Origin of the sequence: Streptomyces scabichelini, assembly GCF_011045015.1 — a bacterium.
GTDB classification, from domain to species: Bacteria; Actinomycetota; Actinomycetes; order Streptomycetales; family Streptomycetaceae; genus Streptomyces; species Streptomyces scabichelini.
Genome location: NZ_JAAKZY010000004.1, coordinates 56463 through 112438, shown reverse-complemented (window position 1 = coordinate 112438; position 55976 = coordinate 56463). Strand labels below are relative to the sequence as shown.

The window sequence follows — 55976 nt, the reverse complement described above, 5'->3', positions numbered from 1 at the left end:
CCACCTTCGGACTCTTCGAGGTGAAGCGCGGCCTGTTCCCGATCGGCGGCTCGACGGTCCGACTCCAGCGGCAGATCCCGCGTACGCACGCGCTGGAGATGCTGCTGACCGGCCGTCCGTACTCGGCTCAGGAGGCCGCCGACATCGGCCTGATCGGGCATGTCGTCCCCGACGGGACGGCCCTGGAGAAGGCTCTCGCCGTCGCCGAGCAGATCAACGCGTGTGGGCCGCTGGCCGTAGAGGCCGTCAAGGCGTCTGTGTACGAGACCGCCGAGATGACCGAGGCCGATGGGCTGGCTGCCGAGCTCAAGCGGGGGTGGCCGATCTTTGACACCGCTGATGCCAAGGAGGGTTCGCGCGCCTTCGCCGAGAAACGGCCGCCGGTGTACCGGCGCGAGTAGCTCCGCTGGGAGGCCGGTTTGAAGCTGCGGGTTCGTCGTGGCTGGTCGCGCAGTTCCCCGCGCCCCTAAAGGGGCGCTGCCCCCTGTTCTCCGGAGGAGACCCCGTGCCCCAAGTCCTCAAAGCCCCCCTGGTCGTCGAGTTTCCCTTCACCCGTTCCCTCGGCCCCGTCCAGAGCGCCTTTCTCACCGGACTGCGTGAACGCGTCGTCCTCGGTGTGAAGACCGGTGACGGCAGGACCCTCGTCCCGCCCGTCGAGTACGACCCCGTCACCTCCGAGGAGATCCGGGATCTCGTCGAGGTGGCGCCCACCGGCACCGTCACCACCTGGGCCTGGAACCACGCCCCCCGTCGCGGCCAGCCCCTCGACACCCCCTTCGCCTGGGTCCTCGTGAAACTCGACGGTGCCGACACGTCCCTTCTGCACGCCCTGGACGCCCCCGGCCCCGACGCCCTGCGCAGCGGGATGCGCGTCCGCATCCGATGGGCCGAGGAACGCTCCGGCGCCATCACGGACATCACCTGCTTCGAGCCGTACGACAGCCCCGAAGGGCCTGAACTCGCGGGCCACGACGGGCGGTTCGAGGACATGGTGACCGGCATCGTCGCCCCGGCCCGCCTCGACTACACCTACTCGCCCGGACGCGCCCAGTCCGGCTACATCAACGCGCTCGCCGACCGGCGGATCGTCGGCGAACGCTGCCCGTCCTGCCGCAAGGTGTACGTCCCGCCGAGGGGCGCGTGCCCCACCTGTGGCGTGGCCACGTCGGAAGAGGTCGAAGTCGGGCCGGGCGGCACCGTCACCACGTACTGCATCGTCAACATCAAGGCGAAGAACCTCGACATCGAAGTCCCGTACGTCTACGCGCACATCGCGCTCGACGGCGCCGACCTCGCCCTGCACGGCCGCATCGGCGGCATCCCCTACGACCAGGTGCGCATGGGCCTGCGCGTCGAGCCGGTGTGGACCGATGGCGGCCGTTACCCCGACCACTACCGGCCCACCGGCGAGCCGGACGCGGACTACGAGACGTACAAGGAGCTGGTGTGATGCGCGAGATCGCCGTAGTGGCCTTCGGGCAGACCGAGCACCGGCGCACCAGCGACGAGCTCTCCGAGGTGGAGATGCTCATGCCGGTCCTGCACGAGGTCCTGGCCCGGACCGGCATGAAGACCAGCGACATCGGCTTCACCTGCTCCGGCTCCACGGACTATCTCGCGGGCCGCGCCTTCTCCTTCACCATGGCGCTCGACGGTGTCGGCGCCTGGCCGCCGATCTCCGAGTCGCACGTGGAGATGGACGGGGCCTGGGCCCTGTACGAGGCCTGGACGAAGCTGCTCACCGGGGACGCCGACACCGCGCTCGTGTACTCGTACGGCAAGTCCTCGCCCGGCTCCGTACGCGATGTGCTGACCCGGCAGCTCGACCCGTACTACGTGGCCCCCCTGTGGCCGGATTCCGTGGCCCTGGCCGCCCTTCAGGCGCAGGCGCTCATCGACGCGGGCGACACGGACGAGCCCGCGCTCGCCGGGGTCGCCTCCCGCAGCCGCGAGGACGCGCGGGACAACTCCAGTGCGCAGCTGAGGGGTTCGGCGCCGCAGGGGGAGTACGTCGTACGTCCTCTCCGTGCCGGCGACTGCCCGCCCATCGGCGACGGGGCCGCGGCCGTGATCCTCGCGGCGGGGGAGCGGGCCCGCGAACTGTGCGAGCGGCCCGCCTGGATCCGCGGCATCGATCACCGTATCGAGGCGCACGGTCTGGGGGTACGCGATCTGACCGACTCGCCGTCCACGCGGCTGGCCGCCGAGAAGGCCGGTGCTTTCGAACGGCCCGTCGACACCGCCGAGTTGCACGCGCCCTTCACCTCTCAGGAAGTGGTCCTGCGCAAGGCCCTGCGGCTGGGCGGGGACGTCGCGGTCAACCCCTCCGGGGGAGCGCTCGCCGCCAACCCGATCATGGCCGCCGGGCTCATCCGCGTCGGCGAGGCCGCCGCCCGTATCCACCGCGGCGCGTCCGACCGCGCGCTCGCCCACGCCACCTCAGGACCCTGTCTGCAACAGAACCTGGTCGCCGTACTCGAAGGGGACACCCGATGAGCCGCCCGATGAGCAAGGAGCCCGTGGCCGTCGTCGGGATCGGCCAGACCAAGCACGTGGCCGCCCGCCGGGACGTGTCCCTCGCGGGACTCGTCCGAGAAGCAGCCCAAGCGGCCCTGGCGGACGCCGAGTTGACGTGGGCCGACATCGACGCCGTCGTCATCGGCAAGGCGCCCGACTTCTTCGAGGGCGTCATGATGCCCGAGCTGTACCTCGCCGACGCCCTCGGCGCGGTCGGCAAACCCATGCTGCGTGTACACACCGCGGGCTCCGTCGGCGGCTCCACCGCGCTCGTCGCCACGAACCTGATCGCGGGCCGCGTCCACGGCACCGTCCTCACCCTGGCCTACGAGAAACAGTCCGAGTCGAACGCCATGTGGGGCCTGTCCCTGCCGATCCCCTTCCAGCAGCCGCTGCTGGCCGGCGCGGGCGGCTTCTTCGCGCCCCACGTGCGTGCGTACATGCGGCGCACCGGCGCCCCCGACACGGTCGGCTCCCTGGTCGCGTACAAGGACCGTCGCAACGCGCTCAAGAACCCGTACGCGCATCTGCACGAGCACGACATCACGCTGGAGAAGGTCCAGGCCTCGCCGATGCTGTGGGACCCGATCCGCTACTCCGAGACCTGCCCGTCGTCGGACGGCGCGTGCGCGATGGTGCTCACCGACCGTGCGGGCGCCGCCCGCTCACCCCGCCCACCCGCGTGGATGCACGGCGGCGCGATGCGCAGCGAGCCGACCCTCTTCGCGGGCAAGGACTTCGTGTCACCGCAGGCCGGCAAGGACTGCGCGGCGGACGTGTACCGACAGGCCGGGATCACCGACCCGCGGAGGGAGATCGACGCCGTCGAGATGTACGTGCCGTTCTCCTGGTACGAGCCCATGTGGCTGGAGAATCTCGGCTTCGCCGCCGAGGGCGAGGGCTGGAAACTCACCGAGTCAGGAGTGACGGAACTCGACGGGGACCTGCCCGTCAACATGTCCGGCGGCGTCCTGTCCACCAATCCGATCGGCGCGTCCGGGATGATCCGCTTCGCGGAAGCGGCCCTTCAGGTACGCGGCCAGGCCGGAGAACACCAGGTCGACGGGGTGCGGAGGGCGCTGGGGCACGCCTACGGAGGTGGCTCGCAGTTCTTCTCGATGTGGCTGGTGGGGACTGAACCTCCCGCTTCCTGAACGTGCCCCTCACGTGGCCTGTGCCTGGCGGTGACCGATCGCTAGGCTGGCCGCGGACGACGAACCGGGAGGAGCACGGACGTGGCCGAGAGCACCATCCAGCAGCACCCGCTCGTAGGCTGGGACAAGCCGGAGCTTGACCTCAGCAACGCCGACTGGCGATCCAGCAGCCGAGGGCTGGGAGATGTCCAGATCGCCTTTGTCGAGGGTTTCATCGCGATGCGCAACAGTGGCCGCCCCGAAAGCCCCTCCCTGATCTTCACACCCGCGGAGTGGGGCGCGTTCGTGTCGGGGGCACGGGAGGGGGAGTTCGACCTCACCTGACACCCGGCAGAGGGGTGTTTTCCCTCGTCTTCTCCGGACACGCGACCTTCGGCCCTGTCCTGGGGCCATGCCTGAGCGAGGCTGGCCCCAGGAATCAGAAGGCGGCGTTCCGGAGGCGAGAAACGCATGAGCACCCTGCCTGTCATCGCGGCGGCCGACGGTTCGGACGACAGCCTGCGCGCCCTGGAGTGGGCCTTCGGCGCCGCCCGGATGCGTGAGGCGCCGCTGCGCGTGGTCCATGTGCGGCAGTACGCGCCCTGGGCACAGCCCGAGGTCCTGCCCGCCGCACCGCCGGAGCCGGACCAGGACCCGGTCCTCAACGAGGTACGCACCCGCCTTGAGTACCGGGCCGACCGGCCGGTGACGGAGTACCTCCTCCTGGAAGGCTCGCCTGCGGCAGTACTGCCCGAACTCGGCTCCACCGCGCAGCTGTTGGTCCTCGGTTCCCGTGGCCGTGGCGGCTTCGCCAGCCTGATCCTCGGCTCCAACAGCATGGCCGCCGCGCGTGACGCGGAGTGTCCCGTCGTCGTGGTACCCCGCCCCGGACGCGAGGTGCACGAGAACGGCCCCGCCGCACCCGGCCCGCGCGTGGTGGTCGGCCTGCACGTCGACAGCCCTGACGAGGCGAGCCTCGCCTTCGCCTTCACCGAGGCCGCACGCCGCGCGGCCCGCGTGCAGGTGGTCGCCGCGTACGCGTGGCCGCTCCAGATGTGGGCCGTCCCCGGCGACTTCATCACGACCTCGACCGTCGACCAGGCGGCCATCGAGACCGGGACCAGAACACTGGCCGACGGCTTCGTGGCCCCGCATCGCGAGCGGCACCCCGAGGTCCGCGCCGATGTGGACGTCGTGCCGGGCGATGCCGCCGGTCACCTCGTCGCGGCCTCCAAGGACGCCGACCTCGTCGTGGTGGGCCGCCACCGTCGACGACTGCTGGCTCCCGCCCGCATGATCGGCTCGGTCACGCAGGCGGTGTTGCTGCACGCGGCGAGTCCGGTGGCGGTGGTGCCGCCGACCGGCGAGGAGAGCTGAGCGCTCCGCTGGAGGTCCAGTGCGTCACGGTCCAGTGCGTGCCTGCGGGTCCGTTGTGGCTGGTCGCGCAGTTCCCCGCGCCCCTACGGGGCGCTCCTCACCGCAGCACCACACACCCGCGCGCTTCGAGTGCCCGCCCCACTTCGGCCGGGACCTCGATGTCGTTCCACCGCAGATCCAGCTTCTCCAGCGACGGCAACTCCGCTACCCAGGACGGCAGTTCCGCGAGCCGGTTGGCTCGCAGATCGAGCCGTCGCAGCAACGGCAGCCCACGCAGCACCTCGGGGACTTCCGCGAACTCGTTCTCCCGCAGTTCCAGTTCCCGCAGCTCGCGCAGATTCCGTACGGAGCCGGGGAGCGCCGTGAGCTGATTACCGCGCAGCCACAGCTCGCGCAGCGAGGACAACTCGCCCAGCGAGGCGGGCAGTCGAGTGACCCGGTTGTGCTGGGCGCGCAGCTCCACCAGGCCTTTCATCGATCCCAGCGACTCCGGCAGTGCTGTGAGGCGGTTCTCGCCGACGTTCAGGTAGGCGAGCTGGACCAGACGGCCCAACGACTCGGGAAGCGAGACGAGTTGGTTGTCGTGCAGGTAGAGGAAGCGGGTGAGGCCCGTCAGGTCACCCAGCTCGTCCGGGATCTCGGTGATGCGGTTGTGTCCGAGATCCAGCGTGTGCAAGGTGGTGAGGGTTCCGATGCGGGCGGGCAGCTCGGTGAGTGCGTTGTCCGGCAGCAGCAGGACTTCCGGCGCGGGGTGCTGCCACACCTCCTCGGGTACGCCGCTGAGCCCGGCCCGCCAGTAGTCGAGTATGCCTAGACGGTTCACGGCCACAGCAACTGCCTGACCCAGCCCTGGCTCTTGCTCTCGCCGGACCGCAGATAAACGAGGTTGCGAGCCGTCGGATTCCCTTCGGCGCCCGCCGTGGAAGCATCATCGCGTGCGGCTCGCGCACCGTTCCTTTGGACTGAGCGGGAGTGAGCCCGATCAGCCGCACGCCCCGAACGGTCTTGGGCGCACTGGTCCCCAGCGTACTCAGCCCCGGGGTGGCGACACGGATCCTGTCCGTGGTCCGTTCCCGGGAGGCCGGTTCCCTGTGTGACCTGGCCATGTTGATGCGGCCAGAGGCGGCGGGGAGGCCCTGAACCATCACTCCGGTGGAGCAGGGGCCCTGCACGCTGGCGCCGCACCCGGCGCCCCAGATCACGCCGCAACGCTAACCCGGACGGCCCAGGGTGCCGCAAGCCCGGATGCCAACCATCACACGATCGAGTTAGAGCGCCCTTGTGCGCGCTCCTCGACGGGGCAGCTATCTCGGCCGCGAGCAGCCACTCGGTGAACAGCTCGGAGGGCGTGGCGGGGGCCTCGGTGGGGTCGAAGCCGGGTAGTTCGCCCGCGAACACCTCCAGGCCGCGCAGCAGTTGGCGCAGATCACCCATGGACACTCCTCACGCTGCTAATGGATACAGGGGAACTTAACATTAGCCGTATGGACGTCTCGATCAGCCCGGACGCACGGCTCGCGCTGGACCTCGCACTGACCATCCGGCACGACGGCAAGGGCGGGGTCGCCGACGACCTCGCCACCGCGGCGGGGCTCGCCACGTGGGTGCGCGAGCATCCGGGAGCCGGTGGTGGCGACGGTTTCCAGGCCGAAGAGTCCGAGCTGGCCGCCGTACGAGACGTACGCGCCGCCGTCCGCGCCCTGTTCGCCCGTGCCGTGCGTCCCGGCGAGCCGAGCCCGGCCGACGCGGCGCGGCTGATGCCCGTACGGGACGCCGTCGAGCGGCTCAACGCCCAGGCGGCCCTCGCCCCGACCGTCCCCGTACTGTCATGGGCCGAGGGCGCCGACCCCGTCGTACGCCAGGGACCCGTGCGCGGTGAGTGGCCGCTCGCCGCGACCCTCGCCCGAGCCGCCATCGCCTTCCTCGCGGGCCCCGACCGGCAGCGGCTGCGCGCCTGCCACGCACCGCGCTGTGTGCGCTACTTCCTCAAGGAGCACCCACGCCAGGAGTGGTGCAAGCCCTCGTGCGGCAACCGGGCCCGTGTCGCCCGCCATCACGAGCGGCACAAGCGCACGGCATAACCTCCCCACATGAGTGCAGAACGCGACCTCGCCCGGCTCCTCGGTGATCTTCGGCCCGCCCTCCATCCCGGCCGCTACGTCTTCACCACGGTTCCCGCCGGCACGGCACCGCCGGGCCTCGCCCCGGTCGTCACCGTCGCCGAGGACGAGGGCCTCACCCTCGTCGTACCGCAGGGGAACGCCGACGCCGCGCGTCTGAGCTACGACTATGTGGCGGCCTGGATCACGCTGCGCGTCCACTCCGCGCTGGACGCCGTCGGCCTTACCGCCGCCGTCGCCCGGGCACTGGCCGATGCGGGCCTGAGCTGCAATGTCGTCGCCGGCTTCCACCACGACCACCTCTTCGTGCCGTACGAGCGGGCGGCCGAGGCGGTGGCTCTTCTGGAACGGCTCGCCGACCGCTCCGGTCCGTAAGGGGAGGGCGGGATTCGAGGCGGTCACCGCAATTTTCCGGTCGGCGCCGAGCGTCGTCTCCCGCACGCCGTCGCGCCCCGACTTGCACGTACCATGGCGACATGTCCTTCCTCCGCCGCCGCAGCGCCACACCCGCAGGGCCCGACTTCGATGTTCTGGCCATGGACCCGGGAGACTGGCCGGGCAATCTCGGCGCGGGCCTGCTGCCCGCCCCCGACGGCAGCTGCCAGGGCGTGTTCCTGCGCTACGACCTGTTCGGCGGACGCGGTCCCGCGATGATCATCGGCAATCTGCCGGAGGGTTCCCCGGCCCGCGAGGTCGGCGAGGGCGAGATCCCGTTCGAGGTGGCCCAGCTGCTGCTGGCGCTGGAGAACGACGAGGAGGTCACCGTCGTCGGCGCCGAGGACACGCCGGTGATGCAGGGCGACAACCTCCTGATCGTGCGCCGCCTCAAGCTCTCCGAGGCGCGGATCTCCTGTGTGCAGTTCGACCGCAGTGACAATGTCCAGGTGACCATCGCCGCCTGGGACCGCCCCATCACCGACGACCTGTACGCGCTGCTGAAGCCGCTGCCCGCGGAGCTGTTCCAGCAGGGCTGATCGGCTTGAAGTGGTCGGTTTTGAACCTGTCTTGTTCGGTGTGCCGCACGCTGTGTCATGACTCTTGTCGCCCAGGTGATCGGACCCCTAGCGTCCTGAGTATGTCGCATGAGTCGAACGAGTCGCATGAGCCGCATGAGATATCGCGAAGAACCACGCTGAAAACCACAGTTGGCGGGGCAGCCGGTCTCGCCCTGGGCGGCGGGAGCCTGGCCTCAGCCGGGACGGCCGCCGCTGATTCCTCCGATGTATCGCGGGAGCCCTTGGTGCTGTGGTACGCCGCTCCGGCCGCCGACTGGGAGCGCGAGGCCCTGCCCATCGGCAACGGCGCGCTCGGCGCCATGGTGTTCGGCACGCTCGCCTCCGAGCGGCTGCAGTTCAACGAGAAGACCCTGTGGACCGGCGGCCCCGGCTCGGTCCAGGGCTACGACTTCGGCAACTGGCGCGAGGCACGGCCGGGCGCGATCGCCGCCGTGCAGGACGAACTCGACGCCCGGACCCGGATCGACCCCGAGAGCGTCGCCGACGAGCTGGGCCAGCCACGCGTCGGATACGGCGCTCACCAGACCTTCGGCGATCTCTACCTCGATGTTCCGGACGCACCGACGTCCCCGCCGGACACGTACCGCCGAGAACTCGACATCTCCAACGCCGTCGCGACCGTCGTCTACATGCACCAACAGGTCCGCCACCAGAGGGAGTTCTTCGCCTCCTACCCCGACGGCGTGATCGCGGGACGGCTGAGCGCGGACCGGCCCGGCAGCGTCACCTTCACCCTCCGCTACACCTCGCCCCGCAGCGACTTCACCGCCACAGCCGCGAGCGGCCGCCTGACGGTACGCGGGGTGCTCGCGGACAACGGACTTCGCTTCGAGACGCAGATCCGGGTACGCAGCAACGGCGGCACCGTCACCTCGAACGCCGACGGCACGATCACGGTGACCGGCGCCGACAGCGCCTGGTTCGTTCTGGCCGCGGGCACGGACTACGCCGACACCTACCCCGGCTACCGGGGCAAGGACCCTCACGCCGCAGTTACCCGCACCCTCGACAAGGCCGGCGACCGCTACCAGTCACTGCTCGTCCGCCATGTCCGCGACCACCGCGCCCTGTTCGACCGCGTCAGCCTCGACATCGGCCAGACCGTCCCCGCCGACGTGCCCACGGACGGGCTCCTGGCGAACTACACGGGCGGTACGAGCGCCACGGACCGGGCACTGGAAGCCCTCTACTTCCAGTACGGCCGCTACCTCCTCATCGCCTCCTCACGCCCCGGCTCCCTGCCCGCCAACCTCCAGGGCGTCTGGAACCACAGCACCACACCACCCTGGTCGGCCGACTACCACGTCAACATCAACCTCCAGATGAACTACTGGCCCGCCGAGGCCGCGAACCTCGCCGAGACCACAGCCCCGTACGACCGCTTCGTCGAAGCCCTGCGCGCACCAGGACGCCGTACCGCCAAGGAGATGTTCGGCTCGCCCGGCTGGGTCGTGCACAACGAGACCAACCCCTACGGCTTCACCGGCGTGCACGACTGGCCGACCGCCTTCTGGTTCCCCGAGGCGGCCGCGTGGCTCACCGGGCAGCTGTACGAGCACTACCGGTTCGGGGGTTCCACGGACTACCTCCGGACGACGGCGTACCCGGTGATGAAGGAAGCCGCCGAGTTCTGGCTCGACAACCTGCGCACCGATCCGCGGGACGGCACGCTGGTCGTCACGCCCAGCTACTCGCCCGAGCACGGCGACTTCACGGCCGGCGCGGCCATGTCCCAGCAGATCGTGCACGACCTGCTCACCAACACCCTTGAGGCAGCCGGCATCCTGGGCGACTCGCCCGCCTTCCGCCGCGCACTCGAGAAGACACTGGCCGACCTGGACCCCGGCCTGCGCATCGGCTCCTGGGGTCAACTCCAGGAGTGGAAGGCCGACTTGGACGACCCGGCCGACGACCACCGGCACGTCTCGCACCTCTACGCCCTGCACCCCGGACGGCAGATCGAGCCCGGCACCAAGTGGGCCGACGCCGCGAAGGTCTCGCTCACCGCGCGCGGCGACGGTGGCACCGGCTGGTCCAAGGCCTGGAAGATCAACTTCTGGGCGCGACTCCGCGACGGCGACCACGCCCACAAGATGCTCGGCGAACAGCTCAAGACCTCGACCCTGCCCAACCTGTGGGACACCCACCCGCCGTTCCAGATCGACGGCAATTTCGGCGGCACCTCCGGAATGGTCGAGATGCTCCTCCAGAGCCAGTACGACGCGATCGAGGTACTCCCGGCCCTGCCCGCCACCTGGCCGAACGGCTCGGTCCGCGGGCTGCGCGCCCGCGGCGGTGCGACGCTCGACATCGACTGGGAGGGCGGCCATGCCGCTCGCATCGCATTGAGGGCGTCGCGGACCTGCCGGCTCACCGTCCGCAGCGACCTGCTGCCGGACGGCGAGGTGACGATCAAGGCGATCGCCGGGCGCCGGTACGTCTGGGACAAGGAGGCCTGACGTTTCCCGCCGGGGAGGCGGTGGGGGAGCGTCCGCACCCCGGCGCGCGTACGGTGGCTCCTGTCGACCGATCCATGTCTCACGACAGGAGACGCATGATGGCGGGCGAACCGACCTTCTTCGAAATCGGCGTGGCCGACGCCGAGCGGGGCCGTGCCTTCTACGGAGCCCTCTTCGGCTGGACCTTCGACCCCGGCCCGGCCGGAGGCGGAGGTTTCGCCATCACCACCGGCGGGGTGCCGGGCGGCCTGCACGGCGGTGACGCGGGCGCCTCCCCTTATCTGTTCTTCCGGGTGGAGGACCTGGATGCGGCGGCCGCCCGGGTCCGTGACCTGGGCGGCACCGTGGAGGACATGGGTGAGGAGGGCGCCGGGAGCGAGGAGTCGGCCGCTCGGTTCGGCCGGTTCAGGCTCTGCCGCGACGACCAGGGCTCCGTGTTCGGACTGCACGAACCGCCGGCGGGCGCGTGAGGCCCTACGCGGAGGACGGCACCACCCGCACGTCGGCGGCCCGCACGTACGCCACGCGATGGCCGAACTGGATCTCGTAGTACATGTCCGAGCCGCGCACCACGCGGTGTGGTGTCGTGTCGAAGGTCGGTGCGTAGAAGTACTCGCCCGGCAGCTTGTCGCCGGTCGCGTACTTCTGGCCCGCGAGAAGCTTGTACGGCAGGGGCGAGATCGGCTGGACGGGCACGCCCGCCGGGTAGGCCTCCTTCTCCGGGTAGGCGCGCCCGTACACGGGGATCTCCGTGAGACCGGCCTTCGGCGTGACCACGGGACCGGACGTGTGCACCGCCGTCGGCTGCTTCGCGGGGTTCTTGAACCAGGCCTTCCGGCCCAGGTACCAGATCGCCGTCCAGTCGCCGTCGCGGCCCGCGACCGCGTACTGCTGACCGGTGGAGACACGTGATCCCGTGTCGTTCACATCGGTCGTGGAGTCCTCGCCGCCCGGCCGCAGGCCGATGTCCTTGACCAGGGGCGCGTCCTCGTCAGGCTCGGTGTGGAGGCGTACGGCACTGGATCCGTGCGCCGCGCAGGGTTCGCCCTTGGTGACGCAGCCCGTGAACTCCGGGCGATTCTTGGTGAATTGGGGCCGTACGGTCACCAGGCCGCCGGTGGAACCGGCCGTGCCGCGGAACGGCCTGCCGAGCAGTGTGAAGTAGTGCTGCCAGTCCCAGTACGGGCCCGGGTCGGTGTGCATGCCCGGGATGGTCGATGTCGTCGGGCCCGGCACGGTGTCGTGGCCGAGGATGTGCTGCCGGTCCAGGGGAATGCCGTACTTCTTGGCGAGGTACTTCACCAGGCGTGCCGACGTCCGGTACATCTCCTCCGTGTACCAGGCGTCCGGCGCCGCGAGGAACCCTTCGTGCTCCAGGCCGACCGACTTGGCGTTCACGAACCAGTTGCCCGCGTGCCAGCCCACGTCCTTGGTCTTCACGTGCTGCGCGATATGACCGTCCGTGGAGCGCAGCGAGTAGTGCCACGACACATACGTCGGGTCCTGCACCAGCTTGAGTGTGGTGTCCCAGGTGGCCTCGGTGTCGTGGATGACGATGTAGTCGATGCTCTGGGACGCGGGCCGGTTCGCGAGATCGTGGTTGCCGTAGTCGCCGTCGCCGAACTCCTCGTACGGCGCCGGAATCCACTCGCAGGACACGGTCGCCGGGCACTCGGTGCCCTCCGCCGCGGCCGTCCGCAGCCCCGCACGCTTCAACTGCGCCGTATCGGGGCGCAGTCGCGGCTGTGCGGCCAGCGCGACCCGCTGTCCCGCGTCCGTGGTGCGCTGCTCGCCCTCACGGATCACCTCGTACACGTCATTCGCGTACGTCGCGGCCGTCGCCGTGTCGTCCGCGCCCGAGTAACGCGCCACCGCCCCGTACCAGTCGGCCGCGTCATCGCTCAGCGGCTCGCCCAGCTCCTTCTGGGCGGCGGCCAGCAGGGCGGCACCGCCTTCCACATTGGCGGCCGCGTCCGTACGCAGTCGTTCCGCAGGGAGCCCGGTCAGCCCGGCCGCCTGCGTCAAGGTCCTCAGCCGGGCGGGGAGTTCGGCGCCCTCCGGGACCTTCGTTTCGGGCAGCAGGGCGGTGCGGGAGTCGTCGCCGCGCGCATCCTCCGTGGCGTCGCTGTGATGCGGTGCCACGGTTCGGGCGATCGCGGTGGGGGCGTCGGTGAGGTGCATCGGACCGTAGCCGCCCGTGACACTCGGCGCCCCCTCGTGCGTGTCCCACCGGGACTGCAGATAGGAGACGGCGAGGAGCACACTCTGCGGGACCTGGTACTCGGCCGCCGCCGTGGCGAAGGCATTCTGCAGATGTCCGGAAGGAGCCTGCGATGACGCCTGTGACGACACCCGTTCGGCGCTGTCGGACGGGGCCGCGCCGAGCAGCGGCAGCAGCAGCGCCGTCGAGGCGATGGCGCCCGCGGCCCTGCGTACTCGTCTGTGCCCGGCGGGTGGGATGGGGCCGGTGGTGGATCCTCGCAAGGCGGGCCTCCTGGGGCGATCGAGCGCGATGAGCGGAACGGCCGGGGGTGCGTCTGTGCTACCCGGCTTTCCGACGATGCGTCAATCATGTCCAGGCGAAGGTGATTTCCCACGTCAGCGGCGCGTGTCGAGCCCGCGCACGGCATGACGAAGGTCCGCGATGCACCTGTCCCAGGCGCATCGCGGACCGCCGCCCCGTCAGCGAGTGCCGACCGCCGCTCGAACGGCCCGTCGGGCCAGCTGGCAGTCGTCGTGCAGCCGCCTGAGCAACAGCCGCTGTTCCTCGCCGGACGGCGCGGCACCCGGGTGGGCAGGTCCCGGTGCCGCCGGGGTCGTGTCGTGCATCGAACGCTGCACGGCCGTCTCGTACGTACGGATCTCACGGGTCAGTACGAGCATCAGGTTCACCAGGAACGCGTCCCGCGCCGCGGGACCCGCCGACTGCGCGAGCTGGCTGATCTGCCGCCGGGCGACCGGGGCGTCGCCGAGGACCGACCACAGCGTCGCCAGGTCGTAGCCCGGGAGATACCAGCCCGCGTGCTCCCAGTCCACCAGCACTGGACCGGCCGGTGAGAGCAGGATGTTCGACAGCAACGCGTCGCCGTGGCAGAACTGGCCCATCCCCTGGCGCCCCGCCGAGTGCGCGATGCCGTGCACGAGCTTCTGCAGATCGCCCATGTCCCGGTCGGTGAGCAGCCCCAGCTCGTGATATCGGGCTATCCGCGCCGCGTAGTCCAACGGGGCGTCGAACGTCCCCGCCGGCGGCCGCCACCCGTTGAGCCGGCAGATCGCGCCCAGTGCCGCCCTGATGTCCGCACGTGGCGGGGCCTCCGCCGGGTGCCGCTGCAGTGCCGCCACACGGCCCGGCATCCGCTCGATGACCAGCGTGCAGTTGTCCGGGTCCGCCGCGATCAGCCGTGGCACCCGCACCGGGGGCCGGTGCCGTACGAAGGAGCGGTATGCCGCTATTTCATGGCGGATCCGCTCGGCCCACACTGGAGAGTGGTCCAGTAAACACTTCGCGACGGCCGTGCTGCGCCCTGTCGTTCCGACAAGGAGCACCGAACGCCCGCTGCGGCGCAACACCTGCACCGGAGCGAACTCCGGACAGATCCGGTGCACCGACGCGATCGCCGTGCGCAACTGCGCGCCCTGAGGGCCGGACAAGTCGAGTCTCCCGCTGAGCGGTTGGGTGCCGACCCCCGGTACGCGCCGCGTCCGACCGGCACCGAGCACGGGTGACCCCGGGCGCGCGGGGTCCAGATAGGGGCCGCTGCCCGCCCTTGGGGACTCCCCGGATCGAGGAGCCTGTGGACGCGGGCGCAGCGAACGGGGCGGGGCGGACACGGAGGACGATGCTGCGTACATGGGTGATACAGATCCCTTCGTGTGCCTGCGAATTACCGCGCTACCCGCCCCGGCCGCCTCGGCGCACCCTGGGGAATGTCCCTACGGCGACCGGGTCGGGGTGGCGCGTTCCTACCTGACACCCGATGCGCACTGGCACACCATCTGGCGCACCCTGGCGAACCCTGGCGAATAGTCCCGCAGCAACTGACACGGGGTTACTGTCAACTCAGCCGAGAACCTGGGGGCTTGACGTGAGCGGACAACCCAACACTCGTCTGTCGGATCTGTTCGGCCTGGCCGGCTGGTCCAAGGGCGAGCTCGCGCGGATGGTCAACCGGAAGGCGGCGGCCATGGGCCACCCCCAGCTGGCGACCGACACTTCGCGGGTGCGGCGCTGGATCGACATGGGAGAGATCCCGCGTGATCCGGTTCCGCGAGTGCTGGCAGTGCTGTTCACCGAGCGTCTCGGCCGTGTCGTGACCATCGAGGACCTCGGTCTGGTCCGGCACGGGCGTACGGGAAAGCGGCTGGGCGGCGGGAGTGAGGAACATCCCGACGGAGTGCCGTGGACGCCCGATCGGACCGCCGCGGTCCTCACCGAATTCACGGGAATGGACCTCATGCTCAACCGACGCGGCTTGGTGGGCGCGGGCGCCGCGCTCGCCGCAGGATCCGCACTCAGCAGCGCCATGCACGACTGGCTGCACTCCGATCCGGCCCTTTCGGCCGACGCTCCCGAACTCGACGATCCCCTGCACGCCGACCCCGCTGGGTACGACCGCTACGAGGCCGCCCCCATCGGGTCGCAGGAGATCGAAGAGCTGGAGCGCTCGGTCGAGGTGTTCCGGGCCTGGGACGCGGCCCGCGGCGGCGGGCTGCAACGCAAGGCTGTCGTAGGACAGCTCAACGAAGTGGGCGGCATGCTCGCCTACCGACACCCCGACCATCTGCAGCGGCGCCTGTGGGGCGTCGCCGCCAACCTCGCCGTCCTCGCGGGCTGGATGTCGCACGACGTCGGCCTGGAGCCCACGGCTCAGAAGTACTTCATCATCGCCGCCCACGCCGCCCGTGAGGGCGGTGACCGGCCCCGTGCCGGGGAGGCGCTCTCCCGCGCCGCGCGCCAGATGGTGCACCTGGGGCGGCCCGACGACGCACTGGACCTCATGAAGCTCGCCAAGTCGGGCTCCGGTGACGAGGTGCTGCCGCGCACCCAGGCCATGCTCTACACCATCGAGGCCTGGGCTCAGGCGTCGATGGGCAGGGGCCAGGCCATGCGGCGCACCCTCGGCGAGGCGGAGGACCTCTTCGTCTCGGACAAGAGCGACGTACCGGCGCCGAGTTGGATGCAGCTCTTCGACGAGGCGGACCTGCACGGTATGCAGGCCCTGGCGTACCGGACGCTCGCGGAGCACGAGCCGGCGGCGTCCGCCGTCGCGCAGCGCCATGCGAAGCAGGCGCTCCAACTGCGTGAGAAGGGCCGGGACCGGTCGAAGATCTTCGACCACCTCTCGCTCGCGTCCGCCTGCTTCATCGCCGACGACCCCGAACAGGCCGACCGGTACGCACGCCTGGCCCTGACCTCGATGGGCACGAACTCCTCCCATCGCACCTGGGACCGGCTGCGTGAGATGTACCGGCTGACGGGGCAGTACTCCAGCTACCCGAAGATCCACGACCTGCGTGAAGAGATCAAACAGGCGCTGCCCAAGGGGGTGAACACCCGGGGTGGCAACAGCACTCGGGCGTGATTGCCCGGCATGAGCGTATGAGCACGTATCAGCGTGCAGTCCTGCGGCGAATGAGCACGGGCGCAGGGGGCTCGTGCAGCAGGTGTATCAGGTGACAACCCGGGCGATGAGTACGCAGGCGTCGTCCTCGCGCTCCGTCTCACCGAATTCCTCCACGACGGTCCGCACGCAGTCCTGTGCGGCACGGGCCTCGCCGAAGCGGGGGGCCAGGTCGAGGAGGCGGTCCACTGCCGCGGCGCGATCGCGCCGGGGGACCAGTCCGTCGGTGTGCAGGAGCAGCAGGTCGCCCGGTTCGAGCGGCTGTTCGGCCTGCCCGTAGGCGGCGCCCGAGGTCGCGCCGAGCAGGACGCCGTCCGGTGGCGACAGCGCACGCCCCGTCCCGTTGCGGAACAGCAGTGGGGCGGGGTGTCCTGCCTGTGCCCACACGAGCGTGCGGGTCTCGGGCCGGTAGCGGCAGCACACGGTGCTGGCGAGGGCCGGCTGGACCGACGCGTCCAGTAACTGGTTGAGCCAGGCCATGAGCTGGCCGGGCTCGGTGTCTGCCATGGCCATACCGCGCAGCGCGCCGAGCAGCATCGCCATGCCCGAGGTGACGGTGGCCCCGTGCCCGGTGAGGTCGCCCACGCTCAACAGCGTTTCGCCACCCGGCAGTTCGAGGGCGTCGTACCAGTCGCCGCCGATCAGCGCGCTGGTCGAGGACGGCAGATAGTGGGCGGCCAGGTCCAGGGCCTGCGGTCCCTGGCGCGGGAGCCGCAGGGAGCCGCGCCACGGCGGCAGCACAGCCTCCTGCAGCTCGACCGCGAGCCGGTGCTCGGTCTGCGCGATGTGCCGTTGGTGTTGCAGCGAGTCACGGGTCTCGCTCACGGTCCGCCGGCTGCGGCGCAGTTCGCTGACATCCCGCAGCACGGCCCACATCGAGGCGGTGCTGCCGTCGGCGGCGAGCACGGGCTCGCCCATCATGTGCACGGTCCGTACGCTGCGGTCCGGGCGCACGATCCGGAACTCCCCGTCGATCGGCTTGGCGTCGATGAGGCAGTCCGTCACCATCGCCGTCAGCCTCGGCCGGTCCTCGTCGAGCACCACGGACGGCAGTTCGTCGAGGGTGAGCGGGGGAGCGGAGGGGTCGCGGCCGAGGAGGTCGTAGAGCTCACCGGACCAGCTCGCCTCGTCCGTCAGCAGGTTCCACTCGGCGCTGCCGACCCGGCTGAGCAGCGAGCCGTGCCGGGGTGCGGGCGGCACGGTTCGTACGACGGGCGCCGCCTCGTCGTGTCCCACGGGCACCGGCGGCGGGCCGTCCCGTAACTGCGCCAAGTGCTCGTCGAGATCGTTGAGTTGGTGCATCGCCAGATCGCACAGCGCGCGCTGCCAGCGTCCCTCGGGGTCCATGTCGTCGGCCGGCGTGTCGCGCCGCACGGCGTCCACGTCGCCCCGCAGTCGACGCGTCTGCGAAATGAGCGCGTCGACCGAGCCGTGTGGAGGCGGCTGGGCGGCTGGGTGGTCCGCCGAGAGATGGGACGGCATGACGTTCTCCGATACAGGCCCGGTATTTCCAAGGCTGAGGGAAGGACCGTTACGACTGTTGCACAGCCCGCGACGCGCTGTAAGGGATTCGGCAACATGCGATGCGGTGATGTCCTTGGCATATGCCGCTGTCCTCATGGGGAGCCCGGCTCGGACGGATTCAGTACGCGCGAGAGCGGGAAGTCGTAGAGACTTTCGGCGAGTTGATGGAGTGTCGACGACAGGCGTGGGGTTTCTTCAAGCGTGCGTTCGACGAGCATGTGGGCGAGTGGGTGAGCGGGGGGACGAGTGGGTGCCTGAGTGGGTGTGGATGTCCTTGCCCCGGGCCAGAGGATGCGGCATATGCCTGTACAGCGGTCGACGCCACGAAGGGAAACACCGATGCCTCAACGCGACGGATACATCCCCGGCGTTCCCTGCTGGGTGGAGGTGAGCGAGCCCGACCCCGAGGCGGCGCTCGAGTTCTACGGCGGCCTGCTCGGCTGGGAGTTCGAGGACGCGATGCCGCCGAGTTCGGAGGGCAACTACTTCATCGCGCGAGGCAGGGCGGCAAGCTCGTCGATTTTCGACACGTCGGGCGAACTGCGCAGCGGCGATGTCGCCGCCATCCGATCGATCCCCCGGGGAGCACCGCCGACGGCGACGTGGAACACCTGCTTCTGGGTCGACAGCGCCGACGAGGCCGCGTCCAAGGTCCGCAGTGCTCGCCGAGGAGCGCCGCCCCGGGGTTGAGTACGCCGGGGACCAGTGCGCCCAAGACCGTTTGGGGTGTGCGGCTGATCAGACTCACTCCTGCTCAGTCCACAGGAACGGTTCGAGGACGTTGTCGGAGGCATCATCCCGCTCGCGGACGACCAGCCCGACACGCCGCCGCACTGGAGCGTCACCTTCGCCACCGCCGACACCGACGCCACGGCCGAGAAGGCCGCCGAGCTCGGCGGAAGGGTGATCGTCCCGCCGTTCGACGCGCCCTGGTCCACCGACACGTACACCATCCGCATCACCGTCATCGGCGACCTGCAGGGCGCGACGTTCACCGCCAGCAGGTTCGTGCCGAAGCGGGACAAGGACCTCGACAGCTAGATCATCCGTGGGGCGTTCGCGTCTTCAGGAAGGTGGCCGCTCCTCCGCCCCGCAGGAGCCGCCGCCGTCCGCCAGGGAGCCGTACAGCAGAAAGTCGTCGACCTTCTCGTGCACACACTTCGACGACCCGTACCCCGTGTGGCCCTCGCCCTTGTTGTCGAGCACCACGGCCGACGGGCCGAGCCGCTTCGCGGTCTCCACGGTCCAGCGGTACGGGGTCGCGGGGTCGCCGCGGGTGCCGACCAGGAGCATCTTCGGGGTGTCGACGTCGCGTACGTCGTCGCGGATGTAGCTGGTGCCCTTGGGGCGGCCGTAACACATCAGCACCTGCGTGAGCCGGTACCGGCCGAAGACCGGTGAGGCCTCCGCGTACGCGGCGCGCAGCCGGCCGAGGTTCTTGGTGATCCGGTCGGCGGTGGGCCGGTCGGGATCGTCCGCGCAGTTGATGGCCATGAGTGCGGCCGGGAGGTTGTCGACGGGGATGTCCGCCTCGTCGACGAGACCGCCATTGCCGGGCACCGTGATGCCGCCGGTGGAGAACCGCATGAGTCCCCGGGTGTCGCCGTCCTCGATCAGCGACCTGAGCGCCTGCGCGAGGGCCGGCCACAACTCCTTGCTGTAGAGGGCCTGTGCGAGGGCGCCCGCGAGGTCCTGTCCGGAGAAGGACTCGCCGAATTCCGTCGGTACGGGCTCCTCGTCCAACGAGTGGACCAGGTCGACCATCTCCTCCCTGGCCGTCCGCGGATCCTGGCCGAACGCGCAGCTGATGTCCTCGGTGCACCAGGTGAGGAAGTCCTCCAGCGCGGTCTGCAGGCCTTCGGCATTGGCGAGGCCCTGCTCACTGAGCGGCTCGGTGAGCGTGTCCACGCCGTCGAGCACCAACCGGCCGGTCTTCTCGGGGAACTGGGTCGCGTACACCGAGCCCAGCCTCGTTCCGTACGAGAAACCCAGGTAGTTGAGCTTCTTGTCGCCGAGGGCCGCGCGCATCACGTCCAGGTCCCGGGAGACGTTGACCGTGCCAATGTGCGGGAGCACGGGCCCGGAGTGCTTGGCGCAGTCGTCGGCGGCCTTCCGCAACTGCTTCAGCGCGGCCTGCGGATGGTCGCTGTCCGGTTCGGTGGCGTCCGTGGGGCTGTCCGTCGGGGCCGAGGTCTCTTCGCCACCTTCGCCACAGCTGACCGGCGAGCTCCTGCCCACGCCGCGCGGGTCGAAGGTCACCACGTCGTAGCCGTTCGTCAGGCTCATGAAGTCCTTGCCCTCGACGGCGAGTTCGCTGACTCCCGGCATACCGGGGCCGCCGAAGTTCAGCAGCACGGAACCCCTGGACTTGCCCGTCGCCCGGAAACGGGCCATGGCTATGTCGAGGGTTCCTTCATCGGGTTTCGCGTAGTCGAGCGGAACGGTCACCTTGCCGCACTGCAGGTCCTCGGGCATCTCGTCGCCCTTGCAGGCGGCCCAGTCGATCTCCTGGCCGTAGAAGCGGGACAGGTCGGGCTGATCGTCCGCGGTCACCGTCGGCAGCCCGGCTCCCAGCAGAGCCTCCGGCGGCACCGCGGCTCCCAGCAGGGCCAGCGTCACAGCGCCGGCGAAAGCGCAGCGGTGGTGCGTGAACAGCATGGAAACCCTCCAGGGACGCCCCGGCCCAGGACCGGGGATTCCCCCTCGCTCACGATAAGGGCCCACCCCGCACCACGCCTCTGGGCGAGCGCGCCGCCTGCGAGGGCCTTACCCTTCGCGCCGGTCACCAGGCTCAGCGAGTCGGCGCCGCTGCCTTCCCGGTGTCTCTCTGCTCCCCGAACGCCCACGACATGCGTGGTTCGACGACGAAGCGGAAGACGGCCCGGACCGGTCCCGAGCACAGGACCGTGATGAGTGCGACCGCGGCCGCCGTGACGGCCAGTTCGCCGAGCGGGGTGTGCAGCCAGGGGTGGTCGTACCAGTCGAAGAAGCGGGACGCCTTGATGACGAAGCCGTGCAGCAGGTAGCCATACATCGTCCCCGCGCCCAGGGCCGTGAACCACAGGTGGCGTCCCGGCACCCAGGCCAGGAAGCAGGCGGTCAGGACCAGCGCCAGACAGAACAGCAAGGGCGTGCTGAACAGGCCCACCCAGTTCGGCACGCCCTGGCCCGTGACGCTGCTCTTGTGCAACAGCCACCTGGCGTCGAACCAGGGCGCCACCGCGTACGCCGCCACGCACGCGGCCACGCCCACCGGCACGGCGAGCAGCCGTACGCGCCAGGTGCGCAGCCGGTCGAAGTGCTCGGCCCGCAGCGTCAGGCCGAGCACGAAGAACGGCAGGAACTGCAGGGTCCGCTGGATCGAGATGTCCCCGCCGAGGTCCGGTGAGCACGAGGCGAACACGGCGAGACCCATCGCGATCGGCACCGGGTGACGCAGCGCCAGCCAGACCGGGGTGGTCAGCCGCCAGATGAAGAGCGCCACCAGGAACCACATCACGTACCAGGGATCCAGCAGGCTGAACGGATACTTCCAGTCGTCCTGTGCCCACCGGTAGAAGAGCGTGTACGCGCACTCGAAGACGAGATACGGCACGACGACACCCGTCAGCAGCCTGCGCACCCGCCCGGGCGCCATGTCGAAACTCCGGGAGAAGTAGCCGGAGATGAGTGCGAACGCGGGCATGTGGAAGGCGTAGACGGTCAGATACGCCGCCGTCGCGGCCCGGCCCCCGTACGTCAGCGGCTGCCAGGCGTGAGCGCAGGCCACCAGCACGATGGTGAGGTATTTCGCGTTGTCGAAGTACGGGTCCCGGCGGGCCGGCGGCGGCTTGGCCGGCTTCCTGGGCGGCGGTTCCGACACCGCCACGGGCGCGGGTGCTGACAGGTCCTGCGACACCACGTCTCCAAGCCTCGACTACGTGAACTGATCCCTCCCCGCCCGCCACTGTCACATACGGCGCGGTCGTACTGGATGTTCACGCCTGGCTCACGGACACCCTTTGGCTGAACTACGACCCCCCGGCCACCCGGTCGAAGGCCGCCTCCAGGGTCCCGGCGAGCCGACTGGGTTCGGCCGCCGTCAGCGCGACGGCAGTCTCGTAGCAGGCCTGGCACAGGGCGGAAGCGAGGACGGCGGTCTCGTGGTCGGCGCCGTGGCGTTCCAGCGCCTCCACCGCCGCGATCGCGTACGCGCGCTGCTTCAGCAGGCTCCGGGCGAGGAGCGCCGCATCGGCGTTGATCAGCCGTTCGCGTTCGGCCATCCACTTGGTGTGCTCGGTGATGCTCGCGACCAGCGCGAGCAATCCCGCGCGGCCCACGGTCAGCGCGCGCTCGAGCGAGTCGCCGATGGGCGCCAGGCCGGCGGCGGCGCGGTCGACGGCCGACAGGAGAGCCTCACGATGCTGGCTGTCGTCCGCGAAGAGCACCTCCTGCTTGTCGGCGAAGTACCGGAAGAAGGTTGTCCGGCCGACCTCGGCGCGCCGGGCGATGTCGCTGACCGTGACGGCCTCGAAGCCACGTTCCGCGAAGAGCTCCATGGCGGCGTCGATCAGGGCCTCACGGGTCCGCAGCCGCTTGCGCTCGCGGAGGGGGAGCTCTTCGACGTTGTCCATGGGCCCGAGGATATCGGCCCGGGGGTACCGCGTACTTAACGGTATCGAGTACCGTTTGGTATCCAGAACCGATTTTCGTACGTGCCTGACGTCCTCCCGCGGCCGGAGCTCACCATGCCTGTCAATGCCTCGCCCATCGCCTCTCCCGGAACCGTGCTCCTCACCGGCGCGGGCCGGGGTCTGGGCCACGCCACCGCTCTGACTCTCCTGGGCGATCGTCCCGACCTCCATCTGGTCGTCGCCGTCCGGTCGGATCCCGAAGGGCTCGCGGCGCGGCTCGCCGCCGAGTCCGGAAGCCCGCGGGTGCGGGGCATCGGCTGCGACCTCGGCTCACTCGACTCCGTACGCCAAGCGGCCGACACGGTAGGGGAGTTGCTCGACAGCGGTGGGCTCCCGCCACTGCGTGCCGTGGTCGCGAACGCGGGCACACAGGCCGCCACCGCCACCCAGCAGACGGCCGACGGCTTCGAGGTCACGTTCGGTACCAATGTCCTCGGCCACTATCTGCTGATCAGGCGGCTCCTGGACCGGCTGACGGCGCCCGGCCGCATCGTGCTGGTCGGCAGCGGCACACACTTCGGGGACTTCCGGCACACCTGGGGCCTGGTTCCGGCGCCGCGCACCGCACCGGTCGCCGAGCTGGCGCGGCCCTGGACCACTCCGGACGCGGACACCGTCGCAGCAGGCCGTTCCGCGTACGCGGCGAGCAAGCTGGCCGCCGTGCACCTCGTCCACGAAACTGGACCGCCGTACGCCCGACGGGATCGGCGTCTACTCATTCGACCCCGGCCTGATGCCCGGCACCGGGCTGGCCCGCGACGCGGGAAGGCTGGAGCGCCTCGCCTGGAACAGCCTGCTGCACCTCGCCCGCGCCCTGCCGGGCGCGACCAGCCCGCGCGCGTCCGGCCGCAAGCTCGCCGAGGCGGCCGTCGGAGTGCCGGTCGCCCCCTCGGGCAGCTATCTCGAGCGCGGCCGTCCCGTGCCGTCCGCACCGGCGTCGTACGACCCCGCCCGCGAGGCCGAGCTCTGGAAGGAGTCGGAACGGCTGGTCCTGACAGCCGACCGGGGCACTCAGTCCTCCGCGTGATGGAAGCGCCGCTGCAGGGCGCGCACCTCGTCGGCCAGGCCGGGGACAGGCCCGTCCACGATCACCCCGGGCGCCACCTCGCGGATCGGCAGCGTACGGACCGGCGGAGCGGGAACGCCCAACTCGGCCAGCCACACCATCAGTTGCTCGGACGACGCCACGTACACGATGCGGCCGAGGCCCACCCAGGCGTGCGCGGCCGCGCACATCGGGCAGTGTTCGCCCGAGGTGTAGACGGTCGCCGCGGCCCGTTCCTCGGGCGTCATGTGCGCCGCCGACCAGCGCGCCAGCTCGAACTCCGGGTGCCTGGTGCGGTCGCCGGAGGCCACCCGGTTGTGGTCCTCGGCCAGGACCGTGCCGTCCGCGCCCACCAGCACAGAGCCGAACGGTTCGTCGCCGGCCTCCAGCGCCTCGGTCGCCAACTCCACGCAGCGGCGCAGATACTTCAGTTCGACGTCGTCGACCATGCGGTACTCGCCTTCCTCGGGACCCGGTCTCCGGCGTGCAGACTACGTCCGCCCGCACCTTCGAGGCCCGCCGTTTTCCCACCTGGTCCTCGCTGATCCGCGTCAAATTCCGTTGCCCGGCCGGCATATGCGTGCTGGAGTGACCGCATGGATCATGCAGCGGTACTGGCACTGTTCGACCGGGACGTTCGCGAGGGAGCGCGGCCCGACGGCCCTGGTGCCGTGGTGGAGCGGGTCGACGGAGTGGTGCGGCAGGTCGGCGGCGAGCAGGGCTGGAGCGCAGTGCTCTGGTCGGACCTGGCAGAGGCCGACGTGGACGCGGTGGTCGCCGAGCAGGTGCGGTACTTCGCGGGGCTCGGCCGCGAGTTCGAGTGGAAGCTGTACGGGCATGACCGGCCGGTCGACCTCGGCGGGCGGCTGCGCGCGGCCGGGTTCACACCCGAGCCGGAGGAGACGCTGATGATCGCCGAGTCCGGCGAGCTGCGCCTCGACGCCGAACCGCCCGACGGGATCGAGCTGCGCCCCGTCACCGACCGCGCGGGCGTCGACCTCATGGTGGACGTCCACGAGCAGGCCTTCGGCACGGACAGCTCCCGGCTCCGCCACCAGTTGCTCGCCCAGCTGGAAGCGGACCCGGACACGGTCGTCGCCGTCGTGGCCCTCGCCGGTGACGTGCCGGTGAGCGCGGCCCGCATGGAACTCACGCCCGGCACACGGTTCGCCGGCCTGTGGGGCGGCGGCACCGTATCGGCCTGGCGCGGCCGCGGCATCTACCGCGCCCTGGTCGCCCACCGTGCCCGCATCGCCGCCGACCGCGGCTACCGCTACCTCCAGGTGGACGCCTCCGACCAGAGCCGCCCCATCCTGCAACGGCTCGGCTTCGCGCCGCTGACCACGACGACTCCGTACGTGTACGCCGTTCGCTGAACTGGTGCTCCCTGCCTTGGGCGCCGGATCCGTCGCACGGTCAGGGCTCAGAGGTCCAGCTGGTACTCCACGGCCTGGCGCGTGGGCAGATAGCCGAGGGTGTCGTTGATGCCCCGCATGTGTGTGTTGCTGTCCGCGGTGTCGGTGAGCAGTCCTGCGAGGCCGGGGTGCCGTCGGCGGGCCAGCCGGATCGACTGGGCCTTCATCCACAGGCCGAGACCGTGCCCGCGGTGTTCGGGGAGCACGGCGGTGCCGTAGTGCTGCCCATCGCCCCGCCCCTCTCCGGGAACGACCAGCTCGGAGAACCCGGCCACCGTCCCGTCCGCCGTGTCCACCACGGCGACGGTGTGCAGCAGATCGCCGCGTTTCGCGATCGCCTCGGCCGCCGACACCACCCGCTCCACGTCCCACACCACCGTGCCGTAGTCGGTGCCCTCCATCGGCATGTCGTCCATGGCGCGCCGCGACTCGGTATACGTCCGCGCCAGTTCGGCGGGCACGGTGCCGTCCCACTGCGTCAACCGGTAGCCGGCATGGGCCTGTTCGGCGATCGCGTCGATCCGGGTGAGGTCGGCGTCGGCCAGCGGGAGTCGGGCGTACGTCAGCGCCAGCACCCTGCGAAAGCCGCGCGCCGCCAGGAAGAGATCGCCGGGGGAGCCCTTCTCGGCCTGCGCGAGGATCGACCGGCGCCCCTCGCTTCGCGCCGTTGTGACGGCCGCGTCCAGCAGACGGCTGCCGACGCCCCGTCGCCGTTCGGTCGGGTGCACGGCGACTTCGAGTTCGGCGAGATGCTCCTGCCCCTCCTTCGCGAACAGCCGCAGAAAGGCGGAACCGAGCGGCACCCCCTCGTCGCCGGCCGCGAGCCAGGCGCGCCGCCGGCTCGACGGAGTGGGTTCGGGGTCGGTGAGCGCGGTGATGCGAGGCGGCACTGGGTCTCCGTCACGGTGGGCTGCGGGTGGTGAAGGCAGTGGTGAAGGCGGCGATGAAGGCAGTGGTGAAAGTGGTGGTGAAGGTGTTGGTGCAAGCCGCAGAAGCCAACCGTGACGGAGACCGGCGTGCAACAGGTTTTGCGCGGCAGGCCGTTGCGGTCAGCGGCGTGCCCGGGACCGGTCCAACGCGGCGACGTCCAGCGCCGCGATCCAGCCCGTGGCGTCCAGCACCTCAGCCGCGATGTCGATCACGGAACGATCGTCGGTCGCCACCCGCACGGTGTCCGCGGGCGCACGCTCGTCCAACAACCGGGCCTTGTACGCGCTGCTCCTCAGCTCCCGGTCCAGCTCCGAGCCGATCTCCCGCCCCTCCAGCCGCTGTGCGGCGGTGGCGTCGGTGGCGGTGAGGAGCACTCGTATCATTCGTACGTCAGCGCCCATCGCCCGTTCGAACATGCTCGCCGCCGTCGTCAGGACGCTCACGGTGTTCGTATAGATGAGGCGGCGATGGCCGAGCTCGGCGAAGTTCCCCCAGACCGCCGTCAGATTCCGCTCGGTGATCGCGGCCCTGTGCGGATCGCCCTCCGGCGCCGGATGCACCTGCCCCATGAGGTCGCCCTCGACGAGGGCATGAGCGACCCCCACTCTCCGCAGTTGGTCCGAAACCTCCCACGCCACTGTCGACTTCCCGACCCCCGCGCGCCCACCGATGAGCAGAACCTCCGCATGACCCATGCGAGCAGCCTGCCGGACCAGAGGTGTGCGATGCGAACGAGATTCGCCGTGGCGGTCAGTCGGCCGCCCGGGTGTTGTCGTTGGCGAGGGTCCAGGTCTGCAGGGCGACCTCTCGGCCCCGTGCCGTACGGAGGACGGGTTCGGCGTCGGCGAGGGTGAATCCGGTGGCCCGGGCGACCGCCCTGCTCGCGGTGTTGGCCTCCTCGATGCACAGGACCACGCGCCGCGCTCCCGTGTGGCGCAGGGCGTAGTTCGTCACGAGGCGTACGGCCTTGGAGGCCAGGCCCTGGCCGCGGTGGGCGGCTCCGACGCCGTAGGCGATTTCGACGTCCCGTTCGTCGCTCTGGTTGCGGAACAGCAGGACCTCACCTCGCGGAACGACACCGTCCGTCGTGATCGCGAACTGCACCTTGCGGCCCTGAGCCCGCGCCGCGAATGCCTCGGCGAGGTAGGTGTGAGCGGCGGCCGTGTCGAAGGGCGAGGCCACGGGGGTCCAGCGGGCCATCTCGGGGTCGTCGTACAGCTCGATCAGGGCCAGTACGTCGTCCTCCGACCACTCGCGCAGCTGGATTCCGTCGCCTTCGAGGTGAAGCTGCGGCGGCAGGGCAAGGGTCGGTCGGCTGTCCATGTGTGGATCATGCCGCACGGGTGAGAGGGCGGCCAAGGGCGATCGTTGGTTCACCGCACGGCTGAACGTCCCGCGGACGCGAGGCCCGGATCCGGCGTCGTGGCGCATCGCACCGCCTCGCGGATCTCCGAAGCGGGGTCTCCCGAGTGGTAGATCCGCTCAGAAGGTTCGATGCCGTCCAGGAACTCCTGATAGCGGACCGCGTACGCGAGATGGGCGAGCGGCTCGGCGACGGTCAGAGCGCGCGCGGGATCGCTGCCGGGAGCGTGCGCCTTCCAGGCGTCCGTCCAGGCACGGGCGGCAGTGGCCCGGACGGCTTCGGAAAGGCGGTCGTACAGGCGAAGGCCATCCAGGACGGGATGGCCCCAGTAAGCGTCGGCGAAGTCGACGACCACCGGAGGTCCGCCGTCACTGCGCCAGTTGCCCGGGTGAAAGTCACCGTGCACGACGGTGTCCGCCAGACCGCACGCGTCGAGCTCAGCCCAGCGGTCGGCCAACTCCCGTGCGACGGTGACCTCTTGGGCCGTCAGCTCGCCGACGACCGGCCCGTCGAGCAACGTCCGGATCTGCTCGGCGAGGACGGGCGTACGGCGGTCCGGCAGCGAGGGCGGGCGAGCGTCCGGCCGGGCGGCCAGCGCCGCCTGCGCGGCGACAAAGCGCCCCACCCCGGCGGAGACGGTCTCGGCGGAGGCGTCCCAGCAGTCCTCACCGGGGATGTGTTCCATGAGGATGCGCCGGTGGGCGGAGCCGATGACCCTTGGGACCAGGCCTGGATCGACGTGCGCGAACGCGGCGATGACCTCCGCCTCGTCGGCGGCGAAGTGCGGCGTGCTCTTGAGCCACACCGGAGCTTGCTCGGTGGGCAGGCGGAAGAGCCCGGCCAGGTTCCAGGTGCGGCGCTGTTCCACCGGCCCGGTCACCGGCCACCCCGCCGCGGCCAGCGTGCGCGTCGACCACGCGAGCAGCTCCCGCACTCCGTCGACCTGCGCCCACGGCGCCCGCAGAGCCTCGTCTTCATGCAACTCACGGGGACGTGTCGGCAGTTCGCCCGACAGCCCTGAGACCGGTCGTTCCCACGCCTCCACGTGATACGTGACATGACCGTCCCGTCCGCCTTCCCCGTCGTCGACGGACAGCAGACGCAACACCAGCACCGGAACGCCTAGGGCCTGTTGCAGCCGCCGTACGACCGGCTCGACCTCGGCCCACCACGGCACGTCCACGGGGAAGGAACCGGTGACACCGAGGAATTCGTCACCCGACGTCACCCACGCACTGAAAGTTCGGCTCACCGCGTCAGTGTGAGCACCGCGGCCTCGATTGACATGCAAGTAATTACCTGCATAACGTTGAGTGTGCGATCGGAGCGGGATGCGGAGATGGACCAGGTCTTCAAGGCGCTGGCGGACGGGACACGCCGACGGCTGCTCGACAGGCTGCACGAGCACAACGGGCAGACGCTGGGAGAGCTGTGCGAGCGCATCGACATGTCCCGGCAGTCGGTGACCCAGCACCTGGCTGTTCTGGAGGCGGCCAACCTGGTCAGCACGGTACGGCGGGGGCGGGAAAAGCTGCACTACCTCAACCCGGTACCGCTCCACGAGATCCAGGAGCGGTGGATCGACAAGTTCGAGCGCCCGCGCCTGCGCGCGCTGAGCGCAGTCAAGCGACGAGCCGAGGAAGCCATGACCGACAAGCCGACATTCGTGTACGTCACGTATATCGAGAGCACGCCCGAGAAGGTCTGGGACGCGCTCACCGACGCGGACCTGACCGCCGCCTACTGGGGCCACAGCAACGTCTCGGACTGGCGGGTCGGCTCCCGTTGGGAGCACCGGCGTACGGACGGCTCGGACATCGCCGACGTGGTCGGCAGCGTCGTGGAGAGCGAGCGGCCCACCCGGCTGGTCACCACCTGGGCCGCGCCCGAGGACGAGGGTCAGGAGGACAAGTACTCGAAGGTCTCCTTCGACATCCGGCCGCACGGCGGGATCGTCCGGCTCACCGTCACCCACGAAGACCTGATGGACCAGGCCGATGCCGCCGATGCGGCCTCCGGCTGGCCGGCCGTCCTTTCCAATCTGAAGTCGCTGCTCGAGACCGGCAGCCCGCTGCCGGCGGAGCCCTGGACCGTGCCCGTCGGCTGAACCTCGGGCCCATGCGTCGGCCGGCCCGCGACATGAACGCGCGGACCGGCCGACGGTCCTCATCCGTGCAGACGTCCTGCTACGTCTGCGGTGTGGTGGTCTTCGTCCTCGCCGATGCGGCCGCGCAGACGAACCCCAGCACCACGGCGAGACCGCCGATGATGATGTTGTTGACTATGACGCCCGCGTCCGGGCTGTCGCCCACGATCCACGGCGAGATGATCAGCCATACGCCCAGGGCGCTCATGGCCCAGCTCAGGCCGTACATCCGCTCCGGGGCTCTGGTGAATCCGAGTGCCAGCAGGCCTATCGCGATGCCCATGATGAGGTTGTGCGTCACGAGTGGGGGCTGGCTTGTCGTGTAGTGGAGAATCCACGGGGAGGCAGCGCAGTACAGACCGAGCAGGAACACCGGTCCGTCCACGAGCGCCACATCGCGACCACCAAGCATGCGGGCGTAACGATCCCGCATTTCGCCTACGTCCGGGTGAGTGGTGATGTCACCTCTGGTGCGTGAGACGTCGGCCATGACTCGTCTCCTTTGTTCTCTGCAGGCCCGACCGCTCTGGTGAGGTTTGCGGTAAGCGCCGCGTATCTTCATTCTGCGCTTATTTCTTCTTTATGTGTAGTGGTCGGCTTTATGTGCAGTGGTCGGCGGGACTGGTGGGGAGGAAGCAACGGTGACCGACGTCCTCGCGCGGATACCCGCGGACATGTGGGCGACCCCGTACGCCGGTGCGCGGTTCCCGGGTTCCGCGGCCGTGCGCGAGCGACCGGGCCTCGCCGACGGCGCCAACTGCCAGCTGTTCGCGTACGCGGTGCTCGGACTCTTCGGCCTGGAACCCGACGCCTGGCGCTCGAGCGACCTCTGGGCCGATACGCGGCTGACCCGCCGGGTCACGGTCGCCGAGCCGCTGGACCTCGCCCTCTTCAACGCCACCGACCAGGCCTGGGGCGCGCATATAGGGGTCGTCGTGGGGGAGGACCGGATCCTTCACCTGTGCGCCGAGGTCGGACGGCCCGCGGTCTGGACCAGGGCGGAGTTCGCCGCACGAGAGCGGTACAAGACGCTGCTCGGCTTCAAACGGATGCGCTGACCGCCAACGAGGCGAGATGTGCTGCCCGCGTCTCGGCGGTCTGGCCCTGCACCAGCAGGAACATCCCTTCGCGCGCCAGCCGCTGGGCCCGGTTGCCCAGGGCCATCGACCGACCGCCACCGGTGACCACGGCCGCGGTCGTCGCCGCACGCATCAGGTGGTACGCCTGCGTCCGGTAGGCCAGCCGTTCCTCGATGTACTCGTGCGGCACCGAGTGGTCGGCGAGGGCGTACGCCTCACGGCGGACCCTGTCGAGGCGGATGCGCAGAGCACGGCCGGTTTCCTTGGCGTCGCGGTCGCCGGACTCCTCCAGGATCTGGAGCGCCGCGTGCGCGAGACCGAAGACGGCCGGACTGGCGTTGGTGGTCTTGGGCCGGTCGACGGCCGCCCACTTCTCGTACGAGGTCCGCAGCGCGACAGCTTCCTCGGGCACCCACAAGCCCGACAGTTCGAGGGAGACGGTGCGCGCGGCGGTCAGCGCGGCGAGGCGCATCGGGGGAGAGGGGCGAAGGCCCGGCCGTTCGCGGGCCTCGGTGAAGGCGAACAGCACCTCGTTCTCGTCGGTCACGCCCGCGAGCAGCATCACGTCGTTGAGACCCCAGCCCGTGTACCAGGCGACACGCCCGTCGAAGCGCAGCCCGCCGCTCTCGCGCGTGACCCGGACCGGAACGCGGGGGAACGCGCGCAGGTGCGAGTAGGCGACCCCGGAGAGCAACTCGCCGTCGGCCAGGGGCCGCAACAGCCGCTCACGGACAGGGAGTTCGCCGTCGACGAGGGTCTTGACCGGCGTGTGGTGCTGGGTCTGCACGAACCAGGTGGAGCAGCACGCCCCGGCCAGGATCTCCGCGGTCTCGCGGACCACGGCCGCGGGCGCGGCCGAGCCGCCGTACGCCACCGGCGCGGTCGCCCCGAGCAGCCCCGACTCCTTGATCGCCTCGATGTGACTCGTGGGCACACCCTGCTGGTCGACGTGCTCCGCCCGCGGCGCGAGCACCTCCTCGGCGAGGTGCCGCGCGCGGGCGACCAGGGGGTGGAGTGCGGTGCTCATGCGAGATCTCCCGGTGTCGTGCGGGCCGACAGTACGCCAAGGAGAACATGCCGGACGTGTCACCCGGCCGTGCTTCAAGGCCCACCGTGCGGAGGCCCACAGCGCGGAGGCTCACACGCTCAACGCCTCCCGCACCGCCGACTCCGACTCCTTCCCGCCCTCACCGGACGAGGTGACCCGCCCGGCCTCCAGGACGAAGTACCGCTGCGCCGCCCGCATCGCGAAGCCGACGTGCTGCTCGACGAGAAGGACCGAGAGCCCGCCCCGGGCGGCCAGCGCGAGGATCGTCTCCTCGATCTCGGCCACGACCGACGGCTGGATGCCCTCGGTCGGCTCGTCCAGGAGCAGCAGCCGCGGCTCCGTCACCAGGGCCCGGGCAATGGCGAGTTGCTGCCGCTGGCCGCCCGACAGGAGGCCCGCTCTACGGTTCGACAGCGTCCGCAGCGCCGGAAACAGGTCCAGCGCGTCGGCGATCGCCGCCTTGCCGCGCTTGCGCCCGTCCGCGACCAGCTGAAGGTTCTCGGCGGTCGTAAGATGCGGGAAGGCCTGCTGGCCCTGCGGCACGTACGCCATGCCGCGCGCCACCCGCTCATGCGGCTTGCGGCGCGTGACGTCCTCGCCGTCGAAGCGGATCGCGCCGCTCGACGGGGTGAGCAGTCCGACGGCCGCCCGCAGCAGGGTGCTCTTGCCGGCGCCGTTGTGCCCGAGCACGGCGGCCACGCCGTCCTTCGGGACCTCGACGGAGACCCCGTGCAGGACGGTGCTGCGGTGGTAGCCGACGCGGACGTCGTCGATCTCCAGCATCACGCCTCCTGTACGGCAGCCGGGGCCGCCGCGGTGTCGAGTACGTCCCCGGCGGCGGCGTGCCCGAGGTACACCTCCTGCACCTTGGGATCCGCCTGCACCTCGGCCACCGTTCCCTCGCTCAGCACCTTGCCCGCGTGCAGCACGCTGACGCTGCGCGCGAAGGACCGCATGAAGTCCATGTCGTGCTCGATGACGACCACGGTCCGCTCCTCGCTGATCCGCTCCAACAGCTCGCCCGTGGCCTGCCGTTCGTCGTGGCTCATCCCGGCCACCGGCTCGTCGAGCAGCAGCAGCCGTACGTCCTGCACGAGCAGCATGCCGATCTCCAGCCACTGCTTCTGCCCGTGCGCGAGCGTCCCGGCCGGACTGTCGGCGAGCTCCGCGAGCCCCACTGTCTCCAACGCCCGCGCGACGGAATCCGGAACACTCTTGCGGCGCCGCAGCATCGTCAGCATCCCGCGTCCGGCGCCCGCCGCGATGTCCAGGTTCTGAAGGACGGTCAGCTCCTCGAAGACCGTGGCCGTCTGGAACGTACGGCCGATGCCCGACCGCGCGATGTTGTGCACACTGCGCCCGAGCAGCTCCTCGTCCCCGAAGAGCACCGAGCCCTCCGCCTTCACCAGACCGGTGACGGCGTCGACGAGCGTCGTCTTTCCTGCGCCGTTCGGTCCGATCAGGAAGCGCAGATCGCCCGGCTGCACGTCCAGGTCCACGCCGTCGACGGCCTTGAACCCGTCGAAGGACACCCGCAGTTGCCGTATCCGAAGGCCTGAGAGCTCACTCATGCTGCTTCTCCAACCGGAAGGGCGGGCGACGGTTCCTCGCTCCCACGCGACGTCCTGCGCCGCCGAACCATCCCCACCAGCGAGGCGAGACCGCCCGGCAGGAACGCCAGGGCCACGATGAACAGCAGCCCCTGGAAGTACGTCCAGGCCCCCGGGAACTCCTCCGACAGCGCCGTCTTGGCCCAGGCGACGCCGATCGCGCCGAGGACCGCGCCGACCAGGCTCGCGCGGCCACCGACCGCCGCGCCGATGACGAACTCGATGGACGGCACGATCCCGATCATCGCGGGCGAGATGATGCCGACGGCCGGGACGAACAGAGCGCCCGCGAGCCCCGCCATGCCCGCTGCCACGACGTACGCGACGAGCTTGACGTTCGCCGGGTTGTAGCCGAGGAAGCGCACCCGCTCCTCCGAGTCCCGTACGGCGACGAGGAGTTCGCCGTACCGGCTGTGGATGAGCTGCCGGGCGAGGGCGATCAGGAGCAGCAGGGCGGCGGCGATGATGAAGTACACCATCCGCTGGTTGACCGGGTCGTTGAGGTCGTAGCCGAAGAAGCCCTGGATGTCGGTGAGTCCGTTGGTGCCGCCGGTGGTGGCCTGCTGGCCGATGAGCCAGATCGCGAAGGCGGCGGTGAGCGCCTGGCTGAGGATCGCGAAGTACGCGCCCTTGACCCGGCGGCGGAAGATGAACGAACCGAGCAGCGCGGCGACCAGCATCGGCAGCAGCACGGTCGCGGCGAGCGCGAAGAGCGGGTTGGCGAACGGCTGCCACCACCACGGGAGTTCGGTGGCCGTGCCGTACAACTGCATGAAGTCGGGGAGATTGCCCGGGCCCGCGTCAGCGATCTTCAGGTGCATCGCCATGGCGTAGCCGCCGAGCCCGAAGAAGACGCCCTGCCCGAGCGTGAGCAGTCCGCCGCGGCCCCAGGCGAGGCAGATGCCGACGGCGACCATCGCGGTGCACAGGTACTTGGCGAGCAGGCCGAGCCGGAAGTCGGAGAGGGCCAGCGGCGCGAGGGCGAACAGAGCCACGGCGGCCGCGGCGAAACCGGCCCAGGCCCTCGCGGAGCGCCCCTTGAGCAGCAGGGGCATACGAGACTCGGTCGTACGTGAGTCGGTCATACGAGGCTCCTCGTGCGCAGGGTGTACAGCCCTTGGGGCCGCCACTGGAGGAACGCGACGATGCCCACGAGGACGAGCACCTTCGCGACGCTGACGGTGGTGGAGTACTCGAGGACGGACTGCAGGACGCCAAGGACGAAGGCGACGATGACCGTCCCCTTGAGCTGTCCGATGCCGCCGACCACGATCACCAAGAAGGCGTCGATGATGATGTTGGTGCCCATCGTGGGACCGATCGGACCGACCAGTGTCAGCGCGACGCCCGCGACTCCGGCCAGTCCGGAACCGATGAAGAAGGCCGTCCGGTCCACGCGTTCGGTGGAGATGCCGGACACCTCGGCCAGGTCGCGGTTCTGCACGACACCGCGGATCCGGCGTCCCAGCGAGGTCATCCGCAGCGTCAGCGACAGCGCGACGACCGCCGCGATCGCCAGCCCCAGGATGAACAGACGGCTGTTGGCGACCGTGAGCGGATCGTCGCCGCCGATGAGCGTGATGTTCCCGGTCAGCAGGTCGGGCGCGCGGGTCTGTACGTTCGGCGCGCCGAAGATGTCCCGGGCGAGCTGCTGGAGCATCAGCGAGACACCCCAGGTGACCAGCAGCGTGTCGAGCGGGCGCAGATACAGGCGACGGATCAGCAGCCACTCCAGCAGCGCGCCGAGCGCCCCCGCCACCAGGAAGGCGACGGGCAGCGCGACGAGCAGCGACAGACCGGCGCTGGTGATGGACTTCTGGAGGACGTACGTGGTGTAGGCGCCGGCCATGATGAACTCGCCGTGGGCCATGTTGATGACGTTCATCTGGCCGAAGGTGAGCGAGAGGCCGAGCGCGATGAGCAGCAGGACGGCACCGATGCTGATGCCGGTGAAGGTCTGACCGAGGATCACGGTCATACGGCGGCTCCGGGGAAGCGACGGGACGCGGGGCCCTCTTCGAAGTTCTCGGACTCCTCGAAGTCTTGGGACTGCTCGAAGTCTTGGGACTGCTCGAAGTCTTGGGACTGCTCGAAGGGCCCCGCGTGACGGGCGGTCAGGAGAGGCCGGAGGCCCAGGAGTAGCCCTTCAGATACGGGTCCGGCTTGATCGCCTTGCCGGAGTCCCACACCTGCTCGATCAGCCCGTCCGTGCCGATCTTGCCGATCCGGGCGGTCTTGTAGATGTGCTGGGACGCGCCGTCGACGGTGACCTTGCCCTCAGGAGCGTCGAAGGTGATGCCGTCCGAGGCCGCCTTGACCTTCTCCGGGTCGAACGACTTGGCCTTCTCGACCATCGACTTCCACAGGTAGACCGAGGTGTACGCGGCCTCCATCGGGTCGCTGGTCGGCTTGTCCTGGCCGTACTTGGCCTTGTACGCCTTCACGAACTCGGTGTTCGCCGCGCCCGCGGTCGTCTGGTAGTAGTTCCAGGCCGTCAACTGGCCCGCCAGATACTGCGATCCGATCGACTTGACCTCTTCCTCGGCGATCGACACCGAGACCACCGGCATGCTCGCGGCGGTCAGGCCCGCGGACTTGTACTCCTTGAAGAAGGCCACGTTCGAGTCGCCGTTGAGGGTGTTGAAGACCGCGTCGGCCTTCGAGGCCTTCACCTTGTTGGCGATCGTGCTGAACTCCGTGGAGCCCAGCGGCGCGTAGTCCTCGCCGAGCACCTTCATGCCGTTGGCCTTCGCGTACGCCTTGATGATCTTGTTGGCGGTACGCGGGAAGACATAGTCGCTGCCGACGAGGTAAATCGACTTCTTGCCCTGGCTCTTGAGGTAGTCGAGCGCCGGAACGATCTGCTGGTTGGTGGTGGCACCCGTATAGAAGATGTACGGGGACTCCTCAAGTCCCTCGTACTGCACGGGATAGAACAGCAGGGACTTGTTCTTCTCGAAGACGGGCTTCACGGCCTTTCGGCTCGCGGAGGTCCAGCAGCCGAAGGTGGCCACGACCCGGTCCTCCCGGATGAGCTTGCTCGCCTTTTCGGCGAAGGTGGGCCAGTCGGAGGCACCGTCCTCGCTGATCGGCTTGATCTTCTTGCCGAGCACACCGCCCTTGGCGTTGATCTCGTCGATCGCCAGCTTCAGCGAATCGCGCACGGTCACCTCGCTGATCGCCATCGTGCCGGACAGCGAGTTGAGCAGGCCGACCTTGACGGTGTCACCGCTGGTGTCCGCCTTGGCCGCCTTGTCGGACGAGCCGCCCGCGTCGGTCTTGGCGCCGCACGCGGAGAGGGTGACGACGGCCGCGAGCGCCGCGGCACCTGCCATCACCCTGCGTCGGGAAAAACTGGAAGCGCTGGAACCGCTGGACAAAAGAACCCCCTCGGGCTGGAAGGAGGACAACCTCCTGAAGTGCGGTCCACAGCCTCAGGTCACCCTGTTTCCAAGGCGTTTCGCGTTACTTTCCCGGCGGTATCTTCGCGCTCTCGCAGGCAACAAAAAAATGCCCCGGGTGGAATTCGACACATGAATTCACAGTTCGCCCGAGGCATTCTAGATACTTCCTGCGGGAAGTATCTTCGCGGCGACGGGGGCATGTCAAGGACGGGATTCGTGAAGATCCAGCTGGGCCACGACATCGAAGTCCACACCGTCCGCCCGCGCCAGATAGATCCGCTGCCGTACGTGACTGCCGCGCAGGTGGAGCAGCCCGCGCGGGCCCTCGTACGACACGGTGTCCGCGGCCGCACTGATCGCGGAGACGTCCAGGGTTCTGGCCCGGTCGATGAGCGCCGCCAGCAACAGCACGCCTTCGTAACACGATTCGCCGAGACTGCCGAGGACCGGCGCCTCGACGCCGAACCGCCCGGCGTACTGCCCGTGGAAGTCGAGCGTGTCCTGATTGGCCAGCGAGGCGAAGAACCCGGCCGTGCTGTAGAGGCCGGTCGTGGCTGTCGGGCCGCTCGCCATCAGCATGTTCTCGTCCATGAGCGTGCTCAGCCGCAGACAGCGCTCGTCGAGACCGGACGCGGCGAACGCCCGGTTGAAGCGGACCGCGTCGCTGCCCACGAGCAGCATCAGCACCGAGTCCGCATCCGACCGCTCGATCCGGCGCAGCACCGCGTCGAAGTCGTGGGTGCCGAGCGGGAGATAGGCCTGCCCGCAGATGCCGCCGCCGGACTCGCGCGCGTAACGGTGCGCCGCCCGGGCCGTGCGGCGGGGCCACACATAGTCGTTGCCGACCACGAACCAGCGGCGAACCCCGCGTTCCCGGGCCAACAGGCGCATGGCGGGACGCAGTTGGTCGTCGGGGGTCTCGCTGGTCAGGAACACGCCCGCGGTGTGCTCGCCGCCCTCGTACAGCGCCGTGTAGACGTACGGCACCCGGTGGGCGATCCGCGGGGCGAGGGCCTGGCGTACGGAGGAGATGTGCCAGCCGGTGACGCCCTGCACGACGCCGAGATCCACCAGCGCCTCGACTTCCTCGGCGATGCGGTGCGGCTCGGCGCCGCCGTCCACCGGCAGCAGCCGCAGTTCCTTGCCGAGCACGCCGCCCGAGCGGTTGACCTCTTCGGCGGCGAGCTGCGCGCACAGTTCGCACGTGGGCCCGAAGATGCCCGCGGCGCCCTGCATGGGAAACACCAGCGCCACGCTGATGACCGACTCGTCGGCGGCGCCGGTGAACCAGTCGAGCGGATGGGGGTCGTCGAGCCGGAACATGAGGTCATGATTCCGGGTACGACCGGTGAACTCCACCCTGTCTCGTGGTGCGGTCCGAGCGGGCGGCAGCAGGCGGGCAGATCCTTCTGTGGAATGGGACTCGGGAAGGGGACTTGTACGATGTCGTAGCCCCCGGGAGTGAGGAGAAGGATGCCGACCCCATCTCCGCGTCGGTCTCAGGACCTCACGCACCTCTTGACGCGGGCCGAGCGGCTGGCTGCGCGCCGGCTTCAGGAGGTCCTCGAGGAGCACGGCTGCTCACTCGACGCCTGGCGTGTCCTCTCCCTGCTCTCCGACGGCGAAGGCCACCCCATGACGGCGGTCGCCGAAGCGGCCTTCCTGCCGCCGCCGACGCTCACCAAGCTGGTCGACCAGCTCGTCGACCAGAACCTCGTCTACCGGCGCGTCGACCCCCTCGACCGACGCCGCATCCTCGCCCACCTCACACCCCGCGGCGAGACGTACTGGCGACGCGTCGACCGCGCGGTCCACGACCGGTGGCCCGCACTGAGCGACGGTGACGACGAGTTGCTGGGTGCGCTGCTCCGTCGGCTGGTGGCCACGCTCGACGCGGCGGCGGAGACGGAGCCGCGGCCCGCGTGAGCCGTGCGGCTCGGACCGGGCTTTCCGTGTGCCCGCATGATCACCGTTCGTGATTTGGCCGGCCCTTGCCCATGTGCAGGACCGGTGTTGCCTCGTCCTTTACCAGTGATCGACAAGGCTGCAAACCGTTCCCATCCCCTGGTGGGAGCGGTTCCAAGAATCAGGAGTCATGATGAAGCCTCAGATACGCACGCGCGCAGCAGTCGCCACCCTTGCGGCACTGGTCGTGGCCGGCACCGTCACCGTGGGCATCAGCGCCGCCTCACCCGAACACGACAAGCCGAGCGCCCGGCACAAGCCCGCGGCCAAGCCCAGCAAGGAGCAGATCGCCGCCCTCTTCGACCAGTGGAACGCGGCTCTGCAGACCGGCGACGCCGAGAAGGTCGCCGCCCGGTACGCCCCGGACGCGGTGCTCCTGCCGACCGCTTCGCCGAAGATCCGCACCGACCATGACGAGATCGTCGACTACTTCGACCACTTCCTGCTGAAGAAGCCCAAGGGCGAAAAGCTCAGATCGGTCATCGAGATCCTCGACAACAACTCGGCGATCGACGCGGGTCTGTACGAGTTCCACATCACCGACCCGGAGACCGGCAAGAAGAGCACCCTCGAAGCCCGCTACACCTACGAGTACGAGAAGCGCGACGGCAAGTGGCTGATCGTCAACCACCACTCCTCGGTGCTGCCGCCCGCGAGCTGATCCGTACGCGGGGGCCGGTGCGCTCAGCCGAGAGAACGGTAGAAGGCCAGGTGGCGTTGCGCGGCGGCTTCCCAGGTGTGGCGGGCGGCGAGTGCGCGGCCGGCCGCGCGGCGGGCGAGGGCGCGGTCGGTGACGGCCGCGCCCAGCTCCGCGCCCAGCTCCGAGGCCAGGTCCTCGGGCGTGGCCGCGAAACGGGCCGCGGGCCCGAAGACCTCGCGCAGGACCGGCAGATCGCGCACGACGAGCGGGACGCCCGCGGCCAGCGCCTCCATCGCGGCGAGGCCGAAACCCTCCTTCGTGGAGGGGAAGGCGAAGGCATCCGCCGCGGCCACCAGAGACGGCAGATCCTCTTCGGCCACCGGTCCGAGAACCAACGGCGCCACGCCCAGCTCGGTTGCCCGTTCCTCCCAGCGGGCGCGGTAGTCGCGGTAGTCGAAGAGGGTCTCGCCGCCCGCGATCACCAGGCTCAGACCTGGCTTCTCCGCACGCAGAAGCGCGTACGCCTCCAGCAGGTCGAGCGAGCCCTTGCGGGGTTCGATGCCGCCGACGGTGAGGACGTACGAGCCGAGGCGGGAGCGCCATGCGGCACGCGCCGCCGGGTCGGTGGCCGCGAACCGCTCGTAGGCGACTCCGTTGGGGATGACCTCCGCCTTCAGGCCCCAGCCGACGGAGAGCTCGTCCGCGACCGACCGCGATACGCAGACGTGTGCGTACGGCTCGACGATGGCCCGTTCGTGGCAGGCGGCCAGTTCGGGCGTCGTGAAGTGGTCGAGGTGATGGACGGTCCGCACGCAGCGGCCCGCCGCGTTGGCGCTGATGCAGTCCTGGGCGTGCACGATGTCGTACGGAGCCGGGTCGAAGGCCGCGCGCAGGGTGGCGATGGAGCGCAGGATGCGCTCGCCGACCGTCTCGTCCGGCGGGCCCTCGGGGAACGGCACGATCCGTACGCGTACGGCCGGGTCGACCGGCCGGAAGAAGCCGGCGTCGCCGCCCCGGCCCAGCGACCACACCGTGACGTCCTGCCCGGCGGCGGCCAGTGCCTCCGCGAGCGCAAGGGTGTGCACGACGCCGCCACGGGGCTTGGTGGAGTAGCTGAGCAGGGCGATCCTCAACGGCTTCACGACGGGGTCTCCCGGTAGGCGGCGGGCCGGCGTTCGCCGAGGTGGCGCAGTACGCGACGGGCGCGGTCGATCTCGACGGCGACGTCCACCTCGGCGACGGCGAGTCCGGCCTTGGCCCAGGTGCGGGCGAGAATGTCGCCGCCAGGCCCGACGACCTTGGACTGGCCGAGGAAGCGCATTCCGCCCATGGCGCCGGTCTGGTTGGAAGAGGCGAGAACGACCTGGTTCTCGGCGGCGCGGGCCTGGTCGTACAGGTCGAAGAGCTTGGCCTGGCGGTCCTGGGCCATACGCGGGGCGCGGTTGGTGATGCTGGTGGGCCAGGCGGAGAGACAGGCGAGGATCTCGGCGCCGTCCAGCGCCAGGGAGCGGGCGGACTCCGGGAACGTCTTGTCGTAGTCGATGAGCATGCCGACGCGGCCGACCGGTGTGTCGAAGGCGTCGAAACGGGCGCCGGGCGCGTACGCCGCGACCTCACCGGCGGGCAGGTGCACCTTGCGGTGACGGCCAAGGACGCCGTCGCCGCTGACGCAGACGGCTGCGTTGTAGCGCTCGGTCCCGCCGTCCTCGCAGTAGCCGACGCACACCACCATCTCGGCGGCCAGGCGGGCGACTTGGAGGATCAGCGGGTCGTCCGGCTTGAGGGCCGGGGGCAGTGCCTCGGGATCGGGGTGGCGCAGGTCGGCGAGGTAGCCGCCGAGTGCGGCGTCCGGCAGGACGAGCAGACCGGCGCCCGAACTCCGTGCGTCGTCGATGAGCTTGGCGATACGGGCGAGATCGAACTCCAGGTCACGGCCGAAGTGGGCGGCCGCGGCCGCGATCCTGATCGTGCTCATGCGCTGACAGCTCCTGCGGGCGTATAGGTCTCTGGGCGCCGGTCGCGCAGATGCCCCATCGACCGGCGGGCGGTCTCCAGGGCCTGTACGACGTCGAGTTCGGCGATCGCCAGGCCGGCCGTCACGCCCGTGTCGGCGAGGATCTCGCCACCGGGGTCGACGACCTTGGCGCTGCCGACGAAGCGTAGCGACCCGAAGGTACCCGCCTGGTTGGCGGAGACCCAGACGAACTGGTTCTCCAGCGCCCGGGACCGGTCGTGGAGGTCGAAGCGGCGCTTCCAGCGGTCCTCGTTGAGGTCGGCGACGGCGTGGGTGCGTGCCCCCGGCCACGCCGAGACGCAGACGCCGATCTCCGCGCCGTCCAGCGCGAGCGCCCTGGCCGATTCCGGGAACGCCTTGTCGTAGCAGATCATCATGCCGATCCGGCCGACCGGCGTCGCGAAGGCGTGGAAACGGTCGCCGGAGGCGTAGCTCGCGTCCTCGCTGAGCGGCTGGTGGACCTTGCGGTGGTTGCCGAGCACGCCGTCGCCGTTGACGCATACGACGCTGTTGTAGCGCCGTCCGTCCGCAGCGGCCTCGCAGTAGCCCGCGATCACGGTCATCTCGCCGGCCAGCGCGGCCAGTCGCCGTATCTCCGGCCCGTCGAGGGCGAGGGCGGGCGGGCCTTCGTCGAGTTCCGTGTCGTTGTCGAGACTCAGCAGATAGCCGCCCAGGCACGCCTCCGGCAGCGCGAGGAGCCGTACGTCCTCCGCCCGCGCCGCCTTGATCAGACGCTCGACGACGGCGAAGTCCTCTTCGAGATCGCGGCCGAACTCGGCGGCGACGGCCGCCATACGAAGGGTGCTCATGCTGCGGTCCCCATTCCCGTCACCGAACCGGTGATCGCTTCGGTGATCTCTCCGTCGGGCCAGCGCAGCCCGACGCCTTGTCCCTCGGTCAGCTCCCCGCACACGGCGGCGGTGGCGGGCCCGGCGGGCAACGGTGGCGCGTCCGGTGCGTCGGCGGTGAGCATGGCGAAGCCGGGGAAGCAGGTGAGCCAGTCGCCCGTCGTCGCCGTCCGCGGACGGGGCACGGCGGCCACATCGAGCACGGCGCCGCAGCCGCTCGCCTCGGCGAGCATGCCCAGGGTTCCGGCGATCCCGGCCATCGACACGTCCTTGGCGGCGGCGGGCCGGGCGGCGGCCACCGCGCCGAGCATCATGCGCAGTTCGTCCGTACGACGGTGGCTGGACGAGTCCCATTGACGGCCTCCGTAGCCGGGGCGCCAAGTGCCGCCGAGGTCGGCCGTGAGCCGGACCGCGTGCCCGGGACGTCCGCCGCCACCCGGCACCGGATGCCGGGTGCGGCCGAGCGCTGTCACGGACAGTGCGGCGGGCACGCCGAGCTGGGTGTGGCCGCCGAGGACCGGCACGCCGTACGCCTCCGCCGCCCGCCCGAGTCCGGCGAGGATCCGGGCGGTGTGCGCGGCGTCCCTCGCGCCCACCGCGTCGAGCAGCCCGACGGGTGAAGCACCCATCGCCGCAAGGTCGTTGAGGTTGACGAGGACCGCGCACCAGCCCGCCCATTCCGGGTCGCGCTCGGCCATCGACGGCACGATCGCGTCGCACGCGGCGATGACGTCCGTGCCGGGGACGGGGGCACCGTCGTCGCCGACGAAGCCGGTGCCGCCGAGAACCGCCCGCGCCGCCCCGCCGGGGGTCCCGCGCGTGGAGACGCGCGCCGTCGTTCCGGGAAGGGCCGCGAGCAGGGGCCCCAGCGCGGACTTGGTGGTCGCCGCGAGCGCCGCGATCCGGCCGATCGGCCACCGCATCAGCACGTGTGGCGTGTCCGCGACGGAGATCACCCGTACCTCCTGCCAGCCCAGTCGCCGGAACAGTGGCCTGTTGCGCGCCTGCACCGTCGCGTCGAAGCGCAGGACACCCTCGGCCTCGGCCCGGGCGCAGGCGGCCCGGACGAGCGCCGCGCCGATGCCCTGCGGGCCGCGGGCGCCCGGGGCCACGACGAGGCGTCCGCCCGCCCACCAGCCGATGTCCGGTCCGCCGTCGACCGGACCGAGCCGTACTCCGCCGACGACGGTTCCGGAGTCGTCCCTGGCTACCAGGACGAGCGTGCGCGGGTCGTCGTCACGGTCGTCGAGGTCGTGGCCCGTGAACAGGCCCTGCTCGTGGACGAAGGCGTCACGGCGCAAGCGCCGATAGGCCGCCAACTCCCGTTCGCCATCGGCCTGTTCGATGACGAAGGCGGGACGGCGTGCCAGGGTGCTGCGGTCGCCCAGAAGCGCCAGGATGTCCGCGGGCCGGTCCGGCGCCTCCGGCGTCGTGGTGGACCCGTCGAGCGATATGCCGGGGTGCACGGGGCCGTTCACCCGCCCGCCGCCTTGAGCACGCTGCACGCCCCGCAGGCCGCGCAACCCGCCTGCTGGTCGGCGCCACTCATCCCGGCCCCGCGCAGCTTCGCCGCCACGCCTTCCGTGACGTACCGGAGCAGTTCCGTGCTCGGGGCCTTGATCCCCTCACGGGCGGCGAGGGTGCCGCTCATCGGGCGGAAGGGAACGACGAACGGATAGACACCCCGGTCGATCAACTTCCCCGCACCCGCGACGAGTTCGTCGGGATCCTCGCCGAGACCGACCAGGAGGTACGTGGAGACCCGGTTGGTCCCGAAGACGCGTACCGCCTCGTCCCACGCGGCCTCGTACTCGGCCATCGGGACGGTGGACTTGCCGGGCATCCAGCGGCGGCGCACCTCGTCGTCGAGGGCCTCGACATGAATCCCGATCGCTGTGGCGCCCGCGTCGTGCAGCGCGCGGATCCAGGCCAGGTCGCCGGGCGGTTCGCACTGCACCTGGACCGGCAGGTCCGGAACCGCCTCGAGAACGGCACGCACGGACCGTACGAGATTGCGGGCACCCCGGTCCGGTCCTGTGGTCGTCCCCGTGGTCATCACCATCTGCCGCACGCCGTCCAACCGCACGGCCGCTTCGGCGACTTCGGCGAGCTGCGCGGGCGTCTTGGCGGCGACGGTTGCGCCGGAGCGCAGGGACTCCTCGATGGTGCAGAAGCGGCAGCGGTCGGACTCGGCGTACCGGATGCAGGTCTGCACGACGGTGGTGGCGAGGACGTCGGCGCCGTGGAGGCGGGCGATGTGCTCGTACGGGATGCCGTCGGCCGTGGTCAGGTCGTAGAACCTCGGCCGCTGTACAGGGCTGAAGGAGAGACCGGTGTCCTCGTCGCCGAGCCACACCTTGCCGTCGCGTACCGAGTAGGGGCTGTCGGGGTTGGTGGGCAGCGCGGCGTTGGCACCGTCGACGAGGACGTGACCGTCGTCGCTCGGGCCCGCGCCGTCCGGCCGCCGCACGGGAGCCGCCGACCGGACTCCCCGCAGGGCGAGTTCGGCACGGGTCGTGATCCGCACGTCCACCGGCGAGTTGGTGCCAACGCTCACGGCGTACCCCCTTACAGCTGGTAGGTGGAGTTGATGATGGCGCCCTTGCGCGCGTAGTGGATCAGCGCGTCCTGGACGTCCAGCGGGTGGGTCGGGATGACGCCCTCGATCAGGTCCTCCTCGCGAGCGCCGTGCAGGGACAGGCCGAACCGGCAGCAGTAGACCTTGCCGCCCTCGGCGATGAACGTCTTGAGCTGGTTGTTGATGTTGTGCTCGCCGGGGAAGGCGGAATTGCCGACCGTCGGGAAGCCGCGGGTGGCCAGGCAGTTCAGCGAGCCGGGGCCGTAGAAGTAGATGGCGGTCTCGAAGCCTTTGCGCAGGGCCCGGGTGGCCTGGAGCACGGCGACGAAGGAGACCGAGGACTCGTGGGCGATGCCGTGGACGAGCGTGAAGTAGGTCTCGCCGTCCTCGGCCTGGTAGTCGGGGAAGACCTTGGTGGAGCCGTAGATGCTGGAGCCATCGGACAGGGAGGGGTGCGGGATCTCGTTGAGGGACTTCTGCTCGACGTCGGTGAGTTCGGCGGTGACGGCTTCGGACACGGGTGTCTCCTTATACATACGGGAAGTACGGGAAGGGGGGTCGGGTCGGTCAGTCGTAGAGCGCGGCGAAGGTGTCCCGGAAGACGAGTTCGCCGAGTTCGCCGCCGCCGGCCGCGGCGGTCATCCGGGCGTACTCGCCCGTGAAGTCGCCCCACGGCTGATCGCTGGCGAAGAGCACCCGGTCGTGGCCGATGCCGCGGCGCTCGATCTCCCGGGCCAGCCAGTACGGGGCGAAACCGATGGCCCAGGAGAGGTCGGTGTAGACACGCTTGCCGGACTCGATCCAGTCGAAGAACCGCGAGCCGACGAGCTTGATGTGGCCGCTCATCCCGCCGCCGAAATGCACGAGATGGACGGGGACCCGGTCGGCGTACCAGTCGACCAGGTGGCCCACCTCGTCGATGTCGGAGGCGGCGCCGGGAGAGGTGTGGACGTGGACGACAAGGCCGAGCCGTTCGGCCTCGTGGAAGATCCGGTCAAGAAGGGGACGGCAGGCCGGGTCGGTCGGGCGACCGCCCAGCAGGAAGCTGAGCTTGAGGGCGCGTACGCCGTCCTCGCGGGCCAGTGCCAGGGCGCGGGCGGTGCGGTGCTCGTCCTCGGGCCTGGGGGAGACCCACAGGCCCGCCCGGACGCGGTCGTCGCTCTGGGCGGCCTCGATGGCCAACTCGTTGAAGGAGAAGGCGATGTCGGGGTCGGGGACGCCGTAGTTGGGGATGACCAGGGCGCGTTCGGTGCCCTCGGCGTCCAGATCGGCGATGAGCTGCTTGACCGTGGCGCGGGCAGTGACGTCGGGGTTGACGGGCGGGCCGCCGTAGAAGGGGTACGCGGGCAGGACGCCGATGTGGCGATGTGCGTCGTGGACCATGATTCTGACGCCCTTTCAGCCGACCGGGAGGGCGGAGGCGAGATCGCTGGGCGCGCCGGTGAGGGTGCCGCAGACATCGGCCATGCGACGGGACGCGTCGATGTGACCGGCGAGGAACTCCGCGTCCCTGCCCACCGCTTCGAAGCGTCCGGAGCCCCACGAGTGCTGCCAGGGCAGGCCCAGGAAGTACAGGCCGGGTGTGCTGGTGGCGCCGCGCCAGTGCATCGGGTAGCCGCGGCCGTCGAAGGCGGGTATCTCGATCCAGCGGTGGTCGCGGGTGAAGCCGGTCGACCAGACGACGGAGCCGATGCCCGCATCCGCCAAGTCGAGTTCGGCGGGCTGTTCGGACGGCTCCCAGACCGGTACGTAGCGTGCCTCGTCCGGCGCCTGGACGCGGTGCGCCGTGATGTACAGGTCGATGGCGTCCTTGATGCTCTCGGCGACGGCGTCCGCGCGGTCCAGGTTGACCTTGAGGTCGTCCGCGAACTCCAGCGTCGTACCGCCGATTCCGGTCAGCCTCCCGTACAGCCGCATTCCGTCCCGGGCGAAGGACCGCAGGTCGATGTCGCGGCCGCCGTCGCGTCCCGTGACGTAGTGATTGGCGCGCATGCGTACGGATTCGGCGTCGTCGAACGCGTCGATGGTCTTGGCGTAGTGCCCCATGTCGTCCAGCCAGGCGACACAGTCACGTCCCCGGTAGAAGCGGGCCACGCGGGGTGCGCTGCCGACCGCGAGGTGGACCTGCCGCCCGGCGAGGTGCAGGTCCTCGGCGATCTGGCAGCCGGACTGGCCGGTGCCGACCACGAGGACGGCGCCCTCGGGGAGTTGCTCCGGGTTGCGGTAGCGGGAGGAGTGGACCTGCTCGATGCCGGCGGGCAGCCGCTCGGCCATACGAGGGACGGACGGCGTGTGGTACGGACCGGTGGCCACGACCACCTGGTCGGCGGTGAACTTCCCTGCGGTCGTGGAGAGTTCGAACGGACCGCCCGCGGCTCGGCGCAGCCTCGTGACGGCTACACCCTCGGCCAGCGGCGGCTGGAAGGAGGCCACGTAGTCCTCCAGGTACCGCACGATCTCGTCGCGGGCCATGAACCCGTCCGGGTCGGGACCCTGGTAGGGATGACCGGGCAGCCTGCACTGCCAGTTGGGCGTCACCAGGCAGAAGGAGTCCCAGCGGCGCTCGCGCCACTCGTGGCCGACGCGGTGCGCCTCGACGACGATGTGCTCGATGCCGCGCTGGCGGAGGTGGTAGCTGACCGAGAGTCCGGCCTGGCCGCCGCCGATCACCGCCACCGGGTAGTGGGCTCCGGCGAAAGAGAGCTCAGGCATGAAGTCCTCCATGCGTGGGCGCCGAGGCCTTCGAGGCCTCGCCGACGCTTGTGGGGATCACTTCAGCCAGCACGCGTTACTGAACCAAGTCATCCGGAACAAAGGGGAGTTACTTAAACCTCACGGTGCGCTCGCCGCTCGTCCCGCACGGCCGTCCCGCCCGGCCCTACCGCCCGCACTGATCAGCGGCGCGCGTGGACGTACCGATGCCCGCGGCGGTCACGGTGGTGGCAGCCCAGTCCTCGGGGGATGAGTGCAGGAGGGTGGCGACGGCCGGCGGTGGTGGCGGGGTGCCGAAGTCGTCCGGGGTGCTGAGGGCGGCCGCGGCGGCGAGGTGGCCGAGGCGGAGGCGGCGGCGGGCGTCGAGGCCACGCAGGACCCCGGCCAGACAACCGGCGGCGAACGCATCGCCCGCACCCGTCGGTTCCACGACGTCGACGTGCAGCGAGGGCTCGGTCGTGGAGGTCCCGTCACGTTCGACGGCGGTGGCGTGATGCTCGGCGTCCTTCACGATCAGGGTGCCGGGCGACGGCAGCAGCGCGCGCAGCTCGCCGGGTTCGCCGGTGCCGAGAGCGAGAGCCGCTTCGTCGGCGCCCATGAGGACCAGGTCCGCCTCGTCGAGCAGGTGGCGCAGTACGGAGGGATCCCGGTCCTGCCACAGGGCGGGTCGCCAGTTGAGATCGAAGGAGACGCGGTAGCGGCGGGGGCGGGCGAGCAGGTTGCGCAGCAGGGCGAGGCAACTGTCGGACAGCGCTGCCGTGATGCCGGTGAGGTGGACGATTTCGGCGCCGGCGAGCAGGCGTCGGGCGCGGGGATCGCGCAGCAGGTCGGGGCCGAGAGCGGAGGCGGCCGAGCCGCGCCGGTAGTAGCTCGATCGGCTGTGCCCGCCGGGCCCTCCAGGCTGTCTGAGGTAGAGGCCGGTGGGCCGACGGGGGTCGGTGACGACGGCGGAGGTGTCGACGCCGCCGGAGCGGACCACAGCTGTGAGTGAGCGGCCGAGGTCGTCCGCCCCGACGCGACTGATCCACGCGGTGGAGTGGCCCAGCGTGGCGAGCGTCATCGCTGTGTTGGATTCGGCGCCACCGAAGGTGAGGCGCAGAGCCGAGTCGCTGCGCAGCGGGCCGGGGCCGTCGGCGACAAGCACCGCCATCGACTCTCCGACGCATACGACCGACGGGCTCGGCACAGAGGGGCCGGGATTGGTGGGAGGCATGAGGTACCTGGTTCCACGGGAAGGGGGCAGCGGGCGCGGCGGTGCCGGAGCGTCTGCCGGAAGTCCCGCCGGCCGCCCGGAAGACGGGACTTCCGGCACACTCCCTGAGCCGGTCAGCCGCCGGCCACGAGCGAGCATCCGCCGTCGGCCGACAGCACGGTGCCGGTGATGTAGTCGGCTGCTGGAGAACACAGGAATCCCGCGACCTGGGCGACCTGTCGCGTGGTCTGCATGTCGCCCAGGGGGATCGCCCGGTCGACGCGTTCGCGGTACTGCGGTTCCTCCCGGTACTGGCGAGCGGCCAGACCGGCGTTGACGATCCCGGGCGCGAGGACGTTGACGCGGATGCGGTGCGGGGCCAGTTCAAGTGCGGCGGAGCGGGCGAGCATCTCGAGACCGGCCTTGGAGACGGAGTACGCCGTGGTTTCGGGCCACGGTACGGAGCCGATCCAGGAGCCGGTGAGAATGATGCGGCCTTCGGTGCCGGCGGCGACCATCTGACGGGCTGCCGCCTGGGTCAGATGGAAGACCCCGGTGAGGTTGACGTCCAGCTGGGCCCGCCAGTCCTCAGGCGTGATTTTGAGGAAGGGGGAGGAGCGGACGATGCCCGCGTTGCCGATCGCCGTGTCCAGACCGTCGACGCGCGCCAGCGCCGCGGTGACGGCGTCCGGGTCCGTGGTGTCCGCGAGGTCGTGGCGCAGGGTGCCCGGCACCGGACCCACGCCCGCGATACGAGCGGAAGCCTCCGCCTCGTCGACGATGTCGATCAGTACGACGTCGGCGCCCCGGGAGGCGAGTTCATACCCGATCGCGAGGCCGATGTCGCCGACACCGCCGGTGACGGCCACGCGTCGGCCGACAAGATCCTGGGGCACATCGGTGTCCTCTCTTCGGTCTTACTGGTCTGACCGCTCGATCTCCTTTCTCCCGTCCCGCCTGTCCTGTGTCAAGAGGTGCCTGAGGGGTTCTCGCAATCGGAAGGCGAGCTTGACGCGGCGCGAAGTCTCGGTCAGGCTCCAGGCTGACTGGTAAGACCGGCATGACCAGATGGAGGACGATCATGCGCATCACCGCCCTGGAGACCGTGCGGTCGGAAGTCCAGCCCAACGTCTGCCAGGTCCTCGTCCACACGTCCGACGAGTTGCACGGACTGGGCGAGACCTTCTGGGGAGCGGAGGCCGTCGAGGCGTACCTCCATGAGTCGGTCGCTCCGGTGCTGCTCGGCCTCGAGGATCCGGCTCCCGAACGGGTGGCCGGGCTGCTTGCGCCCTACGTCGGCTTCGGCGGCTCGGGGGCGGAGACGCGCGGCAACGGGGCGGTGGACATCGCGCTCTGGGACCTGCTCGGCAAGCGCGCGGGGCTGCCGGTCACGGCGCTCCTCGGCGGTCCGGCCCAGGAGTCGCTGCGGGTCTACAACACCTGCGCGGGCACCGGCTACATCCGCGACGAGGGGCGCCAGTCCTCGGCCAACTGGGGGCTGCCCGAGGAGTCCGACCGCTACGAGGACCTGGAAGCGTTCCTGCACCGTCCCGGAGAGCTGACCCGCTCCCTGCTGGACGAGGGGATCACGGCGATGAAGGTCTGGCCCTTCGACTCCGCCGCCGAGCGGACCGGCGGGCTGCACGTCTCACCCGCGGACATCCGGCAGGGCATGAAGGTGCTCGAGGAGATCCGGGGCGCCGCGGGGGACCGCATGGACATCCTCGTAGAGCTGCACGGACTGTGGTCGGTGAAGGCCGCCGTCGAGATCCTGACCGCGCTGGAGGACATCGAGCCGTTCTGGGTGGAGGATCCGCTGCGGCCCGACGGCATCGACGGCTACCGCAGCCTGCGCGCGCGTACCTCGGTGCCGATCGCGACAGGGGAGACCCTTGCCGGCCGTCGGGCGTTCAAGCCGCTGCTGGAGAGCGGGGCGATCGACGTGGCCCTCATCGACATCAGCTGGACGGGCGGGCTGACCGAGGCGCGGAAGGTGGCCGCGCTCGCCGACACGTACGGCGTGGCCGTCGCGCCGCACGACTGCACCGGGCCGGTGTCGTTCGCCACCACCGTCCAGTTCATCGCGAGCCAGCCGAACGGACTGATCGCCGAGACCGTACGCGCCTTCCACCACAGTTGGTACGGGCTGATGGCCGAAGGGCTGCCCGTGCCGGTCGACGGGTGGGTGGCGCCGACGACCGCGCCCGGGCTGGGAGTCGCGTTGCGTACGGAACACCTGGAGGCCGCGGGCACCACGCGCCGGACGTCCCGGTCGACTGCGGGCGGGTGACCGGCGAGCCCTCGGACTCCCGCTCGCCCTCCAGCGCTGGACGGGTTCAGCGCAGGCCCGCCAACTCGTCGTCCAGCCGCGCCACTTGGATGCCCCGCCGCGCCAGCACATCGTCCAGCGGCGTGTCCAGGTCCGTCCCATAGAGGTCGAGCGCCAGCCGCAGATGCTCCGCCATAGCCGCTCGCGCCGCCTCGGCGTCCCGGCGTGCGATGCCCTCGTAGATCGTCTGGTGCATGGGGTCACCCGCCTCCAGGACCGCCCGGTCGCTCAGACTGCGCAGCATGAGCCCGTAGACCAGGGTCCGGATGGAACCGAACATCACGGCGATCACCGGGTTGCCGGTGGCGTTGGCCACCGCCTCGTGGAAGGCGAGGTCGGTGCGGGCCAGCGAGTTCAGATCGCGGGCCCCCTGATGGGCCTCCAGTGCCTGCCGTACGAGATCGATCTGCTCATCGCTGCCGCGTGACGCGGCCATCGCCGCCGCCTCGCACTCCAGCATCGTGCGCGCGGTGACCAGATCCCTCGGCGTGACCCCGGCGCGCTGTGCCATGCGGGCCAGCGGCCGGGCCAGGTCGCTCGCCCCCACGGCCCGTACGAACGAGCCGCGCCCCGGGTGGATCTCGATATAGCCCCGCTCCTGCAGGCCTCGCAGCACCTCCCGGATCACCGGCCGACTGACGTTGTACTCGGTGCACAGACTCCGCTCGGACGGCAGCCGGTCGCCGACCTTCAGCGTCCCGGTCAGGATCCTGCGCTCCAGCTGGCCGAGCACGGCGTCCTGGTTGGGATACAGCGGCGGAGCGGGAGCCTTCGCCGTGAAGTCGGATGCCATGGTGTCCAGTTCCTCTCCGGGGCGGTGTTCCCGAACAGGATAGACCGGTAAGACCAACAGGTCAGAGCCGAAATCGGCCTCCTTACGGTCTCAGAGTGCTCCGGAGCCGGTCTCTCGCACCGCCAAATATGTTCCGCACCGCGCCTTGACGGCCCCTGACCCCGATGGGAAGGTGTGGCCCGCGGGCAGTCCGGTCAGACCAGTTAGACCGCAGACTCGCTCAAGGGACGACAATGCGCCGCGCTCCGAGAAAGGTCGTGGGACGACATGAGAGCCTCCACTTCGTCAGGGCGGACACCACGCCGACGCCTAGCGGCAGTTGCGCTTGCGGCTTCGGTCTCCCTCATCGCCGCCTGCGGTGGCGGAAGCGGCACGACGAGCTCCGACGGCACGGAGACGATCACTGTGGCCCTCACCGGCCTGGGGCCCGAGGGCAAGGCCACGGAAGCCGCGATCAAGGCGTTCGAGAAGGCGAACCCCAAGATCAAGGTCAACGTGCAGGTGCTTTCCACCGACGCCACGCAGTACCAGCAGCAGATCCAGCAGCGGCTCGTCGCCGGCTCCGGATCCCCTGACGTCTTCAAGCTGGACGGCATCTACGCCCCCGCCTTCGCCAAATCCGGCTGGCTGCTGGACCTGGCGAAGGTGAAGGCCGACACCTCCCGCTTCATGCCCACGTCGCTGTCCGCGGGCGAGTACGAGGGCAAGACATATGCGGTGCCCTGGTTCGTCAACACCGAGGGGCTCTTCTACCGCACGGACCTGGTCAAAACGCCTCCGACGACCCCTGACGAACTCGTCACCGCCGCCCGTCAGGCGTTGAAGGACGACCCGAAGCTCAAATACGGACTGGCCTTCGAGGGCGCCAAGTACGAAGGCGTGATCACCGCGTTCATGGCGATGGCCGGCGGCTTCGGCGGCAAGCTCGACCCCGAGAACCTCGACACCCCGCAGAACCAGCAGGCCATCCAGTTCATGGACGACTTGATCCGCAAGTACAAGATCGCGCCGAGCGCGGTCACCGGCTGGAAGGAGGGCGAGGTCCAGCAGGCCTTCAACTCCGGCCAGGCGGCGTTCGCGATCAACTGGCCGTTCGTCTTCTCCACCGCCAAGGGCACGCCCACCGAGGGCAAGGTCGGCTTCATGGCCTTCGCGGGCAAGGGCGCCACGCTCGGCGCCGAGATGCTCGCGGTCAACGCCAGGAGCAAGCACACCACGGCCGCGTGGAAGCTGATCGAGTACCTCACCAGCAAGGACGTCCAGATCACCCGGGCACTGGCGGCCGGCAACCCGCCGTCCGTGTCGGCCGCGTACAACGCCGAACTCTTCAAGGACGCGCCGTACCTCAAGGAGGTCGAGAAGGTGGCCAAGGTCGCCGTCCAGCGGCCCGTGTCGCCCAACTACCCCAAGGTCTCTGACCAGTTGCAGACCATGCTGTCCTCCGTCGTGTCCGGCCTTACCGCACCGGACAAGGCACTGTCCGACGCGGCTCCCAAGGTTCGGGACGCGGCCAATGGCTAGCGCCACCCATGTGGCAGAGCGGCCGCCGCGGTGGGCACGCGCCGCGGCGGCGGACCGGCGGCTTGGCTGGCTGCTGCTGGCACCGACCCTTGTGATCCTGCTCGCGGTCACGGCGTTCCCGCTCGCCTACAACCTGTGGAACTCGGTGCGCCACGTCGAGCTGGCCGATCCCACCGCGGACGGTTTCGCCGGACTCGGCAACTACCGCGAAGTGTTCGCCGACCCGGCGTTCCGGCAGGCGCTCGTGCGGACCCTCGTATACACCGCGGTGTCGGTCTTCACGCAGATGATCGCCGGGCTCGTCGTGGCCCTCGTACTGCACCGCCCCTTCCGCGGCCGCGGCTGGGTGCGCGCCGCCGTCCTGGTGCCGTGGGCCGTCCCCACGGTGGTGGGGGCCACGTCCTGGAAGACGATGCTCGACCCGCAGACGGGCTTCGTGAACCAGGCGCTCAGCGCCCTGCATCTGCCCGGCGCCGACACCAACTGGCTCGGCGGCGAGTGGACGGCGTGGGTGGCGATCGGCGTCACCGACGCATGGAAGACCGTGCCGTTCGTGGCCATCATCCTGCTCGCCGGGCTCCAGGTGATCCCGGACGAGCTCTACGAGGCGGCCCGGATCGACGGCGCGAGCGCCTGGCAGGCCTTCTGGCGCGTCACGCTCCCCCTGCTCAAGCCGGCCCTGCTGGTGGCGCTGATCTTCCGTACGCTCTCCGCGCTGCTGGTCTTCGACGTCGTCTTCATCCTCACCGGCGGCGGTCCCGGCAACACGACCGAGACCCTCTCCTACATCAACTGGCGCGAGTTCCTCGTGGAGACCGACTTCGGCACGGGGGGCGCCGTCTCCGTCGTACTCGTCGTGCTGTCGCTGCTCGTCGCGGCCGGATACGTCCGGATCTTCCGCACCGACGGCGGCGACAGGACCGACAGCAGCCGGGAGGCGGCCCGATGACCGGACAACTCGACGTGGCCCGGCGCCCCGCCCCGGTGCCGACGGCGAAGCAGCACCACGCCCGGAGGTCCGCGCGCGAGCGACGCCGCAGGGCCGCGGCCTGGCGGCGTATGGGGTTCGGCCTGCTCGTGACGGTCATCGTCGCGGTCTCGCTGTTCCCGTTCCTGTGGATCCTGCGGACCTCGCTGATGAGTTCGCAGGAGTTCTCCGAGGGAGTCACCGGCTTCCTGCCCAAGGACCTCACCTTTGCCAGCTACGGCGACAACCTCTCCGACCAGAACTTCCTGCGCCCGCTCCTCAACAGCCTGCTCATCTGCCTGGTCAGCACCGCGCTGTCGGTGGTGTGCGCGACGCTGGCCGGTTACGCGCTGTCCCGGCTGCGGGTACGCGGCGCGGGCCTCGTCCTCGGCTTCGTACTGTTCGCCGGGTTCTTCCCGGTGCTGGCCATGGTCGGCCCGCTCTTCCTCGTCTACCGCAACCTCGGCCTGCTGGACTCACCGGGCGGACTGGTCCTCGCGTACATGGTCTACACGCTGCCGATCGCGACCTGGCTGCTGAAGAGCTTCTTCGACCAGGTGCCGCGCAGCCTGGAGGAGGCGGCCATGGTCGACGGAGCCAGCCGCCTGCAGGTGCTGTGGCGGATCGTGGTCCCGGTGGCGATGCCCGCGGTCTTCACCTCCGCGATCATCTCCTTCATCCTCGCCTGGAACGACTTCGCGTTCGCCCAGTCCTTCCTGCAGACCCCGGAACAGTTCACCGCGCCGCTGGCCATCGTGAACCTCGGACAGAGCCAGTTCCAGGTCTTCTACAACCGCATCGACGCGGCCGTCGTCCTCATCACTCTGCCTGTCGTCCTGCTCGTGCTGTTCGCACAGCGGCGCATCGTGTCGGGCCTGACCGCCGGAGCCGTGAAGTGACCCATCATCAAATGACCAGCCCCACCATCGACTTCAGGCACGCGCCCGCCTCCTCCTGGACACTGCTGTGCCGGCCGGACGACGCGCACAAGAGTCTCGTACGAGAGGACGGCGCCCTCCTCTACGGCTTCCACGCGAGCGGCTTCGACGCCTGGTCCTTCGAGCGGACGGTGGAGTTCTCCGCGCAGACCACGCACCGCCCGGTCCGGATCAGTCAGGAGACCGAGAGCGCCCGGCGCGCCATCGTCCGCACGGTCGTCGCGTACCCGAACCAGACGCTCGAACTGACCGCCTTCGCCCACTACGAGGGGTCGGCCCGGTACGACATCGTCCTGTGGACCGTCAGGACGGCGCCCGGGGCGGACGAGATCCTCACCGGTCTGCGCATCGACGCGCATCTGCGGGGGGAGACACTCGCGAGTGCCGGCTCCCGCCGCGAGGTGTACGCCGTACCCGTGGACAAGTCGCCCGCCACTCCCGACTGGACGGACGGACTGCCGACTGTCGACGCAGCTCCTCCGGACGCCTGGCGCCTGCGCTCCTGCGGGCATCCGCTCGTCGGCGGCTCAGCCCGGGGCTTCGGTCCGGCCGCCGGTCTGGTCACCGAGCCGGTGCTGTTGCGGGGCGGCGAGAGTGTGAGCGGGGCGGTCGTCGTCCCGCTGACCGAGGGCGACCTGGAACTCGACCAGGCGTACGCCGCGCTGCGGGCGGAGCGCCGTTACTGGGATCAACTCGACGTCCAAAGGCTGCCGTTGAGCGTGCCGGACCCCGCCGTGCAGGACATGCTCACCGCCTGCGCCCGCAACATGCTCCAGGCCCGCGAGATCGAGCAGGACCTGCCGGTGCTGCACGTCGGCCCGACGATCTACCGGGGCCTGTGGCTGGTCGACGGCCACTTCCTGCTGGAGGCGGCGCGCTATCTGGGCCTGGACGACACGGCGGATGCGGGCCTCGAGGTGCTGATGCGGCGCGTCAGGCCGAACGGCTCCATCGTGCAGCTGGACAGTGAGCCGTACGTCAAGGAGACGGGCATCGCCA

Annotated in this window: 56 protein-coding genes and 1 pseudogene (2 of these 57 cut by a window edge); 26 read left to right on the top strand and 31 right to left on the bottom strand. The window is 70.2% G+C overall.

Annotated features, from left to right (window positions below; all coding sequences use genetic code 11):
- From G5C60_RS02530 to G5C60_RS02505, 6 genes are all read left to right on the top strand, one after another.
- Positions 1-401, top strand: partial view of a crotonase/enoyl-CoA hydratase family protein gene (locus G5C60_RS02530; RefSeq protein ID WP_165254487.1) — the 3' portion only. The gene continues 400 nt to the left of window position 1, outside the view; only the last 401 of its 801 coding nucleotides appear in the window; its start codon lies beyond the left edge, outside the window; it ends in the stop codon at positions 399-401.
- Positions 402-505: 104 nt separating this feature from the next.
- Positions 506-1450: an OB-fold domain-containing protein gene (locus G5C60_RS02525; RefSeq protein WP_165254486.1), complete on the top strand. Its 945-nt coding sequence runs from the start codon at positions 506-508 to the stop codon at positions 1448-1450.
- A complete protein-coding gene (locus G5C60_RS02520) occupies positions 1450-2496 on the top strand; it encodes a thiolase domain-containing protein (RefSeq protein ID WP_206439011.1) in 1047 nt (348 codons plus the stop codon). Before G5C60_RS02525 ends, G5C60_RS02520 begins: the two co-directional genes overlap by 1 nt.
- A gap of 8 nt (positions 2497-2504) precedes the next feature.
- Entirely contained in the window at positions 2505-3671 is a 1167-nt protein-coding gene (locus tag G5C60_RS02515) for a thiolase domain-containing protein (protein ID WP_165254484.1), read from the top strand.
- An 81-nt stretch (positions 3672-3752) separates the two neighbouring features.
- Positions 3753-3995: a DUF397 domain-containing protein gene (locus tag G5C60_RS02510; RefSeq protein ID WP_165254483.1), complete on the top strand. Its 243-nt coding sequence runs from the start codon at positions 3753-3755 to the stop codon at positions 3993-3995.
- Positions 3996-4121: 126 nt separating this feature from the next.
- On the top strand, positions 4122-5027 hold the full coding sequence (locus G5C60_RS02505) for a universal stress protein (protein ID WP_165254482.1): 906 nt from the start codon (positions 4122-4124) through the stop codon (positions 5025-5027).
- A 97-nt stretch (positions 5028-5124) separates the two neighbouring features.
- Here the strand turns inward: G5C60_RS02505 and G5C60_RS02500 are convergent, their stop codons facing one another.
- A complete protein-coding gene (locus G5C60_RS02500) occupies positions 5125-5850 on the bottom strand; it encodes a leucine-rich repeat domain-containing protein (protein WP_165254481.1) in 726 nt (241 codons plus the stop codon).
- Between the two features lie 661 nt (positions 5851-6511).
- Here G5C60_RS02500 and G5C60_RS02495 point away from each other — a divergent pair.
- From G5C60_RS02495 to G5C60_RS02475, 5 genes are all read left to right on the top strand, one after another.
- Entirely contained in the window at positions 6512-7108 is a 597-nt protein-coding gene (locus G5C60_RS02495) for a CGNR zinc finger domain-containing protein (protein WP_165254480.1), read from the top strand.
- A 9-nt stretch (positions 7109-7117) separates the two neighbouring features.
- Entirely contained in the window at positions 7118-7522 is a 405-nt protein-coding gene (locus G5C60_RS02490) for an ACT domain-containing protein (RefSeq protein ID WP_165254479.1), read from the top strand.
- Between the two features lie 101 nt (positions 7523-7623).
- The gene (locus G5C60_RS02485; RefSeq protein WP_165254478.1) at positions 7624-8121 is read left to right on the top strand and encodes a hypothetical protein; all 498 of its coding nucleotides are present in this window, start codon (positions 7624-7626) and stop codon (positions 8119-8121) included.
- A 266-nt stretch (positions 8122-8387) separates the two neighbouring features.
- Positions 8388-10622: a glycosyl hydrolase family 95 catalytic domain-containing protein gene (locus G5C60_RS02480; RefSeq protein WP_165254477.1), complete on the top strand. Its 2235-nt coding sequence runs from the start codon at positions 8388-8390 to the stop codon at positions 10620-10622.
- Positions 10623-10720: 98 nt separating this feature from the next.
- Positions 10721-11092: a VOC family protein gene (locus tag G5C60_RS02475; protein WP_165254511.1), complete on the top strand. Its 372-nt coding sequence runs from the start codon at positions 10721-10723 to the stop codon at positions 11090-11092.
- Between the two features lie 4 nt (positions 11093-11096).
- Here G5C60_RS02475 and G5C60_RS02470 read toward each other — a convergent pair whose 3' ends face one another.
- Together G5C60_RS02470 and G5C60_RS02465 are read right to left on the bottom strand one after the other, a co-directional pair.
- A complete protein-coding gene (locus G5C60_RS02470; protein WP_165254476.1) occupies positions 11097-13106 on the bottom strand; it encodes an N-acetylmuramoyl-L-alanine amidase in 2010 nt (669 codons plus the stop codon).
- Positions 13107-13304: 198 nt separating this feature from the next.
- Positions 13305-14474 carry an aminoglycoside phosphotransferase family protein gene (locus G5C60_RS02465; RefSeq protein WP_165254475.1) on the bottom strand — a complete coding sequence of 390 codons (1170 nt, stop codon included), beginning with the start codon at positions 14472-14474 and terminating at the stop codon, positions 13305-13307.
- 233 nt (positions 14475-14707) lie between these two features.
- On the opposite strand from G5C60_RS02465, the gene G5C60_RS02460 reads away from it, so the two are divergent.
- Positions 14708-16204, top strand: coding sequence for a DNA-binding protein NsdB (locus G5C60_RS02460; RefSeq protein WP_165254474.1), 1497 nt, complete (start codon positions 14708-14710; stop codon positions 16202-16204).
- Positions 16205-16291: 87 nt separating this feature from the next.
- On the opposite strand, the gene G5C60_RS02455 is transcribed toward G5C60_RS02460, so the two are convergent.
- A complete protein-coding gene (locus tag G5C60_RS02455) occupies positions 16292-17725 on the bottom strand; it encodes a PP2C family protein-serine/threonine phosphatase (RefSeq protein WP_165254473.1) in 1434 nt (477 codons plus the stop codon).
- Positions 17726-18106: 381 nt separating this feature from the next.
- On the opposite strand from G5C60_RS02455, the gene G5C60_RS02450 reads away from it, so the two are divergent.
- Together G5C60_RS02450 and G5C60_RS53515 are read left to right on the top strand one after the other, a co-directional pair.
- Positions 18107-18457, top strand: coding sequence for a VOC family protein (locus G5C60_RS02450; RefSeq protein ID WP_165254472.1), 351 nt, complete (start codon positions 18107-18109; stop codon positions 18455-18457).
- Positions 18458-18670: 213 nt separating this feature from the next.
- Entirely contained in the window at positions 18671-18808 is a 138-nt protein-coding gene (locus tag G5C60_RS53515; protein ID WP_338145660.1) for a hypothetical protein, read from the top strand.
- 24 nt (positions 18809-18832) lie between these two features.
- Here the strand turns inward: G5C60_RS53515 and G5C60_RS02440 are convergent, their stop codons facing one another.
- From G5C60_RS02440 to G5C60_RS02430, 3 genes are all read right to left on the bottom strand, one after another.
- A complete protein-coding gene (locus tag G5C60_RS02440) occupies positions 18833-20425 on the bottom strand; it encodes an alpha/beta hydrolase (protein WP_165254471.1) in 1593 nt (530 codons plus the stop codon).
- A gap of 133 nt (positions 20426-20558) precedes the next feature.
- On the bottom strand, positions 20559-21629 hold the full coding sequence (locus G5C60_RS02435) for an acyltransferase family protein (protein ID WP_420907334.1): 1071 nt from the start codon (positions 21627-21629) through the stop codon (positions 20559-20561).
- A gap of 148 nt (positions 21630-21777) precedes the next feature.
- Complete coding sequence (locus G5C60_RS02430; RefSeq protein WP_165254470.1) at positions 21778-22380, bottom strand: TetR family transcriptional regulator; 603 nt, start codon at positions 22378-22380, stop codon at positions 21778-21780.
- 114 nt (positions 22381-22494) lie between these two features.
- On the opposite strand from G5C60_RS02430, the pseudogene G5C60_RS53940 reads away from it, so the two are divergent.
- A pseudogene (locus G5C60_RS53940) lies at positions 22495-22893 on the top strand (SDR family NAD(P)-dependent oxidoreductase); the annotation flags it as partial.
- A gap of 280 nt (positions 22894-23173) precedes the next feature.
- A complete protein-coding gene (locus tag G5C60_RS02420) occupies positions 23174-23467 on the top strand; it encodes a Rossmann-fold NAD(P)-binding domain-containing protein (RefSeq protein ID WP_165254469.1) in 294 nt (97 codons plus the stop codon).
- Here the strand turns inward: G5C60_RS02420 and G5C60_RS02415 are convergent.
- Positions 23452-23934, bottom strand: a complete 483-nt coding sequence (locus G5C60_RS02415; RefSeq protein WP_165254468.1) for a nucleoside deaminase — start codon at positions 23932-23934, stop codon at positions 23452-23454. The two genes, G5C60_RS02420 and G5C60_RS02415, sit on opposite strands and share 16 nt — an antisense overlap.
- 147 nt (positions 23935-24081) lie before the next feature.
- Here G5C60_RS02415 and G5C60_RS02410 point away from each other — a divergent pair, with 147 nt between their 5' ends.
- Entirely contained in the window at positions 24082-24861 is a 780-nt protein-coding gene (locus G5C60_RS02410) for a GNAT family N-acetyltransferase (RefSeq protein ID WP_165254467.1), read from the top strand.
- Between the two features lie 47 nt (positions 24862-24908).
- Here the strand turns inward: G5C60_RS02410 and G5C60_RS02405 are convergent, their stop codons facing one another.
- The 4 genes from G5C60_RS02405 to G5C60_RS02390 all read right to left on the bottom strand — a co-directional run bounded on the left by G5C60_RS02405 (position 24909) and on the right by G5C60_RS02390 (position 28445).
- Positions 24909-25790, bottom strand: a complete 882-nt coding sequence (locus G5C60_RS02405; protein WP_165254466.1) for a GNAT family N-acetyltransferase — start codon at positions 25788-25790, stop codon at positions 24909-24911.
- A 159-nt stretch (positions 25791-25949) separates the two neighbouring features.
- Positions 25950-26525 carry a P-loop nucleotide/nucleoside kinase family protein gene (locus G5C60_RS02400; protein WP_165254465.1) on the bottom strand — a complete coding sequence of 192 codons (576 nt, stop codon included), beginning with the start codon at positions 26523-26525 and terminating at the stop codon, positions 25950-25952.
- Between the two features lie 55 nt (positions 26526-26580).
- Positions 26581-27153 (bottom strand): GNAT family N-acetyltransferase, encoded by a 573-nt coding sequence (locus G5C60_RS02395; RefSeq protein ID WP_165254464.1) that lies wholly within the window; start codon positions 27151-27153, stop codon positions 26581-26583.
- 50 nt (positions 27154-27203) lie between these two features.
- Positions 27204-28445 carry an aminoglycoside phosphotransferase family protein gene (locus G5C60_RS02390; RefSeq protein WP_338145659.1) on the bottom strand — a complete coding sequence of 414 codons (1242 nt, stop codon included), beginning with the start codon at positions 28443-28445 and terminating at the stop codon, positions 27204-27206.
- An 87-nt stretch (positions 28446-28532) separates the two neighbouring features.
- Here G5C60_RS02390 and G5C60_RS02385 point away from each other — a divergent pair, with 87 nt between their 5' ends.
- Positions 28533-29300 carry an ArsR/SmtB family transcription factor gene (locus G5C60_RS02385; RefSeq protein WP_165254507.1) on the top strand — a complete coding sequence of 256 codons (768 nt, stop codon included), beginning with the start codon at positions 28533-28535 and terminating at the stop codon, positions 29298-29300.
- Between the two features lie 79 nt (positions 29301-29379).
- On the opposite strand, the gene G5C60_RS02380 is transcribed toward G5C60_RS02385, so the two are convergent.
- A complete protein-coding gene (locus G5C60_RS02380) occupies positions 29380-29829 on the bottom strand; it encodes an SPW repeat protein (protein ID WP_165254463.1) in 450 nt (149 codons plus the stop codon).
- Positions 29830-29980: 151 nt separating this feature from the next.
- Here G5C60_RS02380 and G5C60_RS02375 point away from each other — a divergent pair, with 151 nt between their 5' ends.
- Entirely contained in the window at positions 29981-30397 is a 417-nt protein-coding gene (locus G5C60_RS02375) for a hydrolase (protein ID WP_165254462.1), read from the top strand.
- Here the strand turns inward: G5C60_RS02375 and G5C60_RS02370 are convergent.
- The 7 genes from G5C60_RS02370 to G5C60_RS02340 all read right to left on the bottom strand — a co-directional run bounded on the left by G5C60_RS02370 (position 30381) and on the right by G5C60_RS02340 (position 37803).
- A complete protein-coding gene (locus G5C60_RS02370) occupies positions 30381-31445 on the bottom strand; it encodes an acyl-CoA dehydrogenase family protein (RefSeq protein ID WP_165254461.1) in 1065 nt (354 codons plus the stop codon). The genes G5C60_RS02375 and G5C60_RS02370 overlap by 17 nt on opposite strands.
- 111 nt (positions 31446-31556) lie before the next feature.
- Positions 31557-32249 (bottom strand): urea ABC transporter ATP-binding subunit UrtE, encoded by a 693-nt coding sequence (gene urtE, locus G5C60_RS02365; protein WP_165254460.1) that lies wholly within the window; start codon positions 32247-32249, stop codon positions 31557-31559.
- Complete coding sequence (urtD, locus tag G5C60_RS02360) at positions 32249-33037, bottom strand: urea ABC transporter ATP-binding protein UrtD (protein ID WP_165254459.1); 789 nt, start codon at positions 33035-33037, stop codon at positions 32249-32251. Before urtD ends, urtE begins: the two co-directional genes overlap by 1 nt.
- Positions 33034-34161 (bottom strand): urea ABC transporter permease subunit UrtC, encoded by a 1128-nt coding sequence (gene urtC, locus G5C60_RS02355; RefSeq protein ID WP_165254458.1) that lies wholly within the window; start codon positions 34159-34161, stop codon positions 33034-33036. The genes urtD and urtC overlap by 4 nt, the downstream gene beginning before the upstream one ends.
- Entirely contained in the window at positions 34158-35054 is an 897-nt protein-coding gene (gene urtB / locus G5C60_RS02350; RefSeq protein ID WP_165254457.1) for an urea ABC transporter permease subunit UrtB, read from the bottom strand. Before urtB ends, urtC begins: the two co-directional genes overlap by 4 nt.
- 136 nt (positions 35055-35190) lie before the next feature.
- Positions 35191-36411, bottom strand: a complete 1221-nt coding sequence (urtA, locus tag G5C60_RS02345; RefSeq protein WP_165254456.1) for an urea ABC transporter substrate-binding protein — start codon at positions 36409-36411, stop codon at positions 35191-35193.
- A gap of 270 nt (positions 36412-36681) precedes the next feature.
- Positions 36682-37803, bottom strand: coding sequence for a substrate-binding domain-containing protein (locus G5C60_RS02340; protein WP_165254455.1), 1122 nt, complete (start codon positions 37801-37803; stop codon positions 36682-36684).
- A gap of 150 nt (positions 37804-37953) precedes the next feature.
- Between G5C60_RS02340 and G5C60_RS02335 the strand changes: the two genes are divergently transcribed.
- Both G5C60_RS02335 and G5C60_RS02330 read left to right on the top strand, forming a co-directional pair.
- On the top strand, positions 37954-38406 hold the full coding sequence (locus tag G5C60_RS02335) for a MarR family winged helix-turn-helix transcriptional regulator (RefSeq protein ID WP_165254454.1): 453 nt from the start codon (positions 37954-37956) through the stop codon (positions 38404-38406).
- 169 nt (positions 38407-38575) lie between these two features.
- The gene (locus tag G5C60_RS02330) at positions 38576-39106 is read left to right on the top strand and encodes an SgcJ/EcaC family oxidoreductase (protein ID WP_420907332.1); all 531 of its coding nucleotides are present in this window, start codon (positions 38576-38578) and stop codon (positions 39104-39106) included.
- A gap of 23 nt (positions 39107-39129) precedes the next feature.
- Here the strand turns inward: G5C60_RS02330 and G5C60_RS02325 are convergent, their stop codons facing one another.
- The 10 genes from G5C60_RS02325 to G5C60_RS02280 all read right to left on the bottom strand — a co-directional run bounded on the left by G5C60_RS02325 (position 39130) and on the right by G5C60_RS02280 (position 49325).
- Positions 39130-40227 carry an MSMEG_0565 family glycosyltransferase gene (locus G5C60_RS02325; RefSeq protein WP_338145658.1) on the bottom strand — a complete coding sequence of 366 codons (1098 nt, stop codon included), beginning with the start codon at positions 40225-40227 and terminating at the stop codon, positions 39130-39132.
- Positions 40224-41060 carry a carbon-nitrogen hydrolase family protein gene (locus G5C60_RS02320; protein WP_165254453.1) on the bottom strand — a complete coding sequence of 279 codons (837 nt, stop codon included), beginning with the start codon at positions 41058-41060 and terminating at the stop codon, positions 40224-40226. Before G5C60_RS02320 ends, G5C60_RS02325 begins: the two co-directional genes overlap by 4 nt.
- Positions 41057-41908, bottom strand: a complete 852-nt coding sequence (locus G5C60_RS02315; protein WP_165254452.1) for a carbon-nitrogen hydrolase family protein — start codon at positions 41906-41908, stop codon at positions 41057-41059. The genes G5C60_RS02320 and G5C60_RS02315 overlap by 4 nt, the downstream gene beginning before the upstream one ends.
- A complete protein-coding gene (locus tag G5C60_RS02310; protein WP_338145657.1) occupies positions 41905-43452 on the bottom strand; it encodes an MSMEG_0567/sll0787 family protein in 1548 nt (515 codons plus the stop codon). The genes G5C60_RS02315 and G5C60_RS02310 overlap by 4 nt, the downstream gene beginning before the upstream one ends.
- Positions 43422-44504 carry an MSMEG_0568 family radical SAM protein gene (locus G5C60_RS02305; RefSeq protein ID WP_338145656.1) on the bottom strand — a complete coding sequence of 361 codons (1083 nt, stop codon included), beginning with the start codon at positions 44502-44504 and terminating at the stop codon, positions 43422-43424. The genes G5C60_RS02310 and G5C60_RS02305 overlap by 31 nt, the downstream gene beginning before the upstream one ends.
- 11 nt (positions 44505-44515) lie before the next feature.
- Positions 44516-45043 (bottom strand): MSMEG_0572/Sll0783 family nitrogen starvation response protein, encoded by a 528-nt coding sequence (locus tag G5C60_RS02300; protein ID WP_165254451.1) that lies wholly within the window; start codon positions 45041-45043, stop codon positions 44516-44518.
- A 49-nt stretch (positions 45044-45092) separates the two neighbouring features.
- On the bottom strand, positions 45093-45908 hold the full coding sequence (locus G5C60_RS02295; protein WP_206439007.1) for an amidohydrolase family protein: 816 nt from the start codon (positions 45906-45908) through the stop codon (positions 45093-45095).
- A gap of 15 nt (positions 45909-45923) precedes the next feature.
- Positions 45924-47237, bottom strand: coding sequence for an MSMEG_0569 family flavin-dependent oxidoreductase (locus tag G5C60_RS02290; RefSeq protein ID WP_165254450.1), 1314 nt, complete (start codon positions 47235-47237; stop codon positions 45924-45926).
- 166 nt (positions 47238-47403) lie between these two features.
- Positions 47404-48450, bottom strand: a complete 1047-nt coding sequence (locus tag G5C60_RS02285; protein WP_277610999.1) for a sugar kinase — start codon at positions 48448-48450, stop codon at positions 47404-47406.
- A gap of 113 nt (positions 48451-48563) precedes the next feature.
- Positions 48564-49325 carry an SDR family oxidoreductase gene (locus G5C60_RS02280; protein WP_165254448.1) on the bottom strand — a complete coding sequence of 254 codons (762 nt, stop codon included), beginning with the start codon at positions 49323-49325 and terminating at the stop codon, positions 48564-48566.
- Positions 49326-49510: 185 nt separating this feature from the next.
- On the opposite strand from G5C60_RS02280, the gene G5C60_RS02275 reads away from it, so the two are divergent.
- Positions 49511-50719, top strand: coding sequence for a mandelate racemase/muconate lactonizing enzyme family protein (locus tag G5C60_RS02275; RefSeq protein ID WP_165254447.1), 1209 nt, complete (start codon positions 49511-49513; stop codon positions 50717-50719).
- A gap of 46 nt (positions 50720-50765) precedes the next feature.
- On the opposite strand, the gene G5C60_RS02270 is transcribed toward G5C60_RS02275, so the two are convergent.
- Positions 50766-51551, bottom strand: coding sequence for a FadR/GntR family transcriptional regulator (locus G5C60_RS02270; protein ID WP_165254446.1), 786 nt, complete (start codon positions 51549-51551; stop codon positions 50766-50768).
- Between the two features lie 267 nt (positions 51552-51818).
- Between G5C60_RS02270 and G5C60_RS02265 the strand changes: the two genes are divergently transcribed.
- The 4 genes in view from G5C60_RS02265 to G5C60_RS02250 are tightly spaced (at most 11 nt apart) and all read left to right on the top strand, a layout consistent with a single transcriptional unit that may run on beyond the window.
- A complete protein-coding gene (locus G5C60_RS02265) occupies positions 51819-53072 on the top strand; it encodes an ABC transporter substrate-binding protein (protein WP_165254445.1) in 1254 nt (417 codons plus the stop codon).
- The gene (locus G5C60_RS02260) at positions 53065-54021 is read left to right on the top strand and encodes a carbohydrate ABC transporter permease (RefSeq protein ID WP_165254444.1); all 957 of its coding nucleotides are present in this window, start codon (positions 53065-53067) and stop codon (positions 54019-54021) included. Before G5C60_RS02265 ends, G5C60_RS02260 begins: the two co-directional genes overlap by 8 nt.
- Positions 54018-54938, top strand: a complete 921-nt coding sequence (locus G5C60_RS02255; RefSeq protein WP_165254443.1) for a carbohydrate ABC transporter permease — start codon at positions 54018-54020, stop codon at positions 54936-54938. The genes G5C60_RS02260 and G5C60_RS02255 overlap by 4 nt, the downstream gene beginning before the upstream one ends.
- 11 nt (positions 54939-54949) lie before the next feature.
- Positions 54950-55976: the start of a hypothetical protein gene (locus tag G5C60_RS02250; RefSeq protein ID WP_165254442.1), read on the top strand. It continues 1172 nt past the right edge of the window; 1027 of the gene's 2199 nt are visible here — the first part of the coding sequence; its start codon is at positions 54950-54952; its stop codon lies beyond the right edge, outside the window.

Coding starts and splice junctions, on each gene's coding strand:
- G5C60_RS02520 (WP_206439011.1), top strand. CDS start 1,450: ATGCGCGAGATCGCCGTAGTGGCCTTCGGGCAGACCGAGCACCGGCGC.
- G5C60_RS02515 (WP_165254484.1), top strand. CDS start 2,505: ATGAGCAAGGAGCCCGTGGCCGTCGTCGGGATCGGCCAGACCAAGCAC.
- G5C60_RS02505 (WP_165254482.1), top strand. CDS start 4,122: ATGAGCACCCTGCCTGTCATCGCGGCGGCCGACGGTTCGGACGACAGC.
- G5C60_RS02495 (WP_165254480.1), top strand. CDS start 6,512: ATGGACGTCTCGATCAGCCCGGACGCACGGCTCGCGCTGGACCTCGCA.
- G5C60_RS02490 (WP_165254479.1), top strand. CDS start 7,118: ATGAGTGCAGAACGCGACCTCGCCCGGCTCCTCGGTGATCTTCGGCCC.
- G5C60_RS02485 (WP_165254478.1), top strand. CDS start 7,624: ATGTCCTTCCTCCGCCGCCGCAGCGCCACACCCGCAGGGCCCGACTTC.
- G5C60_RS02475 (WP_165254511.1), top strand. CDS start 10,721: ATGGCGGGCGAACCGACCTTCTTCGAAATCGGCGTGGCCGACGCCGAG.
- G5C60_RS02465 (WP_165254475.1), bottom strand. CDS start 14,474: ATGTACGCAGCATCGTCCTCCGTGTCCGCCCCGCCCCGTTCGCTGCGC.
- G5C60_RS02455 (WP_165254473.1), bottom strand. CDS start 17,725: ATGCCGTCCCATCTCTCGGCGGACCACCCAGCCGCCCAGCCGCCTCCA.
- G5C60_RS02450 (WP_165254472.1), top strand. CDS start 18,107: ATGCCTCAACGCGACGGATACATCCCCGGCGTTCCCTGCTGGGTGGAG.
- G5C60_RS02440 (WP_165254471.1), bottom strand. CDS start 20,425: ATGCTGTTCACGCACCACCGCTGCGCTTTCGCCGGCGCTGTGACGCTG.
- G5C60_RS02430 (WP_165254470.1), bottom strand. CDS start 22,380: ATGGACAACGTCGAAGAGCTCCCCCTCCGCGAGCGCAAGCGGCTGCGG.
- G5C60_RS02420 (WP_165254469.1), top strand. CDS start 23,174: ATGCCCGGCACCGGGCTGGCCCGCGACGCGGGAAGGCTGGAGCGCCTC.
- G5C60_RS02415 (WP_165254468.1), bottom strand. CDS start 23,934: ATGGTCGACGACGTCGAACTGAAGTATCTGCGCCGCTGCGTGGAGTTG.
- G5C60_RS02410 (WP_165254467.1), top strand. CDS start 24,082: ATGGATCATGCAGCGGTACTGGCACTGTTCGACCGGGACGTTCGCGAG.
- G5C60_RS02400 (WP_165254465.1), bottom strand. CDS start 26,525: ATGGGTCATGCGGAGGTTCTGCTCATCGGTGGGCGCGCGGGGGTCGGG.
- G5C60_RS02395 (WP_165254464.1), bottom strand. CDS start 27,153: ATGGACAGCCGACCGACCCTTGCCCTGCCGCCGCAGCTTCACCTCGAA.
- G5C60_RS02385 (WP_165254507.1), top strand. CDS start 28,533: ATGGACCAGGTCTTCAAGGCGCTGGCGGACGGGACACGCCGACGGCTG.
- G5C60_RS02380 (WP_165254463.1), bottom strand. CDS start 29,829: ATGGCCGACGTCTCACGCACCAGAGGTGACATCACCACTCACCCGGAC.
- G5C60_RS02370 (WP_165254461.1), bottom strand. CDS start 31,445: ATGAGCACCGCACTCCACCCCCTGGTCGCCCGCGCGCGGCACCTCGCC.
- urtE (WP_165254460.1), bottom strand. CDS start 32,249: ATGCTGGAGATCGACGACGTCCGCGTCGGCTACCACCGCAGCACCGTC.
- urtD (WP_165254459.1), bottom strand. CDS start 33,037: ATGAGTGAGCTCTCAGGCCTTCGGATACGGCAACTGCGGGTGTCCTTC.
- urtC (WP_165254458.1), bottom strand. CDS start 34,161: ATGACCGACTCACGTACGACCGAGTCTCGTATGCCCCTGCTGCTCAAG.
- urtB (WP_165254457.1), bottom strand. CDS start 35,054: ATGACCGTGATCCTCGGTCAGACCTTCACCGGCATCAGCATCGGTGCC.
- urtA (WP_165254456.1), bottom strand. CDS start 36,411: ATGGCAGGTGCCGCGGCGCTCGCGGCCGTCGTCACCCTCTCCGCGTGC.
- G5C60_RS02340 (WP_165254455.1), bottom strand. CDS start 37,803: ATGTTCCGGCTCGACGACCCCCATCCGCTCGACTGGTTCACCGGCGCC.
- G5C60_RS02335 (WP_165254454.1), top strand. CDS start 37,954: ATGCCGACCCCATCTCCGCGTCGGTCTCAGGACCTCACGCACCTCTTG.
- G5C60_RS02330 (WP_420907332.1), top strand. CDS start 38,576: ATGATGAAGCCTCAGATACGCACGCGCGCAGCAGTCGCCACCCTTGCG.
- G5C60_RS02320 (WP_165254453.1), bottom strand. CDS start 41,060: ATGAGCACGATCAGGATCGCGGCCGCGGCCGCCCACTTCGGCCGTGAC.
- G5C60_RS02315 (WP_165254452.1), bottom strand. CDS start 41,908: ATGAGCACCCTTCGTATGGCGGCCGTCGCCGCCGAGTTCGGCCGCGAT.
- G5C60_RS02295 (WP_206439007.1), bottom strand. CDS start 45,908: ATGGTCCACGACGCACATCGCCACATCGGCGTCCTGCCCGCGTACCCC.
- G5C60_RS02290 (WP_165254450.1), bottom strand. CDS start 47,237: ATGCCTGAGCTCTCTTTCGCCGGAGCCCACTACCCGGTGGCGGTGATC.
- G5C60_RS02285 (WP_277610999.1), bottom strand. CDS start 48,450: ATGCCTCCCACCAATCCCGGCCCCTCTGTGCCGAGCCCGTCGGTCGTA.
- G5C60_RS02275 (WP_165254447.1), top strand. CDS start 49,511: ATGCGCATCACCGCCCTGGAGACCGTGCGGTCGGAAGTCCAGCCCAAC.
- G5C60_RS02270 (WP_165254446.1), bottom strand. CDS start 51,551: ATGGCATCCGACTTCACGGCGAAGGCTCCCGCTCCGCCGCTGTATCCC.
- G5C60_RS02265 (WP_165254445.1), top strand. CDS start 51,819: ATGAGAGCCTCCACTTCGTCAGGGCGGACACCACGCCGACGCCTAGCG.
- G5C60_RS02260 (WP_165254444.1), top strand. CDS start 53,065: ATGGCTAGCGCCACCCATGTGGCAGAGCGGCCGCCGCGGTGGGCACGC.
- G5C60_RS02255 (WP_165254443.1), top strand. CDS start 54,018: ATGACCGGACAACTCGACGTGGCCCGGCGCCCCGCCCCGGTGCCGACG.